Source organism: Mycolicibacterium brisbanense (assembly GCF_001570425.1).
GTDB classification, from domain to species: Bacteria; Actinomycetota; Actinomycetes; order Mycobacteriales; family Mycobacteriaceae; genus Mycobacterium; species Mycobacterium brisbanense.
The window spans coordinates 1-57,671 of sequence record NZ_BCSX01000034.1; the positions used below are offsets into that span (position 1 = coordinate 1).

47 protein-coding genes, 3 tRNA genes and 1 riboswitch are annotated in these 57,671 nt (G+C 66.4%); of the genes, 29 read left to right on the top strand and 21 right to left on the bottom strand.

The genetic code is table 11. The features are described from left to right. The coding region (locus tag RMCB_RS18455; RefSeq protein WP_201028313.1) for an MspA family porin at nucleotides 1-427 on the bottom strand (427 nt) is incomplete at its 3' end. Between the two features lie 424 nt (nucleotides 428-851). Between RMCB_RS18455 and RMCB_RS18460 the strand changes: the two genes are divergently transcribed. From RMCB_RS18460 to metE, 3 genes are all read left to right on the top strand, one after another. Further along, nucleotides 852-1,442 carry an Rv2240c family protein gene (locus tag RMCB_RS18460; RefSeq protein ID WP_062830017.1) on the top strand — a complete coding sequence of 197 codons (591 nt, stop codon included), beginning with the start codon at nucleotides 852-854 and terminating at the stop codon, nucleotides 1,440-1,442. 95 nt (nucleotides 1,443-1,537) lie between these two features. Beyond that, entirely contained in the window at nucleotides 1,538-2,212 is a 675-nt protein-coding gene (locus RMCB_RS18465; protein ID WP_062829953.1) for a sensor domain-containing protein, read from the top strand. Nucleotides 2,213-2,293: 81 nt separating this feature from the next. Beyond that, a riboswitch (cobalamin riboswitch) is annotated at nucleotides 2,294-2,494 on the top strand. Between the two features lie 129 nt (nucleotides 2,495-2,623). Next, nucleotides 2,624-4,897, top strand: a complete 2,274-nt coding sequence (gene metE, locus RMCB_RS18470; RefSeq protein WP_062829954.1) for a 5-methyltetrahydropteroyltriglutamate--homocysteine S-methyltransferase — start codon at nucleotides 2,624-2,626, stop codon at nucleotides 4,895-4,897. Between the two features lie 62 nt (nucleotides 4,898-4,959). On the opposite strand, the gene RMCB_RS18475 is transcribed toward metE, so the two are convergent. Then, complete coding sequence (locus tag RMCB_RS18475) at nucleotides 4,960-6,363, bottom strand: short-chain fatty acyl-CoA regulator family protein (protein WP_062829955.1); 1,404 nt, start codon at nucleotides 6,361-6,363, stop codon at nucleotides 4,960-4,962. A gap of 119 nt (nucleotides 6,364-6,482) precedes the next feature. On the opposite strand from RMCB_RS18475, the gene prpD reads away from it, so the two are divergent. From prpD to RMCB_RS18495, 4 genes are all read left to right on the top strand, one after another. Beyond that, a complete protein-coding gene (gene prpD, locus RMCB_RS18480) occupies nucleotides 6,483-7,988 on the top strand; it encodes a 2-methylcitrate dehydratase PrpD (RefSeq protein WP_062830018.1) in 1,506 nt (501 codons plus the stop codon). Beyond that, nucleotides 7,985-8,905 (top strand): methylisocitrate lyase, encoded by a 921-nt coding sequence (gene prpB, locus RMCB_RS18485; protein WP_029372907.1) that lies wholly within the window; start codon nucleotides 7,985-7,987, stop codon nucleotides 8,903-8,905. The genes prpD and prpB overlap by 4 nt, the downstream gene beginning before the upstream one ends. Then, nucleotides 8,902-10,026, top strand: coding sequence for a bifunctional 2-methylcitrate synthase/citrate synthase (locus tag RMCB_RS18490; protein WP_062829956.1), 1,125 nt, complete (start codon nucleotides 8,902-8,904; stop codon nucleotides 10,024-10,026). Before prpB ends, RMCB_RS18490 begins: the two co-directional genes overlap by 4 nt. A gap of 105 nt (nucleotides 10,027-10,131) precedes the next feature. After that, a complete protein-coding gene (locus RMCB_RS18495) occupies nucleotides 10,132-10,776 on the top strand; it encodes a dihydrofolate reductase family protein (RefSeq protein ID WP_062829957.1) in 645 nt (214 codons plus the stop codon). Between the two features lie 15 nt (nucleotides 10,777-10,791). Here the strand turns inward: RMCB_RS18495 and RMCB_RS18500 are convergent, their stop codons facing one another. The 4 genes from RMCB_RS18500 to RMCB_RS18515 form a co-directional block, all read right to left on the bottom strand. Then, nucleotides 10,792-11,088 carry a hypothetical protein gene (locus tag RMCB_RS18500; protein ID WP_062829958.1) on the bottom strand — a complete coding sequence of 99 codons (297 nt, stop codon included), beginning with the start codon at nucleotides 11,086-11,088 and terminating at the stop codon, nucleotides 10,792-10,794. 34 nt (nucleotides 11,089-11,122) lie between these two features. Beyond that, nucleotides 11,123-12,022, bottom strand: coding sequence for a hypothetical protein (locus tag RMCB_RS18505; protein WP_029372911.1), 900 nt, complete (start codon nucleotides 12,020-12,022; stop codon nucleotides 11,123-11,125). Nucleotides 12,023-12,065: 43 nt separating this feature from the next. After that, a complete protein-coding gene (locus RMCB_RS18510) occupies nucleotides 12,066-12,554 on the bottom strand; it encodes a universal stress protein (RefSeq protein WP_062829959.1) in 489 nt (162 codons plus the stop codon). 399 nt (nucleotides 12,555-12,953) lie between these two features. Then, a tRNA-Arg gene (locus RMCB_RS18515) sits at nucleotides 12,954-13,026 on the bottom strand. Between the two features lie 135 nt (nucleotides 13,027-13,161). Here RMCB_RS18515 and RMCB_RS18520 point away from each other — a divergent pair. The 9 genes from RMCB_RS18520 to RMCB_RS18560 all read left to right on the top strand — a co-directional run bounded on the left by RMCB_RS18520 (nucleotide 13,162) and on the right by RMCB_RS18560 (nucleotide 29,133). Beyond that, nucleotides 13,162-14,646: a wax ester/triacylglycerol synthase family O-acyltransferase gene (locus tag RMCB_RS18520; RefSeq protein WP_062829960.1), complete on the top strand. Its 1,485-nt coding sequence runs from the start codon at nucleotides 13,162-13,164 to the stop codon at nucleotides 14,644-14,646. After that, the gene (locus tag RMCB_RS18525) at nucleotides 14,643-16,235 is read left to right on the top strand and encodes an HAD-IB family hydrolase/lysophospholipid acyltransferase family protein (RefSeq protein WP_062829961.1); all 1,593 of its coding nucleotides are present in this window, start codon (nucleotides 14,643-14,645) and stop codon (nucleotides 16,233-16,235) included. The genes RMCB_RS18520 and RMCB_RS18525 overlap by 4 nt, the downstream gene beginning before the upstream one ends. Continuing rightward, complete coding sequence (locus tag RMCB_RS18530; RefSeq protein WP_062829962.1) at nucleotides 16,232-18,577, top strand: glycerol-3-phosphate 1-O-acyltransferase; 2,346 nt, start codon at nucleotides 16,232-16,234, stop codon at nucleotides 18,575-18,577. Before RMCB_RS18525 ends, RMCB_RS18530 begins: the two co-directional genes overlap by 4 nt. Nucleotides 18,578-18,617: 40 nt before the next feature. Beyond that, nucleotides 18,618-20,639 (top strand): bifunctional copper resistance protein CopD/cytochrome c oxidase assembly protein, encoded by a 2,022-nt coding sequence (locus RMCB_RS18535; protein WP_062829963.1) that lies wholly within the window; start codon nucleotides 18,618-18,620, stop codon nucleotides 20,637-20,639. 152 nt (nucleotides 20,640-20,791) lie between these two features. Beyond that, nucleotides 20,792-21,286, top strand: coding sequence for a single-stranded DNA-binding protein (locus RMCB_RS18540; protein ID WP_062829964.1), 495 nt, complete (start codon nucleotides 20,792-20,794; stop codon nucleotides 21,284-21,286). Nucleotides 21,287-21,391: 105 nt separating this feature from the next. Further along, nucleotides 21,392-23,065, top strand: a complete 1,674-nt coding sequence (gene ettA / locus RMCB_RS18545; protein ID WP_062829965.1) for an energy-dependent translational throttle protein EttA — start codon at nucleotides 21,392-21,394, stop codon at nucleotides 23,063-23,065. A 109-nt stretch (nucleotides 23,066-23,174) separates the two neighbouring features. Beyond that, nucleotides 23,175-28,031, top strand: coding sequence for an NAD-glutamate dehydrogenase (locus RMCB_RS18550; protein ID WP_276063857.1), 4,857 nt, complete (start codon nucleotides 23,175-23,177; stop codon nucleotides 28,029-28,031). 35 nt (nucleotides 28,032-28,066) lie between these two features. Further along, nucleotides 28,067-28,474: an acyl-CoA thioesterase gene (locus tag RMCB_RS18555; RefSeq protein WP_029372921.1), complete on the top strand. Its 408-nt coding sequence runs from the start codon at nucleotides 28,067-28,069 to the stop codon at nucleotides 28,472-28,474. Beyond that, nucleotides 28,471-29,133 carry a DUF8185 domain-containing protein gene (locus RMCB_RS18560; protein WP_062829966.1) on the top strand — a complete coding sequence of 221 codons (663 nt, stop codon included), beginning with the start codon at nucleotides 28,471-28,473 and terminating at the stop codon, nucleotides 29,131-29,133. Before RMCB_RS18555 ends, RMCB_RS18560 begins: the two co-directional genes overlap by 4 nt. A gap of 89 nt (nucleotides 29,134-29,222) precedes the next feature. Here the strand turns inward: RMCB_RS18560 and RMCB_RS18565 are convergent, their stop codons facing one another. Both RMCB_RS18565 and RMCB_RS18570 read right to left on the bottom strand, forming a co-directional pair. Then, nucleotides 29,223-30,761 carry a glycoside hydrolase family 13 protein gene (locus tag RMCB_RS18565; RefSeq protein ID WP_062829967.1) on the bottom strand — a complete coding sequence of 513 codons (1,539 nt, stop codon included), beginning with the start codon at nucleotides 30,759-30,761 and terminating at the stop codon, nucleotides 29,223-29,225. Continuing rightward, nucleotides 30,761-31,165, bottom strand: a complete 405-nt coding sequence (locus RMCB_RS18570) for a globin (RefSeq protein ID WP_062829968.1) — start codon at nucleotides 31,163-31,165, stop codon at nucleotides 30,761-30,763. Before RMCB_RS18570 ends, RMCB_RS18565 begins: the two co-directional genes overlap by 1 nt. A 130-nt stretch (nucleotides 31,166-31,295) precedes the next feature. On the opposite strand from RMCB_RS18570, the gene RMCB_RS18575 reads away from it, so the two are divergent. Genes RMCB_RS18575 through RMCB_RS18585 form a run of 3 tightly spaced genes read left to right on the top strand, consistent with a single transcriptional unit; the run spans nucleotide 31,296 to nucleotide 32,686 of the window. Then, a complete protein-coding gene (locus RMCB_RS18575) occupies nucleotides 31,296-31,940 on the top strand; it encodes an HNH endonuclease (protein ID WP_062829969.1) in 645 nt (214 codons plus the stop codon). Between the two features lie 52 nt (nucleotides 31,941-31,992). Then, nucleotides 31,993-32,226, top strand: a complete 234-nt coding sequence (ctaJ, locus tag RMCB_RS18580) for an aa3-type cytochrome oxidase subunit CtaJ (protein WP_029372926.1) — start codon at nucleotides 31,993-31,995, stop codon at nucleotides 32,224-32,226. Next, on the top strand, nucleotides 32,213-32,686 hold the full coding sequence (locus tag RMCB_RS18585) for a DUF5130 domain-containing protein (protein ID WP_029372927.1): 474 nt from the start codon (nucleotides 32,213-32,215) through the stop codon (nucleotides 32,684-32,686). The genes ctaJ and RMCB_RS18585 overlap by 14 nt, the downstream gene beginning before the upstream one ends. A gap of 274 nt (nucleotides 32,687-32,960) precedes the next feature. On the opposite strand, the gene pepN is transcribed toward RMCB_RS18585, so the two are convergent. Both pepN and RMCB_RS18595 read right to left on the bottom strand, forming a co-directional pair. Then, nucleotides 32,961-35,546, bottom strand: a complete 2,586-nt coding sequence (gene pepN, locus RMCB_RS18590) for an aminopeptidase N (RefSeq protein WP_062829970.1) — start codon at nucleotides 35,544-35,546, stop codon at nucleotides 32,961-32,963. Nucleotides 35,547-35,584: 38 nt separating this feature from the next. Beyond that, entirely contained in the window at nucleotides 35,585-35,977 is a 393-nt protein-coding gene (locus RMCB_RS18595; protein WP_029372929.1) for a DUF732 domain-containing protein, read from the bottom strand. 257 nt (nucleotides 35,978-36,234) lie between these two features. On the opposite strand from RMCB_RS18595, the gene RMCB_RS18600 reads away from it, so the two are divergent. Continuing rightward, nucleotides 36,235-36,843 carry a mycothiol-dependent nitroreductase Rv2466c family protein gene (locus RMCB_RS18600; RefSeq protein ID WP_029372930.1) on the top strand — a complete coding sequence of 203 codons (609 nt, stop codon included), beginning with the start codon at nucleotides 36,235-36,237 and terminating at the stop codon, nucleotides 36,841-36,843. Nucleotides 36,844-36,868: 25 nt separating this feature from the next. Here RMCB_RS18600 and RMCB_RS18605 read toward each other — a convergent pair whose 3' ends face one another. Genes RMCB_RS18605 through RMCB_RS18630 form a run of 6 tightly spaced genes read right to left on the bottom strand, consistent with a single transcriptional unit; the run spans nucleotide 36,869 to nucleotide 42,577 of the window. Continuing rightward, on the bottom strand, nucleotides 36,869-38,005 hold the full coding sequence (locus RMCB_RS18605) for a mandelate racemase/muconate lactonizing enzyme family protein (RefSeq protein WP_062829971.1): 1,137 nt from the start codon (nucleotides 38,003-38,005) through the stop codon (nucleotides 36,869-36,871). A gap of 40 nt (nucleotides 38,006-38,045) precedes the next feature. Further along, nucleotides 38,046-39,635, bottom strand: a complete 1,590-nt coding sequence (locus RMCB_RS18610) for an N-acyl-D-amino-acid deacylase family protein (protein ID WP_201028315.1) — start codon at nucleotides 39,633-39,635, stop codon at nucleotides 38,046-38,048. A gap of 1 nt (nucleotide 39,636) precedes the next feature. Further along, on the bottom strand, nucleotides 39,637-40,365 hold the full coding sequence (locus RMCB_RS18615) for an amino acid ABC transporter ATP-binding protein (RefSeq protein ID WP_062829972.1): 729 nt from the start codon (nucleotides 40,363-40,365) through the stop codon (nucleotides 39,637-39,639). Further along, on the bottom strand, nucleotides 40,362-41,069 hold the full coding sequence (locus tag RMCB_RS18620) for an amino acid ABC transporter permease (RefSeq protein WP_062830021.1): 708 nt from the start codon (nucleotides 41,067-41,069) through the stop codon (nucleotides 40,362-40,364). Before RMCB_RS18620 ends, RMCB_RS18615 begins: the two co-directional genes overlap by 4 nt. Continuing rightward, nucleotides 41,069-41,731, bottom strand: a complete 663-nt coding sequence (locus tag RMCB_RS18625) for an amino acid ABC transporter permease (RefSeq protein ID WP_062829973.1) — start codon at nucleotides 41,729-41,731, stop codon at nucleotides 41,069-41,071. Before RMCB_RS18625 ends, RMCB_RS18620 begins: the two co-directional genes overlap by 1 nt. 33 nt (nucleotides 41,732-41,764) lie before the next feature. Further along, complete coding sequence (locus tag RMCB_RS18630; RefSeq protein ID WP_062829974.1) at nucleotides 41,765-42,577, bottom strand: transporter substrate-binding domain-containing protein; 813 nt, start codon at nucleotides 42,575-42,577, stop codon at nucleotides 41,765-41,767. Between the two features lie 187 nt (nucleotides 42,578-42,764). On the opposite strand from RMCB_RS18630, the gene RMCB_RS18635 reads away from it, so the two are divergent. The 4 genes from RMCB_RS18635 to RMCB_RS18650 all read left to right on the top strand — a co-directional run bounded on the left by RMCB_RS18635 (nucleotide 42,765) and on the right by RMCB_RS18650 (nucleotide 46,300). Continuing rightward, nucleotides 42,765-43,442: a GntR family transcriptional regulator gene (locus tag RMCB_RS18635; RefSeq protein WP_062829975.1), complete on the top strand. Its 678-nt coding sequence runs from the start codon at nucleotides 42,765-42,767 to the stop codon at nucleotides 43,440-43,442. 70 nt (nucleotides 43,443-43,512) lie between these two features. Continuing rightward, a complete protein-coding gene (locus RMCB_RS18640; RefSeq protein WP_062829976.1) occupies nucleotides 43,513-44,907 on the top strand; it encodes a purine-cytosine permease family protein in 1,395 nt (464 codons plus the stop codon). After that, a complete protein-coding gene (locus RMCB_RS18645; RefSeq protein ID WP_062829977.1) occupies nucleotides 44,904-45,344 on the top strand; it encodes a nucleoside deaminase in 441 nt (146 codons plus the stop codon). The genes RMCB_RS18640 and RMCB_RS18645 overlap by 4 nt, the downstream gene beginning before the upstream one ends. Then, nucleotides 45,341-46,300 carry an isopenicillin N synthase family dioxygenase gene (locus RMCB_RS18650; RefSeq protein WP_062829978.1) on the top strand — a complete coding sequence of 320 codons (960 nt, stop codon included), beginning with the start codon at nucleotides 45,341-45,343 and terminating at the stop codon, nucleotides 46,298-46,300. The genes RMCB_RS18645 and RMCB_RS18650 overlap by 4 nt, the downstream gene beginning before the upstream one ends. Nucleotide 46,301: 1 nt before the next feature. On the opposite strand, the gene RMCB_RS18655 is transcribed toward RMCB_RS18650, so the two are convergent. Then, nucleotides 46,302-46,850, bottom strand: a complete 549-nt coding sequence (locus RMCB_RS18655) for a hypothetical protein (RefSeq protein WP_029372941.1) — start codon at nucleotides 46,848-46,850, stop codon at nucleotides 46,302-46,304. A gap of 81 nt (nucleotides 46,851-46,931) precedes the next feature. On the opposite strand from RMCB_RS18655, the gene RMCB_RS18660 reads away from it, so the two are divergent. Next, nucleotides 46,932-47,726, top strand: a complete 795-nt coding sequence (locus tag RMCB_RS18660) for an Fpg/Nei family DNA glycosylase (RefSeq protein ID WP_062829979.1) — start codon at nucleotides 46,932-46,934, stop codon at nucleotides 47,724-47,726. 37 nt (nucleotides 47,727-47,763) lie between these two features. After that, nucleotides 47,764-49,449, top strand: a complete 1,686-nt coding sequence (locus tag RMCB_RS18665; RefSeq protein WP_029372944.1) for a cation:proton antiporter — start codon at nucleotides 47,764-47,766, stop codon at nucleotides 49,447-49,449. Between the two features lie 71 nt (nucleotides 49,450-49,520). Here the strand turns inward: RMCB_RS18665 and RMCB_RS18670 are convergent, their stop codons facing one another. The 3 genes from RMCB_RS18670 to RMCB_RS35875 form a co-directional block, all read right to left on the bottom strand. After that, entirely contained in the window at nucleotides 49,521-50,369 is an 849-nt protein-coding gene (locus RMCB_RS18670) for a DUF1542 domain-containing protein (protein ID WP_062829980.1), read from the bottom strand. A 51-nt stretch (nucleotides 50,370-50,420) separates the two neighbouring features. After that, nucleotides 50,421-51,605, bottom strand: a complete 1,185-nt coding sequence (locus tag RMCB_RS18675; protein ID WP_062829981.1) for a serine hydrolase domain-containing protein — start codon at nucleotides 51,603-51,605, stop codon at nucleotides 50,421-50,423. Between the two features lie 537 nt (nucleotides 51,606-52,142). Next, complete coding sequence (locus RMCB_RS35875; RefSeq protein WP_131805552.1) at nucleotides 52,143-52,640, bottom strand: hypothetical protein; 498 nt, start codon at nucleotides 52,638-52,640, stop codon at nucleotides 52,143-52,145. 114 nt (nucleotides 52,641-52,754) lie between these two features. Here RMCB_RS35875 and RMCB_RS18680 point away from each other — a divergent pair, with 114 nt between their 5' ends. Further along, nucleotides 52,755-55,679 (top strand): hypothetical protein, encoded by a 2,925-nt coding sequence (locus RMCB_RS18680; RefSeq protein ID WP_131805553.1) that lies wholly within the window; start codon nucleotides 52,755-52,757, stop codon nucleotides 55,677-55,679. Nucleotides 55,680-55,857: 178 nt separating this feature from the next. On the opposite strand, the gene RMCB_RS18685 is transcribed toward RMCB_RS18680, so the two are convergent. Further along, nucleotides 55,858-55,931: transfer RNA gene (locus tag RMCB_RS18685), tRNA-Gly, on the bottom strand. Nucleotides 55,932-56,068: 137 nt separating this feature from the next. On the opposite strand from RMCB_RS18685, the gene RMCB_RS18690 reads away from it, so the two are divergent. After that, nucleotides 56,069-56,142: transfer RNA gene (locus tag RMCB_RS18690), tRNA-Pro, on the top strand. 41 nt (nucleotides 56,143-56,183) lie between these two features. Next, complete coding sequence (gene tig, locus RMCB_RS18695) at nucleotides 56,184-57,575, top strand: trigger factor (protein ID WP_062829983.1); 1,392 nt, start codon at nucleotides 56,184-56,186, stop codon at nucleotides 57,573-57,575. The last annotated feature ends 96 nt before the right edge of the window (nucleotides 57,576-57,671 follow it).

Below are 57,671 nucleotides of genomic sequence, written 5' to 3' on the forward strand. Positions count from 1 at the left end.
CGGGGGTGAAGCTGATGCCGGGGTTGATTTCGGTTTCGTCGCTGATGATGCCGCAGCCGATTTGGGCGCCGGCTTCCAGGGTGCCGCCGGTGAGTTTGGTTTTGCCTGAGCCGCTGACGTTGCCGGTGAAGGTGCCGCCGACGAGGTATTCGCGGGAGGACACCGCGGTGGTCAGTGGGGCGACGGGCAGCAGGGTTTCGTTGGAGCCGACGACGGTGACGTGCCAGCCGTCGGGGGTGTCGAGGACTCCGGGGGGTGAGGAGGGCACGGCGCCGGTGTCGGCCGGGGGCGGGGGTGGTGCGGCGGCGTCGGCGACGGGTGCGGCGGGGTCCGGTGGTGGTGGTGGCGGGTCGGCCGACGCGAGGGGCGTCACCGCTACCGGGGCCAACATGCACACAGCAGCCAGGGTGGCGAAACGATTCAACATGCGGGTTTATGCGCCTCTCGTGGTTGAAATCCGGGGAACGACATAGTGCTTCGGATCCCGGTACTGCCGGGTATCTGTCGCGTCGAATCATGGACGCGTCGAGTTTCCAAACGGTGAACGAGTGGCCAACAATTCGGGCCGCGTTCCCATCTAGTGGGCATCTCGAACCACCCCTTCCGTCTGCCGTGCGACACATATATAAGGAACAGCGCAGTTAAATGGATGGTCTACCGTTGGCCGTCCGAGTTCGACACCCGTGGCACGGGATGGATGGCATCTCGATTTGATCGGTTACCCGACTGTTCACCTTTTGGACATCTGAACCACCGACCGTGAGGGAGGCTTGGGGGGTAAGGCGGACGTGTCGATGACGCGCGGACGCGAATGTGGGCGGATTGTCAACGGATTCACGGAGGAAGCTTTGATGTCGTCTCAGGTGTACGAGCGAGGGTTTGCGGGGCTGCTCATTGCCTTCGGCATCGGGTTGGCCGGCATGCCCGCTGCGGTCGCGGACCCTGCAGACGCATCGGGTGCGCCGGGGCCGGCGGCCCCTGCCATTCCCGACTTGCCTCCGGTCACTGCTGGTGTACCGGCCGCCGGGCCGGTGTCCATGCCGGTCTCCACGGCGGACGATCCGGGTGCGCCTGCAGTCACTGCCTGTTCGCAGTTCGCCAATGCTCTGGACTCCGCGTCGACCTACTACGGCGACTTCGCGGATTCGATCGAAGGCCTGGAGCGGCCCGACTACGGAGATCCGACCATCAGCACCACCAACACCAGCGGTCGGACCGCGCTGCGCGAAGCCGCCGCGACAGCCATGAGTGCCGCTGGGACACCGGGACTTTCGCCGGACATCGCGAACCCGATGCGGTCGTGGTCCTTCGGAGCCACGAAGCTGCTGCTGAAAATGGGGCTGCGCACCGGTGGCCAGTCGCTGAATGACACTGCCACGCAACTCAACAACGACGCCAGCAACGCGCAGATGGCCTGCGCTGCCGCGGGTACGCACGCCTGACGGCAGTCATCCGACACACACTGCTCCGCCGGTTTTCGCCACGTTCGACAAGTACTCACCCAGCGCGCTCATGCGCGCCTTCAGTAAGGACAACCGTGATCCGGCTTGCCGTTTCGTTGCTCATGCTCGTGCTGTTGGCAACTGCCTGTGCCGGTAATGGCGACAAGGCCCAAGGACCGCCGAAGGACGTGCCCGCGTCCGCACTTGAGGGGCTGCTGCTCAGCCCCGACGAGATCAATACGCTCATGGGAACCCAAGGGATGGTGGCCCATCCGCCGGTCACCGAGATGGGGGATCATCGCAATCTGCTGCCCAATCTGAATTGTTTGGGCGCGTGGCAGGTTGACGAGTCGGCCATCTACGGCACCAAGTGGACAGCCATGCGGCAGGTGTTGCTGCGGGCACCCGACACCGACGACTGGAACAACCTGGTGGTGCAGTCGGTGGTCATCTTCCCGTCACCGCAGGATGCCACCGATTTCCTGAACCAGTCGGCAGACCGCTGGTCCAAGTGCACCAATCACCACGTGAACATCACCCTCAACGGTCAACCTCTGCCCAAGTGGACGAGCGGTGATCTCACGAAGACCGATTCCGAACTCACCATGCCGTTCACCCGCGTCAACGGCGACCAGACCCGGGCCTGCCAGCGTGCACTGGCTGTCGCCGCCAACCTGGTCATGGACATTCAGGCCTGCAAGCCGGACGGTTCGTCGGTGACCCAGGCCGCCGACATCGTCGACAAGATCAAGGCCGCAATGCCTCGGTAGCGGTGCTCACGACGCGGCAGCGGGTAGTCTGGGCCACGCAGCTGGTTTGTCGGTGCAGGTCCAGGCCCGTGCCGACATCGAACGCCGCACGCTCGGACAGGTGCGACGTGAGAGGGAACCCGGTGAGAATCCGGGACTGTCCCGCAGCGGTATGCAGGAACGACCGCCGTCATCAGCACTGGCCCGCACGTAATTTCGGGGCTGGGAAGCGACGGCCACTAGGTGCACGAGTTCTCGTGCGTGCCTGCGAGTCCGAAGACCTGCCAGCCGTACCGGGCGCGCCGCGCCCGGTGGTTCATCGCCTCGCGGAATGGGCAGTGGCCGAACGCGGTTCACTCGTGGCGGGTGACCGTGCTCGGCTCGACGCCCCCCTGGCGGTGACCATCCCGTCGCACGCCCAAGGACGTCGTCATGAGCACAACCGCTGCACCTTTCACCGCCACCATCCTCGGGTCGCCCCGCATCGGCCCGAACCGCGAACTCAAGCGCGCGGTCGAAAAATACTGGGCGCGCCGCATCGACCGCGCAGAACTCGAGACCGTCGCCGCCACCCTTCGCCGCGACACCTGGTCATCCCTCGTCACGGCGGGGCTGGATTCCGTGCCGGTCAACACCTTCTCCTACTACGACCAGATGCTCGACACCGCTGTGCTGGTCGGTGCGCTACCGCCGCGGGTGGCCGGCGTGGCCGACGACCTGGACCGCTATTTCGCGGCCGCACGCGGCAACGACGAGATCGCCCCGCTGGAGATGACGAAGTGGTTCGACACCAACTACCACTACATCGTCCCTGAGATCGGTCCACGAACCACCTTCGCGCTCAACCCGGCCAAGGTGCTCGGCGAGCTGGAAGAGGCTGCTGCCCAAAGGGTTCCAGCGCGCCCCGTGATCGTCGGCCCGATCACGTTCTTGGCCCTGTCGAAGCCCGTCGACGACGCAGGCGCCCCGATCTCTCGGCTCGACGAGCTCGTCGACGTGTACGCCGAACTGCTGGAGTTGTCGGCAGGCAAGGGCGTCACCTGGGTGCAGCTCGACGAGCCCGTCCTCGTGACCGACATCCTGCCCAACGCCGCCGAGTTGGCCGAACGCGCCTACGCCCGGCTCGGTGCGTCGACCAAGCGGCCCTCGCTGTTCGTCGCAACGTACTTCGGTGAGCTCACCGATGCTCTCCCGGCGTTGGCTCGGACCCCGGTCGAGGCGATTGGCGTCGACCTGGTCGCGGGATCGGGCGCTGCGGTGGCCGCAGTGCCGGAACTCGCCGAGAAGCTGCTGGTGGCCGGGGTGGTGGACGGCCGCAACATCTGGCGCACCGACCTCGAAAGCGCCATCGACAAACTGGCGAACGTGCTGAAAAGCGCTGCATCAGTAGCGGTTTCCACGTCGTGCTCGACACTGCACGTGCCCTACACGCTCGACGCCGAGGACGGCATCGATGCGGCGTTGCGCAGCTGGCTGGCCTTCGGATCCGAGAAGGTCGGTGAGGTGACCACCCTGGCGCGTGGGCTCAAGGACGGCCGCGAGGCCATTTCGGCCGAGATCGCGGCGTCCAACGAGGCCATCGCGTCACGCAAGGCCGATCCGAGGCTCAACAACGGCGAGGTTCGCACACGGCTCGCGGCTATCCGGGCCTCGGGGGCCACGCGGGGTCCCGCTGATCAACGCCGTGCGGCACAACAGGATCGGTTGAAGTTGCCTGCCCTGCCCACCACCACGATCGGGTCCTACCCGCAGACCACGGCCATCCGCGTGGCGCGCGCGGACCTGCGGTCCGGCAAGATCGATGCGGCCGAGTACGAGCGTCGGATGAAGGCCGAGATCGCCGACGTGATCACGCTGCAGGAGCAGTTGGGCCTCGACGTCTTGGTGCACGGTGAACCCGAGCGCAACGACATGGTGCAGTATTTCGCCGAGCAGCTCGACGGGTTCTTCGCGACCCAGAACGGCTGGGTGCAGTCCTACGGCAGCCGGTGCGTGCGCCCGCCGATCCTGTACGGCGATGTGGCCCGGCCGAATCCGATGACGGTCGACTGGATCACGTACGCGCAGTCACTGACCGCCAAGCCGGTCAAGGGCATGCTCACCGGCCCCGTCACCATCCTGGCGTGGTCGTTCGTCCGCGACGATCAACCGCTGGCGGATACCGCGGACCAAGTGGCACTGGCGATTCGGGACGAGACGGTCGATCTGCAGTCCGCGGGCATCGCGATCATCCAGGTGGACGAGCCCGCGCTGCGTGAGCTGCTGCCGCTGCGGTCCAAGGACAAGGAGGCCTACCTGCGGTGGGCGGTCGACGCGTTCCGGTTGTCGACCTCAGGTGTTGCCGATGCAACCCAGATCCACACGCACCTGTGCTATTCCGAGTTCGGTGAGGTGATCGGGGCGATCGCCGACCTCGATGCCGACGTGACATCGATCGAGGCCGCGCGTTCGCACATGGAGGTGCTCGGCGATCTCAACGATGCCGGCTTCGCGAACAGTGTCGGCCCCGGCGTCTACGACATCCACTCACCCCGGGTGCCCGGGGTCGATGAGATCACGGCGTCGCTGCGTGAGGCGCTGAAATCAGTTCCTGCTGAACGGCTCTGGGTGAATCCTGACTGCGGCCTCAAAACCAGGGCCACGCCGGAGGTGACGGCTTCGCTGCAGCACATGGTCACCGCTGCCGCCGCGGTGCGCTCGAGCTGAGGACGGTCTGCCGTCCGTTGTGTCGCCGACGATCTCACCGGCGACACAACGGACGGTGCGTCCTAGGGCGTGCCCGAGTACGGCAGATTGCTGCTGGTCTGTGGGTCGATCTGAACGGGGCGTCCCACGTACGGGAAGGCGCGTTGCGGACAGGCCGGCCGATCGCAGATCCGGCAGCCGGCCCCGATCGGCACCGTGGCTTCCGGATCGCCGAGGTCGACGCCGACCGCATACACCAGCTTGTCGGCATGCGCGAGGTCGCAACCCAGGCCGATCGCAAAACTCTTCGGCGTGCCCAGATACCGGCTCGGTGTCGATGTCGAGGTCTTGGCGATCCAGAAGTAACTCCGGCCGTCGGGCATCTGGGCCACCTGGGTCAGGAATTGGCCCGGCCGGGAAAAGGCGTGATGCACCACCCACAGTGGACAGTTTCCCCCGACCCGGGAGAAGTGGAATGCCGTGGCGGACTGTCGTTTCGAAATGTTTCCCGCGCTGTCTGTGCGGACGAAGATGAACGGGACCCCGCGCGCATCCGGCCGCTGCAGCGTCGACAAGCGATGGCAGACGGTTTCGAATCCGACCTCGAAGCGCCGCGCGAGTTGGTCGATGTCGTAACGCAACTCCTCGGCGGCCGACAGCACCATCCGATACGGCAGCAGCAGGGCGCCGGCAAAATAGTTCGCCAGGCCGATCCGGGCGACATCCTTTGACTCCGAACTCAATTGGTCATCGGACGCGACGATGGTGTCGATGAGATCCGAGTGGGACAGCAACGCGATCTGGGTTGCCAACTGGAATGCTCGCTGACCGGGCAGCAGCCATCGCGCGACATGAAGGGTGCGGGCGTCGCTGTGGTATCGACGCTTTACGTTGGGGCCCAGGATGGCGCCGTCGTCGACCACCACGGTTATGCCGAACTTGGCCGACAGCAGCTCGGCCAGCTGGTTGTCCAGCCCGCCGATGTGCAGGCCGTGCGCGGCGAACAACTCCTCGGCGGCTCGGTCGAGCGCGTCGATGTGGTTGCGGCGGTCGTAGAAGAAGTCGCGCACCTCTTCGAACGGCATGGGCAGCTGGGCACCCGTGTGCACATCGCGGCTCGCCCGGTCGTGCACGGCCTCCAATTCCGCGGTGGCGTCATGCAGGCGCCGGTGCAGGCTCACGATGGTCTGGGCCGTTTCGGGCATCCGGGCGACGAGCTCTTCGATCTGCGCGGCGGTCGCGTCGGTGAGGATTTCGCGGAGGTCTGAAATGAGCCGCGCGTCGGCGTCGGGTGCGAAGTAATGCGTCGGTAGGTCGAATCGCTCGGAGAGCGCGAGCAAGACCGGGACGGTGATCGGTCGCTGGTCGTTCTCCAGCTGGTTCACATAGCTGGTGGACAGGCCGAGCGCGCGCGCCAGCGCGACCTGCGTGAGGCCTTGCTCGTCTCGGAGCCGTCGGAGTCGGGCGCCCGCGAATGTCTTCGCCACTGCCCTCAGGCTACCGCGCGCGTTTTACACAACATTCGCAAACGTGGTCTGCCAAGGACACAAAATTACGCATTTACAGGTTCTTTCAGGCGTTTCTCGTTATGCGTACCGTGCGGATCATGCTTGTTCACGACGTCCGCACCCGGCGCAGTGCCGAGGACTTTCCCCGCAACGAACACCTCGCTTGGAAGATCGCCGAGGTCGCCGCCGACCCTGTGGCCGTGCCGCCGGAGACCGAGGCGATGGTGATCAACCGCATCATCGACAACGCCGCCGTATCGGCAGCGTCGGTGATCCGCAGGCCCGTCACCGTCGCCCGGGCGCAGGCGCTCGCCCATAAGGCCCGCCAGGGTGCTGCGGTGTTCGGCGTCGACGGCACGGTGTCGGCGGAATGGGCGGCGTGGGCCAACGGGGTGGCCGTGCGCGAGCTGGATTTCCACGACACCTTCCTGGCCGCCGAGTACTCGCACCCCGGTGACAACATCCCCGCCCTCGTGGCGGTGGCTCAGCAGCTCGGCGTGCGCGGAGCGGACCTGATCCGCGGTATCGCGACGGCCTACGAGGTGCAGGTCGACCTGGTGAAGGGAATCTGCCTGCACGAGCACAAGATCGATCACGTCGCCCACCTCGGGCCGTCGGTTGCCGCCGGCCTCGGCACCATGCTGCGCCTGGACCCGGAGACCATCTACGCGGCCATCGGCCAGGCTTTGCACCTGACCACCGCCACCCGCCAGTCCCGCAAGGGCCTGATCTCCAGTTGGAAGGCTTACGCGCCGGCGTGGGCAGGCAAGGTCGCCATCGAAGCCGTCGACCGGGCGATGCGTGGCGAGGGTTCGCCCGCCCCGATCTGGGAGGGCGAGGACGGCGTGATCGCCTGGTTGCTGTCGGGTCCGGAGCACACCTACCGGGTGCCGTTGCCCGGCCCCGGCGAGCCCAAGCGCGCCATCCTGGACACCTACACCAAGGAGCATTCGGCGGAGTACCAGAGCCAGGCGCCGATCGACCTGGCCCGCCGCATGCGCGAACGCATCGGCGATCTCGACGAGGTCGCGAGCATCACGCTGCACACCAGCCATCACACCCACGTGGTGATCGGCACCGGATCGGGCGATCCACAGAAGTTCGATCCCGACGCGTCGCGCGAGACGTTGGACCACTCGGTGATGTACATCTTCGCCGTCGCGCTGCAGGATGGCAGCTGGCATCACGAGCGGTCATACGCGCCCGAGCGGGCCCACCGGCCCGACACCGTCGAATTGTGGCGCAAGATCAGCACTGTCGAGGATCCGGAGTGGACGCGTCGCTACCACTCCACCGACCCTGCCGAGAAAGCGTTCGGGGCCCGGGCCGTGGTGACGCTGAAGAACGGCGAGACGATCGTCGACGAACTCGCCGTCGCCGACGCGCATCCTCTGGGAGCCCGGCCCTTCGGCCGCGAACAATATGTGGCCAAGTTCGCCGAGCTGGCCGATGGTGTGGTGGAACCTGAAGAGCAGCAACGGTTCCTGTCGACCGTGGCCGGCATCTCCGACATCAAGCCTGGTGGGTTGAACGCACTGAACGTACGGGTCGATGAGCGGGTGCTGGAGAAGGCTCCGACGGTGCCCTCGGGGATTTTCCGATGAGCTCGGGCCTGCTCGCATCGGCAAGTTCGGCCGCCGAGAAACGAGCACGCTTCCGTGCCGGGCTGAAATCAGGCACACTGCAACGCTTTCCAGGTGCTTTCTCGCCGCTGGTCGCTAAGCTGGTCGCCGAGATCGGTTTCGAGGGCGTGTACGTCTCGGGCGCGGTGCTGTCGGCCGATCTGGGGCTGCCCGACATCGGCCTGACCACGCTGACCGAGGTCACCGCCCGTGGTGCGCAGATCGCGTCGGCGACGGACCTGCCCACGCTGATCGACGCCGATACCGGCTTCGGTGAACCGATGAGTGCTGCGCGCACCGTCACACAACTCGAAGATGGTGGTCTGGCTGGACTTCACCTGGAGGACCAGGTCAATCCCAAGCGGTGCGGTCACCTCGACGGCAAGGCCGTCGTCGAGACCGCGGAGATGGTCAAGCGGTTGCGGGCAGCGGTGGCGGCCCGGCGTGACCCGAACTTCGTGATCTGTGCGCGCACCGATGCCGCGGGCATTGAGGGGATGTCTGCGGCCATCGACCGGGCCAAGGCCTATGCCGATGCCGGTGCCGATCTGATCTTCACCGAAGCACTCGGTACGCCTGCTGAATTCGAGCAGTTCCGCGCCGCGGTCGACACACCGCTGCTGGCCAACATGACCGAGTTCGGCAAATCCGATCTGCTGACCGCGCGCCAGTTGGCTGACATCGGGTACAACGTGGTCATCTATCCGGTCACCACGCTGAGGCTGGCGATGTACGCCGTCGAGGTCGGCCTTCGCGAAATCGATTCAGCGGGTACGCAATCCGGCCTGCTCGAGCAGATGCAGCACCGCAGCAGACTCTACGAGTTGCTGCGCTACTCCGAGTACAACCAATTCGACTCCGACGTCTACAACTTCTCGCTGCAAGGGACAACGCGGTGACTGTCACAGAGAGCAAGCCCAAGATCTACAAAGGACTGGCGGGAGTGGTGGTCGACACCACCGCCATCTCCAAGGTGGTGCCCGAGACCAACACCTTGACCTATCGCGGGTATCCCGTGCAGGATCTCGCCGCGCACTGCAGCTTCGAACAGGTCGCCTATCTGCTGTGGCACGGTGAGCTGCCGACGGATCAGGAGTTGGCGCTGTTCGAGCAGCGGGAGCGGGCGTCCCGGCGGTTGAACAGGTCACTGCTGTCGCTGTTGGACAAGCTCCCGGACAACTGCCACCCGATGGACGTGGTGCGGACCGCCATCAGCTATCTCGGCGCGGAGGACCCTGACGAGGACGACAGCAGCGCCGAAGCGAACTACGCCAAGTCGCTGCGGATGTTCGCGGTGCTGCCGATCATCGTGGCGGCAGACATGCGCCGGCGGCGCGGCCTTGAGCCCATCGGCCCGGATTCGCACCTGAGTTACTCCGAGAACTTCCTGAACATGTGCTTCGGCGATGTCCCAGATCCCGTGATCGTCAAGGCCTTCGAGCAGTCGATGATTCTCTACGCCGAGCACAGTTTCAACGCGTCGACCTTTGCGGCCCGCGTGGTCACCTCGACGCAGTCCGACATCTACAGCGCGGTGACCGCGGCGATCGGTGCGCTCAAGGGTTCCCTGCACGGCGGGGCCAACGAGGCGGTCATGCACGACATGATGGAGATCGGCTCGGCTGATCGCGCCGCGGAGTGGTTGCACGACAAGCTGTCCCGCAAGGAGAAGGTGATGGGTTTCGGCCATCGGGTGTACCGCAACGGTGACTCCCGGGTGCCGACCATGAAGGCGGCTCTGCAGCAGGTCGCCGCGGCCCGCGACGGGCAGCGGTGGCTCGACATCTATGAACGGCTCGAACAGACCATGCGTGCCGCCACCGGGATTCAGCCCAATCTGGACTTTCCGACCGGCCCGGCGTATCACCTGATGGGCTTCGACATTCCCAGCTTCACACCGATCTTCGTGATGAGCCGCATCACCGGCTGGACTGCCCACATCATCGAGCAGGCCGGCTCCAACGCGTTGATCCGGCCGCTGAGCGAGTACAGCGGTCAGCCGCAGCGCGCGCTGTCGTGAGCGACACGGGTGTGCTGATCGCCCCTATGCAGCCCACCTCTCGATGAGTTCTCGGGCCATCACTGGTCACAGTGGTACAACTACTGACTGATCGGGAGAGAACGCGTGGTGCAACTGCTCAAAGTCCAGAATTTCAACGTCTCCAGCGACGGTTTCGGCGCAGGCGAGAATCAGAGCCGCGAGCGGCCATTCGGCCACGCCGACCCCGCGGACATGTTCTCCTGGGCCGGTGCCACTGCCAGTTGGCCCACGCGCACCGACCCGGGTGGCAGTCGCGGCCTGGACGACTATCTGACCCGCGACTTCGCCAACAACATCGGCGCGGAAATCATGGGACGCAACAAGTTCAGTCCATACCGGGGTCCATGGGAGGACCACGAATGGCAGGGCTGGTGGGGCGAGGAGCCCCCGTTCCACACCCCGGTATTCGTCATGTCCCATTACCCGCGGGCGTCATTCAGCCTCTCCGACACCACGTTCCACTTCGTCAACGCCGACCCGGCCACCGTGCTCGACCAGGCGCGCGAGGCGGCGCAGGGCAAGGATGTCCGGCTCGGTGGAGGCGCCAGCACCATCCGACAGTTCCTCGATGCCGACCTGGTCGACACGCTGCACGTGGCGGTGTCGCCTGTCGAGCTGGGAGCCGGATCCCGCCTGTGGCAGTCACCGGACGAGTTGGACGACCGGTTTCACCACGACATCGTGCCCAGCCCCAGTGGCGTCACCCATCACTTGTTCTGGCGCAGATGACGGAACGCCGGCTGGCTAATCGATGGTGATGACGTAGGTGCCGTCGTCGTCGCGGGTGATATCGGCGTCGTTGGTGTCGACCCAGAGGCTGGGGCTACCCGGCTCACCCAGGTAGGCGTTCTGCACCGTGCCACCCGGTTGCATGTACACGGCCCACTGCTGTCCCGAACCGAGCGCCGACAGCGTCACCACCGGTGTGCCGTCAGCCCGCCGGATTTCCAGGGTGTGGGCGTTGAAGTCCTCTTCGGACAACTTCGTGTCGTCCTCGTCGAGGTCGTAGTCATCGTCAGGGTCCAGTCCGTTGTCATGCACGGGTGCGCACGCTACCTGGTTGTGTGGGTGGGCACTACGCGTCTTCCGGCAGCTCCGAGTCGACGTCGACCTCCGAGGCGATGACGGTGTCGGCGGGGGCGGCCCGCTCCCACACCACTGCGCCCACACACGCCGACAACACCCACCCGATACCGCTGACTCCGCACCACGTCATCAACGCCATCGCCACGCCGATCGGGCCGAAGCCCTCCCACCCGCGCAGCAACGGCGGGAACGCCACCCGGGCGGCGAGGGGGAGTGCTAGCCCGTTGATGAGAACTCCGCCGAGCCCGGTGAGCGCGAGGTAGCGCATGCCGCGAGCGCCGTCACGGACGAGCAGAACCGGTGTGAGCGACCAGAAGATCCACACCGGCACCAGCGCCAGCATGAACAGCAGCGGCCGGAATGAACCGGGGTGGTCATGGTCGAGCGCGATCAACCCGCGCACGGCGAGCATGCTCAGATACAGCACGAACCAGATGACACCGCGCAGCAGCCGTTGTCCCAGTCCGAACTGTTCCCGGCGCCAGGCCTTGGCGAAGATGCTGGCGATGGTGATGGACATGGGGATTCCCCAGACCAGGAACCCGGCGACCCCGATGAAAGTCCAGCTCGACCGGAATGCCGAGGAATCGCCGAATGCCGCGCGCACCCTGTCGGTCAGTGGGCTCACCAGGCCGACCTCGCGGCTGAAAACGACGCCCGGGCTGGCATTTTCGGCGAACCCGGCGAAATAGTCGAATCCGATGATCATCAACGGAATGACCGTCGTGAACAACTGGACCGATACGAGCGTGCCCAGCGTTCCGCCGTCGATCTCGCGGTAGCGGGACGCGACGGCCGCCGTCAGGCCCTCCTTGCGCAGCTCGGCCAGCTGCCGGTAGCGCTGCGCGAGCCGCTGGCGGACGTCTTCTCGTTTCGGGCGTGTGCTCATATCAGAGCGAGATTCTTGCGCACGGTCGCCCGCGCGAAGCGTCCTAGTCCGCGGTGTGGACGATGAGGATGTCGACCTTGGCTCGACGGGCGACGTTGGCCGGCACCGAACCCAGCAGCCGGCCGGCGACCGAGTCCAGCCCGACGTCTCCGACGACCACCAGATCGGCCTTGGTCTGTTCGGCGAGTTTCACCAGTGCGTCGACCGGTGCGCCTTCGAGCGCCCGCTCATCGATGTCGTGGACACCGACCGCCTTCGCCCGGTCGCGCGCCTCCTGGAGGATTTCATAGATGTGGGCTGCCCCGTGCATCTTGTAGCCATCGCCGCGCAGGCTGTCGGCGGCGCGGGGATCTTCGACATGATCGTGGGACGGCGGCCGTGACCAGCCGCCCTTCTCGACGTGAGGCTGGTACGCGCTCGCGACGATCAACTTCGCGTTGTCCTGTGCGGCGATCATCGCGGCGCGGTCAACCGCTCGCATTGACGAGTCCGAGCCGTCGGTCCCGACAACTACCGTCCGATAGGTGCTCATGGCGTCTCCAAGCTGCCGGTTTGCGAGAACAATCAGGACATTAACGCGTGTCAGGCCGGTTCACATCAGTCTTGCGTCAAGGGGAAATGTGGTGTCGTACCGTCGCGCCTGCGCGCCATGACCGCCGGATTTCGGCGACTCCCGAAAGTATCTGGGCTCCCGACCTTTTCGACGCGGCAAGCCGGCATTGCGCCAAGTGGTCGGTGACGGGCGCCTGCCGGCGCACGTGGCCCGCGACGACCCGACCGAAGCCGCCTGCCGGTGACCGGCACGGGTGCGGCAGCTGAATTCTCGATGCCGCCTGTGTGCGATGCCGCCGTGCGCAGGGACTCGGCACGCCGCCGGTGGCAACGCCGTTAGCGCATCTTCGCAGCTCGCTTCAACTGCGAAGACAGATTGCGCCCCCGGCAGGGATCGAACCTGCGACCAACCGCTTAGAAGGCGGCTGCTCTATCCGCTGAGCTACGGAGGCAACGCGGCTGAAGTGTATCTTCCCTGCCCGGGTGGACCGCCAATCGTCACACCCGGCAAAGCTGGCCCGCGGTCATCGACTGCGGACTAGCGTGGACGCTGCACTTGGCAGGCGGGGAGGAAGAGGGATCGCGTTATGAGTGACGTGCCGGAGTTGGACGCGGCCGGATTGCCCGAGGAACTGAGTGCCGTCGACCAGCTCCTGCATCGCGGGGAGGCCAATCCTCGCACCCGTTCCGGAATCATGGGGGTTGAGATCCTCGACACCACCCCGGACTGGGAGCGGTTCCGCACGCGCTTCGAGAACGCGTCGCGCAAGGTGCTGCGCTTACGACAAAAGGTGGTCATGCCGTCGCTTCCGACGGCGGCACCACGCTGGGTGGTGGACCCGGACTTCAACCTCGATTACCACGTGCGGCGGCTGCGGGTGCCTGCCCCGGGCAGGCTTCGCGATCTGTTCGACGTCGCCGAGGTGGCGATGCAGTCGCCGCTGGACATCTCCCGGCCGTTGTGGAGTGCGACGCTCGTGGAAGGTCTCGAAGGTGGCCGCGCCGCGACCATCCTGCATCTGAGCCACGCGGTGACCGACGGCGTCGGCAGCATCGAGATGTTCGCCAGCATCTACGACCTGGAACGCGACCCTGAACCCACTCCGGCTCCACCGCTGCCCATCCCGCAGGATCTGTCGCCCAATGACCTGATGCGCCAAGGGCTCAACCGACTTCCGGGGGCCATCACCGGCGGCGTGCTCGGGGCGCTGGGCGCCGGAGTTCGCGCCGCGACGCGGGTGGTGCGCGACCCGGTCTCCGCAGTCAGCGGCGTGGTCGATTACGCCATGTCGGGGGCGCGGGTGATGGGTCCGGCAGCCGACCCGTCACCATTGCTGCGTCGGCGCAGCCTGTCGTCGCGCACCGAGGCGATCGACATCAAATTCAGCGACCTGCACCGGGCGTCCAAGGCCGTAGGCGGCTCGATCAACGATGCTTACCTGGCCGGACTGTGCGGTGCGCTCAGGCTTTATCACGACGCGATGGGTATCCCGATCCAGAACCTGCCGATGGCGGTACCGGTGAACCTGCGCTCGGAGGACGATCCGGCAGGCGGCAACCGTTTCGCCGGGGTGAACATCGCGGCACCGGTCGGCATCGTCGATCCGGAGCACCGCATGAAAGCGGTTCGCACCCAGATGACGAGCAAGCGCGAAGAGCGTGCCATCGACATGGTCGGCGCGATCGCCCCGGTCCTCAGCTTCCTGCCGGACAACTTCCTGGAATCGGTGGCGGGCAACGTGGTGCACTCGGACGTGCAGGCCAGCAATGTGGCGATGTACCCCGGCGACACCTTCATCGCGGGCGCGAAGATCCTGCGCCACTACGGCATTGGGCCGCTGCCCGGTGTGGCGATCATGGCGGTGCTGATTTCGCGGGGCGGCTACGTGACCGTCACGACGCGTTACGACCGCGCGTCCATCACCAACGAGCCGCTGTTCGCGCAGTGCTTGCTCGACGGCTTCGACGAGGTGCTCGCGCTCGGGGGCGACGGTCGTGCGGCCCCGGCCACGTTCACTGCCGAGGCGCCTGCTCCGGCCGAAACCGCGTCGAATGGGAGCACAGCACAGTGACGTCACCAGGGCGCTCAGAAAAGTTGAAGCAGCGGCTGCCGGGCTCGTTGGCCGAAATCGAGGCGAGCCCGGAAGGCCCCGAGATCGGTGCGTTCTTCGATCTCGACGGCACGCTGGTGGCGGGGTTCACCGGGGTGCTGATGACGCAGGACCGGTTGCGGCGCGGGCAGATGAGTGTGGGCGAGTTCATCGGGATGGTCCAGGCGGGGCTGAACCATCAGCTCGGACGCTCCGAATTCGAGGATCTGATCGGCAAGGGCGCCCGCATGTTGCGCGGGAATTCGATGAGCGATCTCGACGAGCTGGGGGAGCGGTTGTTCGTTCAGCATGTACGGGACCGGATTTACCCCGAGATGCGGGCCATGGTGCGGGCGCACATGGATCGTGGCCACACCGTTGTCCTCAGTTCTTCGGCGCTGACGGTTCAGGTGGAGCCCGTCGCGGGATTCCTGGGTATCGACAACGTGCTGTGCAACAAGTTCGAAACCGACGAGAACGGCCTGATCACCGGTGAGGTGCAGACGCCGGTCATCTGGGGTCCCGGCAAAGCCCATGCGGTACAGAAGTTTTCGGCAGAGAACGACGTCGACTTGGCGAAGAGCTACTTCTACGCCGACGGTGACGAGGACGTCGCCCTGATGTACCTGGTGGGCAATCCACGGCCGACCAACCCGGGGGGCAAACTGGCCGCCGTCGCCGCCAAGCGAGGCTGGCCGATCCTGCGGTTCAGCAGCCGCAGCGGCAGCAGCCCGGTGTCGCAGTTGCGCACCGCCGCGGGGTTCGCCTCGATGATGCCGCTGGCTGCGGGCGCTGTCAGCTGGGGCCTGCTGAACCGCAGCAAGCGCAGTGGCGTCAACCTCTTCACGTCGCTGATGGGCCGGGTTCTGCTGGGCGTCACCGGCGTCAACCTCAACGTGCTGGGCAAGGAGAACCTGACCGCCAAGCGGCCTGCGGTCTTCATCTTCAACCACCGCAACCAAGCCGACCCGGTGATCGCGGGAACACTGGTCAGCGACAACTTCACCGGGGTCGGCAAGAAGGAACTCGCCAATGACCCGCTGGTCGGCACGCTCGGCAAGGTGATGGACACCGCGTTCATCGACCGGGATGACCCGGAGAAGGCGGTCGAAAGCCTGCACAAGATCGAAGAGCTTGCCCGCAAAGGACTTTCGGTCCTCATTGCCCCGGAGGGAACCCGGCTGGACACCACCGAGGTGGGCCCGTTCAAGAAGGGGCCGTTCCGTATCGCCATGGCCGCGGGTATCCCCATCGTGCCGATCGTCATCCGCAACGCGGAGGTGATCGCGGCCCGCGACTCCAGCACCATCAATCCCGGGACGGTCGACGTCGCGGTGTATCCACCGATCCCGGTGGACGATTGGACCCTCGACGAGCTGCCGGACCGTATCGCCGAGGTACGGCAGATCTTCCTCGACACGCTCAAGTCGTGGCCCGATGACGAGCTGCCGACCTTTCCGATCTACGACCGGCCCCGCTCGCTCAAGCCGAAGATCCGTAGCGTGCCCAAGAAAAGCGGTGCCGCAGAAAACAATTCGGGCACCGGTCGGGCTGTGAAGGGTCGGCCGTGACGGCGCCCCAGGACTATTTCGCCAGTTTCAGCACCGCCGACGATGCCCTGGTGCTCGCGTCGGTGTCCTCGCCGGCAGAGCTGGAACTGCTCAACGACTGGCTACGGAGGCACCGGCGCGAGCATCCCGATTCCAAGATCGACGTGTTGCAGCTCCCCGCGACCGACGAACCGGCGCCCGGCGTCGTGGCCAGCCTGGTCGAGGAGTTGGAGGCCGACGAGGACCGGCTGGTGGTTCCGGTGCGGGTGTTCTGGGTGCCTGCCGGTCTGCCCACCCGGCTCAAGGTGGTCGGTCTGATCTCGGGCCGCGACACCTACCGGCCGCCGGAAATCCTGCAGCGCCGGATTCTGCGCAAGGATCCGTCCCGCGCGCGGGTGGTCGCCGGCGAGCCGGCCAAAGTCTCCGAGCTACACCGACAGTGGAGCGAGCAGACGACAGCCGAAAGTCCAAGGGAATTCGCACGTTTCGTGCTGCGGCGGGCGGCGCTGGCCATCGAGCGGGTGGAGCTGCGACTGCTGGGACCGGAGTACAAGTCGCCGCGCCTGATCAAGCCGGAGATGTTGGCATCGGCGCGATTCCGCGAGGGCCTGGACAAGATCCCCGGCGCCACCGTGGAAAAGGCCGGCGAGATGCTCGACGAGCTGTCCACCGGGTGGAGCCGGTTCTCGGTCGATCTGATACCCGCGCTCGGCCGGCTGTTCAGCCGCGGATTCGACCCGCGCATCGACTACGACCGCGACCAGGTCGAGAAGATGCGGCACAACCTGGAAACGCACCCCGCGGTTCTGCTGTTCTCCCACCGGTCCTACCTCGACGGCGGCATCGTGCCGCTGGCCATGCAGGAGAACCGGTTACCCCCGGTGCACACCTTCGCAGGCATCAACCTGTCCTTCGGGGTGATGGGCCCGCTCTTGCGTCACTCCGGGGTGATCTTCCTACGCCGCAAGCTCGACGACCCGCTTTACAAATACGTGCTGCGCCAGTTCGTCGGCTACATCGTCGAGAAACGGTTCAATCTCAGCTGGGCCATCGAGGGCACGCGGTCTCGCACCGGAAAGATGTTGCCGCCCAAGCTCGGTCTGCTCGCGTACGTGGCGGACGCCTACCTGGACGGTCGTAGCGACGACATCCTGCTGCAGCCGGTGTCGATCAGTTTCGATCAGCTGCACGAGACCGCCGAGTATGCGGCATACGCCCGCGGCGGCGAGAAACGGCCCGAGAGCTTCAGCTGGCTGTACGACTTCGTCAAGGCTCAGGGCGAACGCAACTACGGCAAGATCTACGTGCGGTTCCCCGAAGCGGTTTCGATGCGCCAGTACCTCGGCGAGCCGCACGGCCCCATGGTCGAGGACGAGGCCGCCAAGCGGCTGGCCATGCAGAAGATGGCCTTCGAGGTGGCTTGGCGCATCCTGCGGGTCACGCCGGTCAACGCGACGGGGCTCGTGTCGGCGCTGCTGCTCACCACCAAGGGCGTCGCGCTGACGCTCGAACAGTTGCATCACACCTTGCAGGACTCGCTGGACTATCTCGAGCGCAAGAACACCCCCGTGACCAACAGCGCGTTGCGGCTGCGGACGCTGGAGGGGGTGCGGTCGGCGGTGGACGCGTTGTCCAACGGTCACCCCGTGACCGTCGTCGAGGGCGGCCGCGAACCGGTGTGGCGGATCGCCCCGGAGAACGAACTGGAGGCGGCGTTCTATCGCAACTCGCTCATCCACGCGTTCCTCGAGACGTCGATCGTCGAGCTGGCCCTGGTTCACGCCACGCATGCCACCGACGACCCGCTGCAAGCGTTCTGGAATCAGGTCATGCGCCTACGCGACCTGCTCAAGTTCGACTTCTATTTCGCCGATTCGGCGGCGTTCCGGGAGAACATCACCGAGGAGCTGTCCTGGCACGACAATTGGGAATCCCACGTCTCGGCCGGTGGTGAGGAGATCTTCCAACTGTTGCGCGCCAAACGACCACTGATCGCCGGTGCCATGCTGCGGCCCTTCTTCGAGGCCGACGAGATCGTCGCGGACGTCCTGCGCGACGCACCCGCCGAGATCTCCGAGAAGGAGCTCACCAAGCGGGCGCTGGGACTCGGTGCTCAGCAAGTCGCGCAGGGCCGGATCCAGAGCAATGAGGCGGTGTCGGCCCTGTTGTTCGCCACGGCACGCCAGGTGGCCGCCGACCAGAATCTGCTGACACCCGCAGCCGATCTCAGCGAGCGCCGCACGGCGTTCCTGCGCGAGATCCGCGGCATCCTGGCCGACATGACCCAGGTCGAACAGATCGCCCGCGATCGCTTCTTTGCCGAGGAGCGGCGTCGCCAACGGGAGCGCGCCGGTTCGGCCTAGCCCACGCAGAGTGGGCCGGGCCACGCCATACGCTGGGAACATGACTTCTCCCGGCGCGCCGGCCGTATCAGGCGTGCGCACCAGTGCTGTGTGGCCCGTGCTCGTCGGCGTCGGGATGCTGGCCGGAACCGTCGCCGCCGGGATCGGGGCGCTCGCGCTGGCCGACGCGCTGACGGCGACCGGTCTGCCCAACCCTGGTCCCATCACCACCTACGGCCTGCCGTTCGTGCGGGCGGCCGGCGAGATCGCCGCGGTGGTCGCGGTCGGTGCGTTTCTGTTCGCCGCGTTCCTGGTGCCGCCGCAGGCCAACGGTGTGCTCGACGTGGCCGGCTACCGCGCGTTGCGGCTCGGGTCGGCAGCGTCGGCGGTGTGGACGGTGTGCGCCGCGCTGCTGGTTCCGCTGACCGTGTCGGATGTGTCCGGTCAACCGCTGCTCGAGCACCTCAGCCCGACCGATGTGTGGTCGGTGGCCAGCCTGATCGATACCGCAGGTGCGTGGCGATGGACCGCGATCCTCGCCGCTGCGGTGACCGTTGCCAGCCTGCCCGTGCTGCGCTGGGGGTGGACCCCGGTACTGCTGGGCGGATCGATGCTCACGTTGGTGCCGTTGGCGCTGACCGGGCACTCATCGGCAGGCGGCGCCCACGACCTGGCCACCAACAGCCTGTTCATCCACCTCATGGCCGCGGCGCTGTGGGCGGGCGGCCTGCTGGCGCTGTTGGTGCACGCGCTGCGCGGTCAACTCGGCGAGAACACCGCCCTGGCCGCCCGTCGGTTTTCGGCCCTGGCGCTGTGGTGCTACATCGCGATGGCGTTCAGCGGGGTGATCAACGCGCTGGTGCGCCTACAACCTGCTGATCTGGTGCGCACGCCGTACGGCCTGCTGATCGTCGCCAAGATGGTGGCTCTCGGTCTCTTAGGGGTGCTCGGCTGGGCGCAGCGCCGCAGCGGGGTGGCCGCGCTGCAGGCCGACCCGGACGCCCGGCGGCCCCTGATCCGGCTGGCACTGGGGGAGGCGGCATTGTTCGGGGCGACGTTCGGGATCGCCGTCGGGTTGGGGCGCACGCCCCCGCCACCGGAGACCAGGGTGCCCAGCGCCACCGAGGTGGCCATCGGGTACGACTTCTCCGGGCCGCCGACGGTCGCCCGCGTGCTGTTCGACTGGCGCTTCGATCTGATCTTCGGCACCGCCGCGATCATCGGCGCGGTCGTGTATGTGCTCGCGGTGCGCCGGTTGCGCCGGCGGGGCGACGCCTGGCCGGTGGGCCGGACCGCGGCGTGGCTGCTCGGCTGCGCGACGTTGCTGTTCACCACGTCGTCGGGGCTCGGCAGGTACATGCCTGCGATGTTCAGCATGCACATGATCGCGCACATGCTGCTGTCGATGCTGGTGCCGATCCTGCTCGTGCTCGGGGCGCCGGTCACCTTGGCGTTGCGCGCGTTGCCGGCCGCAGGCCGTGGGGCTGCACCGGGTCCACGAGAGTGGTTGCTGGCGGCTCTGCATTCCCCGGTGTCGAAGTTCCTGACCCAACCGGTGGTGGCGACCGTGTTGTTCGTGGCCGGGTTCTACGGCCTGTACTTCGGCGGCATCTTCGACGCCGCCGTGAGCAATCACGCCGCGCACCTGCTGATGAACGTGCACTTCCTGGTGTCGGGCTACCTGTTCTACTGGGTGGTGATCGGCGTGGACCCCACCCCGCGGCCCATCCCGCATCTGGCCAAGATGGGCATGGTGTTCGCGTCGCTACCGCTGCACGCGTTCTTCGGTGTGGTGATGATGGGCATGCAGACCGTGCTCGGCGCGACCTTCTACCGGTCCCTGCAGCTGCCCTGGCACACCGACCTGATCGGCGATCAGCACCTTGGCGGTGGAATCGCTTGGGCGGCAGGGGAAGTCCCCCTTGTCATCGTGATGCTGGCGTTGCTGATCCAATGGCGGCGCAGTGATCAGCGCACCGCCAAGCGGCTCGACCGGGCCGCCGACCGCGACGACAACGCCGAACTGGCCGCGTACAACGCGATGCTCGCCGAGATGGCCCGTCGCGACAAGCCCGCGGACTGACGAGTTATCCCCAACCTGCATTTCATCCACAACCTTGCTTTCCGGCCGCTGCCGTGGGCCGTCCTTGTCGGTGCCGCGGCGGTCAATGGCGGTGTCAGGCATCGCGGCTTTCCGGCCCCGGCGCCCACATCACCAGCGAAAGGGAATCAGCAATGTTCGAGACACCGTTCACCGTGGTCGGCAATATCGTCACCAATCCTGTCCGGCTCCGGTTCGGAGACCAGGAGCTGTTCAAGTTCCGGGTCGCGAGCAACTCGCGCCGCCGCGGCGCCGGTGGAACCTGGGAGCCCGGGAATTCGTTGTACGTGACGGTCAACTGCTGGGGAAACCTGGCCCGTGGGGTCAGCGCCTCGCTCGGCAAGGGTGACGCCGTGGTCGTCGTCGGGCACCTCTACACCAGTGAGTACGAGGACAAAGAAGGTGTGCGGCGGTCGTCGGTGGAGGTCCGCGCCACCGCGGTGGGGCCCGACCTGTCACGGTGCAGCGCGAAGGTCGAGTTGCTGCCCAGGCCGGGCGGCACGGGCACCGCGCCCGACGCGGATCAGCAGGCAGCACGGGACGGCGACGGTCCCGACGACGCTGACGATGAGGTCGACGAGACGGAGATCCCGGCGCAGGAGCCGGGGGCGCTGCCACTGTCGGCTTGACGTCACTCGGTCACGCCTAGGATGGGCGCGGGTGACAGGACTTGTGCTTCCCCCGCGCGGGCCTCGTCAGAAAGACTGGACAGCTTCAGAAAGGCACATCACGGCATGGCCGAATTCATCTACACGATGCGGAAGGTCCGCAAGGCGCACGGCGACAAGGTCATCCTCGACGACGTCACGCTGAATTTCCTTCCGGGCGCGAAGATCGGTGTCGTCGGTCCCAACGGGGCCGGCAAGTCGAGCGTCTTGCGGATCATGGCCGGGCTCGACCAGGCGAACAACGGTGACGCGATGCTGGCCCCCGGCGCCACGGTCGGCATTCTGATGCAGGAGCCGGAGCTCGACGAAACCAAGACGGTCCGCGAGAACGTCGAAGACGGCGTGGCGATCAAGGCCAAGCTCAACCGGTACAACGAGGTGGCCGAGCTCATGGCCACCGATTACACCGACGAGCTCATGGAAGAGATGGGCCGCCTGCAGGAGGAGTTGGACGCGGCCGACGCCTGGGACATCGACTCCCAGCTCGAGCAGGCGATGGACGCGCTGCGCTGCCCGCCGGCCGACGAGCCCGTGACGCACCTCTCCGGTGGTGAGCGCCGCCGCGTCGCCCTGTGCAAGCTGCTGCTGTCCAAGCCCGATCTGCTGCTGCTCGACGAGCCCACCAACCACCTCGACGCCGAGAGCGTGCTGTGGTTGGAGCAGCACCTGGCCGCCTACAAGGGCGCCATCCTGGCCGTCACCCACGACCGGTACTTCCTGGACAACGTCGCCGAGTGGATTCTCGAACTCGACCGCGGCCGGGCCTACCCGTACGAGGGCAACTACTCGACCTACCTGGAGAAGAAGGCCGAGCGGCTGGAGGTCCAAGGCAAGAAGGACCAGAAGCTGCAGAAGCGGCTCAAGGACGAACTGGCGTGGGTGCGTTCGGGCGCCAAGGCGCGTCAGGCCAAGAACAAGGCCCGGCTCGGCCGGTACGAGGAGATGGTCGCGGAGGCCGAGAAGTCGCGGAAGCTCGACTTCGAGGAGATCCAGATCCCGACGCCGCCGCGGCTGGGCAATGTGGTGGTGGAGGTCGAGCACCTCGACAAGGGCTTCGACGGACGCCAGCTGATCAAGGATCTGTCGTTCACCTTGCCGCGCAACGGCATTGTCGGCGTGATCGGCCCCAACGGCGTCGGCAAGACCACACTGTTCAAGACCATCGTCGGCCTGGAGCAGCCGGACAGCGGCACGGTGAAGGTCGGTGAGACGGTCAAGCTGTCATACGTCGACCAGACCCGCGCGGGCATCGACCCCAAGAAGACGGTGTGGGAGGTGGTCTCCGACAAGCTCGACTACATCGAGGTCGGCCAGAACGAGATTCCGTCGCGGGCCTACGTGTCGGCATTCGGCTTCAAGGGCCCCGATCAGCAGAAGCCGGCCGGCGTGCTCTCCGGCGGTGAACGCAACCGCCTGAACCTGGCACTGACCCTCAAAGAGGGCGGCAACCTGATCCTGCTCGACGAGCCGACCAACGACCTCGACGTGGAAACCCTGTCGTCGCTGGAGAATGCGCTGGAGAACTTCCCCGGCTGTGCGGTGGTCATCTCGCACGACCGGTGGTTCCTCGACCGCACCTGCACGCACATCCTCGCGTGGGAAGGCGACGACGACAACGACGCGAAATGGTTCTGGTTCGAGGGCAACTTCGGTGCCTACGAGGAGAACAAGATCGACCGGCTCGGCGCCGAAGCCGCTCGCCCGCACCGGGTCACGCATCGCCGCCTCACGCGCGACTGACCAGTCGGCGGGATAGTTCGCGAGGATCAAGCGCAGCAAGTCGGGCTACGACTAATGTCGCTCCTACGCACCAGCGCCGGTGCGTGGGCGTCAGTCAGGAGTATTCGGTATGACGGCATGGCCGCAATCTCAGGGACAACAAACCACGAGCGTCCCAGGAGGACCGGAGCCAACGCCCGATATCACGCAACGCCTTGCCGTAGCCCTGCTGTCCACCTATCGGGGGCCGCAGGCCGACGCGCCGGGTGCCACCACGACCGGGCCCATCGCGATCAGCGCGCCCGAGCGGCTCGTGTCGGATGGCGCCGTGGCGGCCCACTACCGGTTGGGGGCCCGGCGCGCACCCGGCGAGACCAACGTCGCCGTCTACCCGGGTGACGCCGAGACCGGACCCGCCCTGCAGATCGTCACCGATCAGGCACCGATGCTCGTCGACTCGGTGACGGTGCTGCTGCACCGTCTCGGCGTGGCCTACAGCGCCATCATGAACCCGGTGTTTCGGGTCCGCCGGGACGCCGACGGGCAACTGCAGGACATCAGGCCGGTGGCCGACGCGGTGCCCGGAGACGGCGTCGACGAGTGCTGGATTCTCATCCCGGTGACGGGCGCGGCCGACGGCGGTGCCCTCACCGAGGCCACACGCCTGGTGCCCGGAATCCTGGCCGATGCCCGCCAGATCGGCCTGGACACCGGTGCCATGGCCGCCGCGCTGCACGGGCTGGCCAACGACCTCGCCACCGACGTCGAGGGGCATTTTCCCAACGCCGACCGCAAGGACGTGGCGGCGTTGCTGCGCTGGCTGGCCGACGGGCACTTCGTGCTCCTGGGCTACCAGCAGTGCGCGGTGGGCGACGGCCAGGCCGTGGTCGACCCGGCGAGCCGCCTCGGTGTGCTTCGGCTGCGGCAGGACGTACTGCCGCCGCTGACCAATCCGGACGATCTGCTGGTGCTGGCCCAGGCGACCATCCCGAGCTACCTGCGTTACGGCGCCTATCCGTACCTGGTGGTGGTCCGGGAAAGCGGCAGCCCTGCCGGTGCGATCGAACACCGCTTCGTCGGACTGTTCACCATCGCGGCCATGAACGCCAATGTGCTTGAGATCCCGCTGGTCTCACGGCGCGCCGAGGAAGCCTTGGCGATGGCCCATCGCGACCCGAGCCACCCGGGGCAGCTGCTGCGTGACATCATCCAGACCATTCCGCGGCCGGAGCTGTTCGCGCTGAGCTCCAAAGAGCTGCTCGAAATGGCCATGGCTGTGGTGGATCTGGGCTCGCGGCGCCGCACCCTGCTGTTCTTGCGCGCCGACCAACTGGCCCATTTCGTCTCGTGCCTGGTGTACCTGCCGCGTGATCGCTACACCACCGCGGTGCGCCTGGAGATGCAGGACATCCTGGTTCGCGAACTCGGTGGCGTGAGCATCGACTATTCCGCACGGGTCAGTGAATCCCCTTGGGCCGTAGTGCATTTCACGGTAAGGCTGCCCGACGGTGAGCGTGCGCACCGGGTGGACACCTCGATCGAGAACGAGTCGCGGATCCAGAATCTGCTGACCGAGGCCACCCGGAACTGGGGCGACCGGCTGATCAGTTCGGCCACGGGCCTCAACCCCGCCGCTGTCGAGCACTACGCGACCGCCTTCCCGCAGGACTACAAGCAGGCTGTCGCACCGGCCGACGCCGTCACCGACATCGCGATCATCGAAGAGCTGCAGGACAATTCGGTCAAGCTGGTGTTCACCGAGGGTGCCGACCGCATCGCCCAGCTGACCTGGTACCTCGGCGGGCATTCGGCATCGCTGAGCGAGCTGTTGCCGATGCTGCAGTCCATGGGCGTCGTCGTGCTCGAGGAACGGCCGTACACCGTCACCCGCGCGGACGGTTTGCCGGTCTGGATCTACCAGTTCAAGGTCTCGCGGCAACGTAACATGCCCGACGCGCCCGACGCCGAGGCCCAGGCGGCCACCGCGCAGCGCTTCGCCGACGCGGTCACCGCCATCTGGCAGGGTAATGCCGAGATCGACCGGTTCAACCAGCTGGTGCTGCGCGCCGGGCTCACCTGGCAGCAGGTGGTGATCCTGCGCGCGTACGCGAAATACCTGCGGCAGGCCGGCTTCCCGTATAGCCAGAACCACATCGAGTCGGTGCTCAACGACAACCCGCACACCGCGCGGTCACTCGTCGAGCTGTTCGAGGCACTGTTCACTCCGCCCGGCGCCGAACGCGACGGCGCGGCGCCCCGCGACGCCCAAAGCGCGGCTGCGGCAGTGGCGGCCGACATCGACGCGCTGGTCAGCCTCGACACCGACCGGGTGCTGCGCGCGTTCGCGAGCCTCATCCAGGCCACCCTGCGCACCAACTACTATGTGCAGCGCCCTGATTCGGCGCGGCAGCGTGGCGTGGTGGCGATGAAGCTCAACCCCGGGTTGATCAACGAATTGCCGTTGCCCAGACCGAAATTCGAGATCTTCGTGTACTCGCCCCGCGTCGAGGGCGTGCATCTGCGGTTCGGATTCGTCGCGCGCGGCGGGCTGCGCTGGTCGGATCGCCGGGAGGACTTCCGCACCGAGATCCTCGGCCTGGTCAAGGCCCAGGCGGTCAAGAACGCCGTCATCGTGCCGGTCGGGGCCAAGGGCGGCTTCGTCGTCAAGCATCCGCCGGAGCCCACCGGCGACCCCGCCGTCGACCGCGACGCGACGCGGGCCGAAGGCGTCGCCTGCTACCAGCTGTTCATTTCCGGCCTGCTCGACGTCACCGACAACGTCGACAAGGCAACCGGTGCGGTCGTGACCCCGCCGGATGTCGTGCGTCGTGACGGTGAGGACGCCTACCTGGTGGTGGCGGCTGACAAGGGCACCGCGACGTTCTCCGACATCGCCAACGAGGTCGCCAAGTCATACGGTTTCTGGCTGGGTGACGCGTTCGCGTCGGGCGGCTCGATCGGCTACGACCACAAGGCGATGGGCATCACCGCCAAGGGCGCCTGGGAATCGGTCAAGCGCCACTTCCGGGAAATGGGCGTCGACACTCAGACGCAAGATTTCACGGTCGTCGGTGTCGGCGACATGAGCGGCGACGTGTTCGGCAACGGAATGCTGCTGTCCCAACACATTCGGTTGGTCGCGGCGTTCGACCACCGGCACATCTTCCTCGATCCCAACCCCGATGCCGCGACGTCGTGGGCCGAGCGCAGCCGGATGTTCCAGCTGCCGCGATCGAGCTGGGACGACTACGACAAGTCGCTGATCAGCGAGGGCGGCGGCGTGTTCAGCCGCGATCAGAAGTCGATCCCGATCAGTGCACAGGTGCGCGCGGCGCTGGGCATCGAGGGCGACGTCGACGAGCTGACCCCGCCTGCGTTGATGAAGGCCATTCTGAAGGCTCCGGTGGACCTGCTGTGGAACGGCGGCATCGGCACCTACGTCAAGGCCGAGACCGAAGCGGATGCCGACGTCGGCGACCGGGCCAACGACATGATCCGGGTTTGCGGAAACCAGGTGCGGGCCAAGGTGATCGGCGAGGGCGGCAACCTCGGCGTGACTCCGCTGGGCCGCATCGAGTTCGATCTGGCGGGTGGCCGGATCAACACCGACGCGCTGGACAACTCCGCCGGGGTGGACTGCTCCGATCACGAGGTCAACATCAAGATCCTGATCGACTCGCTGGTCACCGCCGGCCGCGTCAGTGCCGAGGAACGCACCGGCCTGCTGTTGTCGATGACCGACGAGGTCGGTGAACTGGTACTGAGCGACAACCGTGACCAGAACGATCTGATGGGCACCAGCCGGGCCAACTCGGCGAGCATGCTCTCGGTGCACGCCCGCATGATCAAGGACTTCGTGGCCGATCGTGGGCTCAACCGTGAGCTGGAGGCGCTGCCGTCGGAGAAGGAGATCCGGCGCCGTACGGAGGCCGGAATCGGGCTCACCTCACCGGAATTGGCCACGCTGATGGCACACGTCAAGCTGGCTCTCAAAGAGGATGTGCTGGCCAGCGACCTGCCCGACCAGGAGGTGTTCGCCTCCCGGTTGCCGCGGTACTTCCCGGCCAGGTTGCGCGACGAGTTCCACACTGAGATCCGGTCGCATCAGCTGCGTCGCGAGATCATCACCACCATGCTGGTCAACGATCTGGTCGACACCAGCGGCATCAGCTACGCCTACCGCATCACCGAGGACGTCGGAGTCGGGCCGGTCGACGCGGCGCGCAGCTATGTGGCGACCAACGCGATCTTCCGGATCGGCGATGTCTGGCGCCAGATCCGCGCGGCAGGCGAGCAGGGCGTCGCTGTCGCGGTGACCGACCGGATGACACTGGATCTGCGCCGACTGGTCGACCGCGCGGGCAGATGGCTGCTCAACTACCGGCCCCAGCCGTTGGCCGTCGGCGCCGAGATCAACCGGTTCGCCGACAAGGTCGCCATGCTGACGCCGCGCATAGGGGAGTGGCTGCGTGGCGCGGACAAGGCCATCGTCAACAAGGAGGCCGGTGAGCTTGTCGCGCACGGAGTCTCCCCAGAGCTGGCCTATCTGGTGTCCACCGGGCTGTATCAGTACAGCCTGCTCGACGTGATCGACATCGCCGACATCATCGAGCGGGACCCGGTCGAGGTGGCCGACGCCTACTTCGCGTTGATGGACCATCTCGGCGCCGACGGGCTGCTCACGGCGGTGTCGATGCTTGGTCGTGACGATCGGTGGCATTCGTTGGCGCGGTTGGCCATTCGTGATGACATCTACGGGTCGGTGCGGGCGCTGTGCTTCGATGTCATGGCGGTCGGCGAGCCGGACGAGACCGGTGAGCAGAAGATCGCCGAATGGGAGCTGACCAACAGTTCCCGGGTGGCCCGTGCCCGCCGCACGTTGGCCGAGATCTACGAGGGCGAGCTGCAGGATCTGGCGACTCTGTCGGTGGCGGCCCGTCAGATCCGCAGCATGACCAGGACGAGTGGGACGGGAACTACCGGGTGACGGACCGACGAGCCCGTGCGCGAGGAGGCGACAACATAGGCTTTACGACACCGGTGCATGTGCGCTGGTCGGATATCGACATGTACCAGCACATCAATCACGCCACCATGGTGACCATCCTCGAAGAGGCGCGGATCCCGTTCCTGCGTGAGCCATTCGGTGCCGAGATCACCACGATCGGTCTGCTGATCGCCGAGGTCAACATCGTCTACAAGGGACAGCTGCGGTTGGTGGATTCGCCGCTGCAGGTCACGATGTGGTCCAAGCGGGTGCGGGCGGTGGACTTCACCGTGGGGTATGAGGTGCGGCCAGTGCACGCCGATCCCGACTGCAAGCCGTCGGTGATCGCCGAGACCCAACTGGCTGCTGTCCATATCGAAGAGCAACGGCTGCAACGTCTTTCGCCCCAGCAGCGGGCGTATTTGGAGCACTATCTGCGATGACCGGTCCCGAACGCGGCCTGTGGATCGACGATGCGCACCAACGCGACGACCTCGCGACGTTTGTCGACCGGGCGCTGCGGCTCGACGACGCGGCAGTGGTGCGGTTGCGGGCCAGGGGCGGCGACGGTGAGCAGGTCGTGGCTTGGGTCGCAACGGGATTCGATGCGCTGGCCAGCCGGGTGTTCGCCGCCCGGCTGCGCCCCGGCGATCTGTCCGCAGGCGCCGACGCGCTGCGCGCCGGGCTCTCGGTGTCGCACGGTGGCTACATCGACACCGGGATGCCGATGGATTCGGCCTGGCGTGGGGGACTGCCGCCGGAGACCGGGTTCGTCCACGTCGACGATGTTCCCGCGAAAGTGATGCTCGACCTGGCGGAGCAGGGGACGACGCTGGCCAAGGAACACGGTGGCGCGCACGGCCCGCCGACGTCGCTGCTCGATCAGGACGTGGTGGTGGTCAGTTCCGAGGAGTTGTCCGTCGGTGTCCCGATGCGCTGCGTATTCGCTTTGACGGCAATGGGTTTCCTGCCGCCGTCGGGCGAGTCTCTCAGCGCCGGGGAGATCGTGCGGGTGCGCGCTCACGCCGCATGGCTGCGCATCGATGCCAGGTTCGGCTCGGTGTACCGCAGACGCGGCGCCCCCTCACTCGTGCTGGGCTAGAGTCCCCCTCGCGAGCAGACGCCGCGGTACCGGAAGCGCCGCGTGTCGGGGACTTTCATGTCTGCTCGCGGGAGGAACTCGCCAAAGACCTAGACCAGCCAGACGGCGGTGTCGGGGGGCACTGTGCCGTCGGCGAGCGGTCCACTGGCCAGCAACACCTCGCCGGCCGGCAGCGGCAGCGCAGCGGTGCCCGCATTGAGCACACACACCAGCCCACCGGGCCTGCGGAACGTCAGGTCGTCGAGCCAGTCGATGCTGTTGCCGCTGAATTCGCTTCGGCTGTCGCGCAATTGCAGCGCCCGCCGATAGAACGCCAGCGTGGAATCGGGGTCCTGCTCTTGATCGGCAACTGTGAGGGTGGCCCAGTCGGCCGGAATGGGTAGCCAGGTATGGGGATTGGTGGAGAAGCCGAACGGCGGTTCGGTGCCCCGCCACGGCATCGGCACGCGGCAGCCGTCACGCCCGCGTTCGGTGTGCCCGGAGCGTTCCCAGACGGGATCCTGCAACACCGCGTCGGGCAGTTCGACATTGGGCAGGCCGAGTTCCTCACCGTTGTAGATGAACACCGCACCCGGAAGGGCGAGCATCACCAGGGCCATGGCCCGAGCCCGGGCGAGCCCGCGGGCACCGCCGCCGTACCGGGTGACCTCGCGCTCGACGTCGTGGTTGGACAGCGTCCAGGTGGGGGTGGCACCGGCCAGAGCGGCCGCGGCCAGTGCGTTGTCGATCGCATCGCGGATCTCGGCGGCATCGTAATCTGCTTGCACCAGGCGGAAATTGAAGCCGAGGTGCAGCTCGTCGGGCCGGAGGTACTTCGCGAACTGCTCGTTGCCGCGCACCCACACTTCCCCGACGGCCACCGCGTCGGGATAGTCGTCGAACACGGTCCGGATGAACCGGTGGATGTCGTGGACGCTCTCGTTGTCGAATCGCGGGTCGTCGTCACTGTTGCGCAGCACCGCGGTGTCGACGACCGACATGTCGGGTAGGCCCGGGGGTTTGGCCATGCCGTGGGCCACGTCGATACGGAATCCGTCGACGCCGCGGTCCAGCCAGAACCGCAGCGTTTTCTCCAGATCGTCGAACACCTCGGGGTTGTCCCAGTTCAGATCGGGCTGCGACGCGTCGAACAGGTGCAGGTACCACTGCCCGGGGGTGCCGTCGGGTTCGGTGACGCGGGTCCAGGCCGGGCCGCCGAAGATCGAGACCCAGTTGTTGGGCGGCACCGACCCGTCGGGGCCGCCGCCGTCACGGAAGATGTAGCGATCCCGGCGGGCCGGATTGGTGAGCGCCTCGACGAACCATGGATGCGCGGAGCTGGTGTGGTTGGGCACCAGATCCATCGTGATCCGGATACCGCGTGCGTGGGCGGCGTCCAGCAGTCGGTCGAGAGCATCCAGGCCGCCGAAGAGAGGATCCACATCGCGTGGGTCGGCGACGTCGTAGCCGTGGTCGGCCATCGGCGAGACCATCACCGGGTTGAGCCACAGCGCGTCGACGCCGAGGGAACTCAGGTAGTCCAAGCCGGCGGTCACGCCGTCGAGATCGCCGACCCCGTCACCGTCGCTGTCGCGAAACGAACGCGGATAGACCTGGTAGAACACCGCGTGCTCCCACCACGTCGCCATCAGAACGCCGAGTTGACCATCGCGTCTGCGGCCATGTCGAGATAATCCAGCAACGCCTTGCGATGGGTGTCGTCCAGCGTCGCCGAGTCGATCGACGCCACGGCGGTGTGCATGCACCGCAGCCACGCGTCGCGTTCCAGCAGGCCGATGCGGAAGGGCGCGTGCCGCATCCGCAGCCTCGGGTGTCCGCGCAGGTCCGAGTAGGTCCTGGGCCCGCCCCAGTACTGCTCCAGGAACATCCGCAGCCGCTCCTCGGCCCCGTCGATGTCGTCCTCGGGGTACAGCGGCAGCAGGATTTCGTCCTCACGAACCAGCTGGTAGAACCGCGACACGATGGCTTGGAACGTGTCGTGGCCGCCGACCTCGTCGTAGAAGCTTTGTTGAGCCTGCGTCACGCACCCCATTGTGCCGATCGTTGCCAATTGGCGCTCAGGGCGGTCTCGTCACCTGGTGTTCATGGGACTGACCAGCTGACACCCAAAGAATTTTCGTGCGATCGGCCTGGATCCGTGGTGGACTGTGCGCGGAGGCTCTATGGCGCACAGCAAAAAAGGCCACTCACGACGGACCGGTCACATATCCGGCCCTTCGGGGCCTCACGCGCCAAATCGGCCGCTGCACAGCGTCGAGACACTGGCTCCGGCCAGTCCCGACGCCTCGGTGTGGGGCCGTCGCCGGGTACTGCTGCTCAACTCGACCTACGAACCGCTGACGGCGCTGCCGCTGCGCCGGGCGGTGATCATGCTGATGTGCGGCAAGGCCGACGTCGTGCACGACGACCCGGCCGGGCCGGTGATCCATTCCGCGACCCGCACCATCGTCGTACCGTCGGTGATCCGGCTGCGCACGTTCGTGCGGGTGCCGTACCGGGCCCGCATCCCGATGACCCGCGCAGCGCTGATGCACCGCGACCGCTTCCGCTGCGCTTACTGCGGGGCCCGGGCCGACACCGTCGACCACGTGGTGCCGCGCAGCCGTGGCGGCGAGCACTCGTGGGAGAACTGTGTGGCCGCCTGCGCGGCGTGCAATCACCGCAAGGCCGACAAGCTGCTGGCGGAGCTCGGCTGGTCGCTGCGCACAGTCCCGATGCCGCCGAAAGGCCAGCACTGGCGGCTGTTGTCGACCATCAAGGAACTCGATCCCGCCTGGGTTCGCTACCTGGGTGAGGGCGCGGCGTAGCGGAGTGTTCACTGTTGACGCGTCCGGCCGGTGCGGCTGATACGGTTTGGCCGTGAGCACAGCACTTACCCATTCCCTCCTCGGAGGGGTTCCGCTGTTGTTGTTCGTGATCCTGGCGCTGATCTTCCTGACCCGCAGGGGACCGCACCCGGCCACCTACAAGATGTCGGACTCGTGGACCCACGAGCCGATCCTGTGGGCAGCTGCCGAGCCTGCCGACCATGGGCACGGCGGCCACGATTCGCATGGAGTGACCATTGGAGGGGGCGCAAGTGGCAAGTGGTGAGGTGGCGACTGTCGCGCCCGGTGAAATCGACCTGCCCTACGGCTACGCCATCACGTCCAGTGGACGGATCTCCGGCGTCACCGAACCCGGCGAGCTGTCGGTGCACTATCCCTTCCCGACGATGGACCTCGTGGTCCTCGACGACGCGCTGAAGTACGGCTCGCGCGCCGCCAAGGCCCGGTTCGCGGTCTACATCGGCGGGCTCGGTGCTGACACCGCCGCCACGGCCCGCGAGATCCTGGCCAAGGTGCCGACCCCGAACAACGCAGTGCTGTTGGCGGTGTCGCCTGACCAGCACGCGATCGAGGTCGTCTACGGCGCCGACGTGAAGGGCCGCGGCATCGAAGAGGCCGCACCGCTGGGTGTCTCCGCGGCTGCCGCCTCCTTCAAGGAAGGCAACCTGATCGACGGGCTGATCAGCGCAGTGCGGGTGCTGTCCGCCGGCGTCTCTCCCGCCTGACAGACCTCACCTCTGCACTGCTAGACCTCTGCACCGCGAGCGTGCGCGTCTGTTGCTCGACACGCCGTTGACATGCAGCATTACGCGCACGCTCGTGCATAGATCCCGGTATCGAGACCACGGTTTCGACACCGGGATTTCTGCTTTCCTGAAAGGTGTACGGCGCCCCACACACCGCGAGCGTGCGCAGACTGCCGGCCAGTGACGGTGTGTCGGCCGGCAGACGCGCACGCTCGCGGTGCAAGGGAGGTGCAAGGAAGGTGCAGGGGACCAACTAGCTCACATCGAAGGCGCGGGCACGCAGTGAGCGCTCCACGCCGGCACGGCCTTCCAGCACCAGGCGGCGCAGCGCAGGTGGCACCTCTGGGTCCGACAGGAACGTGTCCGCCGCATCCAGCCCGTTCTGGCTGATGTCCCATGACGGGTACAGGCCGATGACGACGGTCTGGGCGACCTCGCTCGACCGGCGCTCCCACACACCCGAGATCGCCGCGAAGTAGCGCGTGGTGAACGGCGTGAGCAGCTCCTCCTGACCGGGCTGCACGAAACCGCCGACGATCGCGCGGGTGGTGATGTTGGCCAGGGAGTCGTCCTCGATGACCTCTTCCCACGCGGCCGCCTTCACGACGTCCTGCGGCCGGGCAGCCGACGCGGCAGCGGCGTGGCGCTTGCCTGCGGCGGTCGGGTCGTTCTGGGCCTCGGCGTCGATGAACGGCGTCTCGGGACCGTCGGCGTCGAGGTGGCCGGAGCGGGCCAGCGCGGTGACGATCCGCCAGCGCAGATCGGTGTCGATGACCAGACCGGCCATGTTCACCGCGGCCGGCTCGTTGTCGAGCAGCGTCGAGAGGACCGCGACGTGGTTGGGGGCCAGCACCGACGAGCACAGCGCGTTGACGAAGGCCAGTTGGTGATCAGAGCCCGGGGCAGAATCCCGCGCCAGATCGAGAAGCGCATCGCCGAATGCCGGCCAGCCGATCTCGTGGGCCCACGTGGGATCGGCGTAGGAACTGAGTGCGGTCTGGGCCTGCAGCAGCAGCCGCTGGGCCACGCCCACTTCGGATTCGGCGTGCAGCCCGCTCATCACCAGGGCCACGAAGTCGCGGGCCCGCAGCTCGGCCTCGCGGGTCATCTCCCACGCTGCCGACCAGGCCAGCGTGCGGGGCAGCGAGTCGGCGATGTCGGCGATGCGGGAAAGCACGGTCCGCAGTGACACCGGGTCCAGCCGCAGCGAGCAGTAGGTCAGATCGTCGTCGTTGACGAGGATCAGCTGGCCACGCGAAATCCCGATCAGCTCCGGCACTTCGGTGACCGGCCCGTCGATGTCGAGCTCCACGCGATGCACGCGGGTCAGCCTGCCCGAGCCGCTGTCGTCGTAGATGCCGATGGCCAGCCGGTGCACCCGGGTTTCGCCGGCGCCGGGGGCCGCGCCGGACTGGGTGACGGCGAAGCGGGTGAACGCCCCCGACTCGTCGACATCGAAATCGGCGCGCAGCGTGTTCAGACCCGTCGTCCGCAGCCACTGCCGGCCCCAGCCGGACAGGTCACGCCCCGACGACTTCTCCAGCGCGCCCAGCAGGTCGGCGAAGGTGGCATTCGAGAATGCGTGATCGCGGAAGTAGTCGCGCAGACCGGCCAGGAACTGTTCGAGCCCGACGTAGGCGACCAGCTGCTTGAGCACCGAAGCGCCCTTGGCGTAGGTGATGCCGTCGAAGTTGACCTCGACGGCGGCCAGATCGGGGATGTCGGCCGCGACGGGATGGGTCGACGGCAGTTGGTCCTGCCGGTAGGCCCACGACTTCTCGACGTTGGCGAACGTGGTCCACGCCGCGGTGTACTCGGTGGCCTCGGCCTGGCACAGCACCGATGCGAACGTCGCGAAGGATTCGTTGAGCCACAGGTCATCCCACCACTGCATGGTGACCAGGTCGCCGAACCACATGTGGGCCATCTCGTGCAGGACGGTCTCCGCGCGGCGTTCGTACGAATACCGGGTGACCTTGGAGCGGAAGACGTAGTCCTCCAGGAACGTCACCGCGCCGGCGTTCTCCATTGCGCCCGCGTTGAATTCGGGCACGAACAGCTGGTCGTACTTGCCGAACACGTACGGCGTGCCGAAGTTCTTGTGGTAGAAGCCGAATCCCTGCTTGGTCTCGGTGAACAGCCGCTCGGCATCCATGAACTGGGAGAGCGACTTGCGGCAGTACAGCCCGAGCGGGATCGTGCCGTGGTCGTCTGAGTACTCGTCACGCCACACCGCGTACGGTCCGGCGATGAGCGCGGCGAGGTAGGTGCTCATCTTCGGTGTGGTGGCGAAGACGTGAACGGTTGCGCTGCCGGATGTTTCAGCGGAAACCGGTGCTCCGTTGGAGATCACCTCCCAGTGCGACGGCGCAGTGACCTGGATGTCGAAAGTCGCCTTGAGATCCGGCTGGTCGAAGCAGGCGAACATCCGCTTGGCGTCGGCGGTTTCGAACTGCGAGTACAGGTACACCTCGTTGTCGACCGGGTCGACGAAGCGGTGCAGTCCTTCACCGGTGTTGGAGTACAGGCAGTCTGCGTCGACGACGAGCACGTTGTGTGCCGCCAGGCCCGGCAGGGCGATGCCGGTGGATTCGTCGTAAGCGGACGTGTCGAGCGGGACGCCGTTGAGCGTCGCGCTGCGGATCGCCTCGGCAGCGATGTCGATGTAGGTATCAGCGCCGGCAAGCGCATCGAACTCCACCGTCGTGGTGGACCGGAAGGTGCGGTCGCCGGGCTGGCCCTCACCGTCGGTGAGGTCGAGCTCGATGCGGTAGTTGCCGACGGTGACCAGGGCGGCGCGCTCGACGGCCTGGTCGCGGGTGAGATTCGGAAGAGCCACGCGTCCAACCTATCGGCTGGCCGCGCAGCAGTCCCGGGCTACTGCCCGAAGCCGGGGAAGCCGGCGATCCCGCTCAGTGCGTTCAGCCCGCCCAGGTTGTTCAGGATGGACCCGTCGGTGATCGACGACATCATCTGCGGGCAGTACATCTGGATCGCGATACCGGTGAAGAACGACGCCATCTCGGGGGACATGCCGTTGTTACCCCGCATCTGGGAGGCCACCGACGCGAAGTTCTTGCCGGGTTCGACGAGCATCGGGCACACCTGCTGCCCCAGCTGCACGGTCGAGCCCGGATCGGTGTAGCCGATGCCGGCGTTGGACAGGGCGTTCAGGAACGAGTCGTTGGTGTCTGCTTGGGCGGGCACTGCCAGCGCAAGGCCGGCGGCGGCGACGACGCCCATGGTCGTCAGGAAGGCACGTGCGGCCATAATTCAGCTCCTCAGCTGTCACGTAGGACACTTGCAGCGCCCCACTCACTTGGGAAACAGTGGTTCACCAGGGTCACAGGAACAACACGGTTCGATAAAAATCTGCACACTATGCGTTTCCTGTGCCACTTCCGTGACGTCGACATGCTTATCGGAACACGCGATGAGATGGTTACCACCGACTCGGGGAACACTCTATGCGGCTCCGCAGTTGTGCTGGACGGAGCTGTGGCCCGGACCATCGAGAGGACGCATTGATGACTCAGAAAGACGTTGCAGGATTCTGGTTCGACCCGCTGTGCCCGTGGTGCTGGATCACGTCGCGCTGGATCCTCGAGGTGCAGAAGGTCCGCGACATCGACGTGCAGTTCCACGTGATGAGCCTGGCCGTGCTCAACGAGGGCCGCGACCTTCCCGAGAACTACGTCGAGCTCATGAAGAAGGCCTGGGGCCCGGTGCGGGTCGCCATCGCCGCCGAGCAACTCAAGGGCCAGGAGATCCTCGCGCCGCTCTACACGGCGATGGGGACCCGGATCCACAACCAGGACAACAAGGACTTCGACGCCGTGATCAAGGAGTCCCTGGAAGAGGTCGGCCTGCCCGCCGAACTGGCCGAGGCGGCCACCACGGACAAATACGACGAGGCGCTGCGCAAGAGCCATCACGAGGGGATGGACGCCGTCGGTGACGACGTCGGCACCCCGACCATCCATGTCAACGGTGTGGCGTTCTTCGGTCCGGTGCTCTCGAAAATCCCGCGCGGGGAAGAGGCAGGCAAGCTCTGGGACGCGTCGGTTACCTTCGCGTCGTATCCGCATTTCTGGGAGCTCAAGCGCAGCCGCACCGAGGCGCCGCAATTCGACTGAGCGGCAGGCGCCGGCCGTGCCGACCTCAGCGCGCGTCGGCGAAGTCCGGGTTGGTGCCGTAGCGGTGTAAGCCCTCGCGGTCGAGTATCACCCCCAGGCCCGCCCCGTCGGGTACGGCCAGCATCCCGTCGCTGTCCAGTTCCCAGCCGCCGCAGACCAATTCGTCGATATAGGCCGATCCGGTCTTGTATTCGACGAGATCTGTCCCGGCCAGTGCCGAGGCCAGGTGCAGGTCTGCCGCCAAGCCGATCGCGGTGTTCCAGCCGTGCGGTATCAGCCGCACGCCGCGGTCCTGGGCGGCCCAGCCGATGCGGCGCGATTCGCTGAGGCCACCACCCTTTGTGGTGTCGGGTTGCACGATGTCGAAGGCGCCTGCCCCGAGGAACGGCAGGAACGACTGCCTGCGGGTGAGGACCTCGCCGCCGCTGATCGGCACCTTGGAGTGGCGCCTGAGTTCGACGAACCCGTCGATGTCGTCGGGTGCCAGCGCTTCCTCGAACCACGCGACGCCATACTCGGCGAGCATGTCTGCTGTGCGCTTGGCCCACGACAGTCCACCGGGGAAGAACGCCTCGGATCCGCCGGCGTCGACGGCCAGCAGGTGGTCGCCGACGGCTTCCCTGGCCGCGGCCACCGTCTGCTCATCGGTTTCGGTGTCCACCCGGCCGAACTTCCACCAGCCGATCTTGAATGCCGTGAACCCCTGGTCGACCAGCGCCGACAGATTCTCGGTCATCACCGGTGCCTCGTCCATGAGCACCGAGGCGTACGGGCGTACCCGCTCGCGGTAGCGGCCGCCCAATAGCCGCCCCACCGGTTGCCCGAGCGCTTGTCCCGCCAGATCCCACAAAGCGATGTCGATGGCACTTGTGGCGTGGGTGAGCGAGCCGCCCCGGCCCATCCAGAACGCGCTCTGGTGCAGCGTCTCGGTGAGCCGATCGGCCTCCAGCGCGCTCTGCCCGATGAGTTGCGGCGCAAGCACATCCACCGCCGCGGCGACCAACCCCTCGGACGTGAAGGCGCTGCCGATGCCGACGTGCCCGCTGTCGGTGTGCACGGCGACGAGGGTGTGTACGACGTCGTCGGGGCGCAGTTCGTTGGACCAGCCGCCCTCGGGCGTGGCGCCACGCAGACCGCATGTCTGAATGTGGGTGATTTTCATAGGTTTTGGTGCTCCTCTGGTGGTGTTGCGGTCGTGCACATCACGGCCGGTGGGTGAGCATGAGACCCGGCCTGCGGCCGGTGTGGGTGGCGTCGGTGACGACGGGTACGCCGTTGACCCAGACGTGGCGGGCCGCGTCGGCGTATCGCTGCGGAAGGCTCCACGTGTCGGTGCGTTCCAGGATCGCCGGATCGAACACGACGACGTCCGCGAATGCGCCGGCGCGCACCACGCCCCGGTCCCGCATGCCGAAATGTTCGGCGACCATGCCGGTCATCTTGTGGATCGCGGTCTCCAAAGACAGAGTTCCTGCCGGCACATGGTGCGCCAGATAATGCGTATGCCCGTGGTAGAACAGCGGATTACGGGTGCGGCCGGCAAGGGCGCCCTCTCGGCACGTGGTGAAGGCGTCGACCCCGAGCAGGAAGTGATCGTGTGCGATCGCCTCGGACAGGTGGCTCTCGGTGAACAGCTCGCCGAGCAACTGCACGCTGCCCATGTCGCTGCCGGCCGCGCAGAGGACGTCGAACAGGCACTCCCACTCGTCTGCGCCGTGACGCGCGGCGATCTCGGGAAACGTCAGCCCCTCCCATTCGGGGTGTGTCGGACTGACGCCGAGCCGAACGCGGTGCCACTGACCGCGATGCACGAAACGCCAGTACCGATCGCTGTCGCGGCGCACCCGTTCCCGGATCTCGCGGTTCGTGAGCAGCGCCGCGGCTTCGTCGGGGGAGCGTTCGGCCAGCCAGGGAGGAAGCAGTCCGGTGGCCATGCCGATGCCGTGCGGGTACGGCGTCATGTCGGCCAGCACGTCGGTGCCGCGCCGTCGCTCGTTGACCACCCGTTCGGCTGCTCGCTCCCAGGCGCCCGGTGTGGCTCCGGTGTCGTGCCGAACATTGAGGTGCGAGAGTTGGGCGCGTACGCCGCCGCCGGCGACGACCTCGAAGAACTCGTCGACGGCATCGTCGAGGCCGGCATCACGGTTGCGAATATGGCTGGCGTACATGCCCTTACGCTTGCCGGCTACTTGTGCGAGTGCGACGAGTTCTGCCGTCGCTGAGAAGCGTCCCGCACCGTATTCCAGGCCGCTGGAGAATCCGATCGCGCCCGCGTCCATGGCTTCCTCGAGCAGGCGGAGCTGCTCGCGCGGCGGATCGTCGGCCCGGTGCGCTGCCGAACGCAGCGCGGTATGCCCGACGAACCACATGAGGTTCTGTGCCGTCGGGCCCGCGTGCACCCGCGTCATGTAGTCGCCGAAACCGCGCCAGTCGACGGGACCGTCGTAACCCAGCGCGCGCAACGCCCCCGCTGCTGCGTCGACGTCGTGGTCAGCGACGGGGGCGTAGGTGACACCGCAGTTGCCGACCACCTCGGTGGTGACGCCCTGATGGATCGTGCTGAACGCGTCGGGATTGCCCAGCGCCGACCAGTCGCTGTGGCTGTGCGGGTCGATGAGCCCCGGTGTGATGATCATGCCGGTGCAATCCAGCGTGACGTCTGCCCTGGCGTCGGCCGACAACCCGACGTATTCGATGCGGTCGCCGCGTAGGCCCACGTCGGCTCGTTCGGCTGCCGCCCCGGTGCCGTCGACGATATGCGCTCCGGTCAACATGAAGTCCAGTGCCGGCACGTCAGAGGACCTTGCTGAGGAACTCGCGGGTGCGGGGTTCGCGGGGCGACGTGAAAAGCTCGCTCGGCGAGGCTGTTTCGACGATGGCGCCCTTGTCCATGTAGATCACGCGATCGGAGACCTCGCGGGCGAAACCCATCTCATGGGTGACGACCACCATGGTCATCCCGTCCGCGGCAAGGGCTTTCATCACCGCCAGCACTTCACCCACGATCTCCGGATCCAGCGCCGAGGTCGGTTCGTCGAACAGCATGATGGTGGGGTCCATCGCGAGCGCACGGGCTATGGCCACGCGTTGTTTTTGGCCGCCGGACAACGAATCGGGGTAGGCCTCGGCCTTGTCTGCCAGTCCAACTCGGTCCAGCAGGCTGCGCGCCCGGTCCGCGGCTTCGGTCTTGGTGCGCCCGAGTACCCGCCGGGGTGCCAGTGAGATGTTCTCGATCACGGTCATGTGCGGGAAAAGATTGAAGTGCTGGAACACCATTCCCACGTCGCGGCGCACCACGGCCAGATCCGCGGTGTTCTCCTGCGGGCCCAGGACGTGCCCGTTGACCACGACTGTGCCGTGCGATGGGCGCTCGAGACCGTTCATGCAGCGCAGCAAGGTGCTCTTGCCTGAGCCCGAGGCGCCGATGATGCACACCACTTCTCGCGGTGCGACTCGGCACGAAACGCCGTGCAGCACTTCGGTATGGCCGAAGCTCATCCGTAGTCCGTCGACCTCGATCATTTCTTTGCTCCTGTGCTGAGGGTCAGGGTGTCGCCGACTTCGGGAGCCTTGACGTGGAACCCGAGGCGGCGCTCGTAGCGTCGGGCGAGGGCCGAGAGCGCGTAGCAGATGACGAAATAGCCGGCACCGACGATGAGGTAGGTGGTGATCGGATCGGCGGTCAGTGAGCTGACCACGTTGCCCGCCCTGGTCAGTTCGATCAGGCCGATCACCGCCACGAGCGAGCTGTCCTTGATCAACACCACGAGGAAACCGACGCCCGGTGGCACGATCACGCGGGCGGCCTGGGGCAGGATCACCCAGCGCATGCGTTGGGGGTAGGACAGCCCGAGGGCCTCGGCTGCTTCGAACTGCCCCCGTGGCACGGCCTGGATGCTGCCCCGGACCAACTCCGCGATATAGGCCGAAGCGAACACCGAAAGAGCGATGACGGCTGCCCAGTATTCGGAGAGGCTACTGCCGGGGGCCAGCAGCGGAATACCGAAGTACACGAAGAAGATGATCAGCAACACCGGTACACCGCGAATCACCGCGACATAGAGCGCGGCCACCCACCGTAGGGTACGCACCGTTGCGGTCGACATCAGCCCGATGGCGATGCCCAGCAGCCCACCGAAAAGCACTGAGAGCGTACAGATCTGAACCGTGACCAGGGCGCCCTGCCACAGCAGCGACAGGTGCTGGGTGCCGAGTCCCTCGAACATCACGCCACCTTCCACTTGATGAGCCGGCTTTCGGCGAGCCGGGAGGCGCTCGCGATGAACAGCGCGACGGCGAAATAGAGCAAGCCGCCAACGGAGAAGGCCTCGATGGTGCGGAACGTCGTCGACGTGATCCCCATCATCACGTGCATCAAGTCCGGCAGTGAGACCACCGACGTGATCGACGAGGCCAGGAACAGCAGGATGGTCTGATTGGTGATGGCCGGTACGACGTTGCGCATCGCGGGCGGAAACATCACCCGCCAGAACGTGTCTTTGGGGCTGAGGCCAAGTGCCGCACCGGCTTCGCGCAACCCGTTCGGTACCGACTGAAAGCCTGCGCGGTAGATCTCGGCCATGTAGGCCGCGTTGTTGATGCTGAGTGTGAGGACGCCCGCCGCGATCGGGTCCAGGTTCACGCCGGCCTGTGGCAGCGCGAAATAGACGAGATAGAGCTGCAGTAGGAGAGGGGTGTTGCGGATGACCTCGATGTAGGTGGTCGCCGCGGTGCGCAATACCGCCAGCCGTGCGGTGCGTCCGACGTAGAGCAGGATCCCGAACGCGCCGCCCGCGACGGCCGCGGCGAGGCTCACCGCGATGCTGATCGCGAGACCTTTCAACAATGGGCCGAGGTACGGGATCAGGTCGCCGTAGTAGAGCTGCATGGTGTGTCCTGAAATGAGTTGGTGTGCAGCCGATTACTTGATGAGCTCGGGTATGTCCACACCGAGCCATTTGCGGTAGGACTCGTTGGCGGCCTTGCTGATGTTGTAGTTGAGGATGAAGTTGTTCAGGTAGTTGAGCCAGAGCTGATCGCCCATCTTGACCCCGAACGACACGAACGACGGGGCCAGCGGGGGAGCTTCGAGAACGCGCACCGCGCCGCCCTCGCTGGAGCGGATGCCCGCGACCACGGCGGTGCTCTCCATCAGCGCATCGACTTTTCCACTGCGCAGCGCCTGGATGGAGTCGGCTACCGATTCGAACAGGCTGGGCTTGGCCTGCGGGAATTCGGATTCCAGGATGGTGGCGGGCACGCTGCCGCGCGTCGCGGCGACGGTGCGACCGGCGAGATCGTCATAGCTGTGGACCGGGCTGTTGGCGGGCACCACGACCAGCTGGCCTTCGGACGCATAAGGCCGGGTGAGCGCGACGACCTGGGCGCGCTCGTCGAGGTTGGTCAGCGCGGCGATGATGACGTCAGCTTTTCCGGTCTCCAGCATGGGAATTCGGCTGGCGTTGGTGGTGCTGACGAACTGGACCTGTGCACTCAGCGAGTTCGCGAGCGCCCGGGCCTTGTCGATGTCGAAGCCCTGGTAGTCGCCCGAGGCGTTCATCACGCCGTACGGCGGCGCGTCAGCGAAGACGCCGATGGTGAGCTTCTTGGAGCTCAGAACCTTGGACAAGACGCTGGGCTGAGATGTGCCGGCTTGACCGGACGAAGTGCAACCGGCCAGGAGTGCTGCAGTCGCCGCGAGCGCGATGACCACCGCGCAGATGCCTTTGCGCATGAGTTTCCTTTGCTCAGAAGAGATTTCGACTCCGGGAAGCGCGGGGATGTGTCCGCCGGCCGAAGTAGATCAGAGATTATCTATAATTTGTAATCTACGCAACAGTGTGGGTCGTGGACGCCGCTGCATAGGATTGGCGCCCACGGGGTGACCTGGTGGAGGGAGAGGGACGATTGACGGAGCAACGGTGACCGGGGCCGCGCAACCGCTGGCCGCCGCCGCATTGTCGACTTCCTCGCGGCGACATCAGATCGCGGATTGGCTACGCGAGCAGATCGTCAAAGGCGCATTGCCCTCGGGCGCGCAACTCAAACAGGATGTGTTGGCCGCGCACCTCAACACGAGCCCCGGCCCGGTGCGGGAAGCCCTGCGACAGCTCGAAAGCGAAGGGTTGGTGCATCACATACCCAACCGCGGGGCGTTCGTGGCGACGGTGAGCGCCGACGAACTGCTGGGAGTGCTGCTCCCGGTGCGGCTGGCCATCGAACAGTTCGCCGTTGAGACAGTCTGCGCCGATCCGGCGGTGTTGGCCGAGCTCGAACGGCTGGTGGCGCTCATGGACGACGCGGCCGGTGCCGGCGATCTCGAACAACTCAACGACCTCGACGTGCTGTTCCACGAGACGATCGTCCGGGCCGCCAAATCCGAACACGCCATGCAGCTGTGGACCAGCGTGCAGCCACGCATCCGGATGCAGATCTACCGTCTCGCGAAGCGCCACGACACGCTGTTCGAGATCCCCGAAGAACACCGTGCGCTGCTGGAGGCCATCAAAAACGGTAGTCCCGACAACCGCCGATCGGCGTTGGATGCCCATATCGTCGCGAGTGCGAGGGAGTTGCTTGCCGTCGCGGACAGTGAGTAATGCCCTCGAATTGCCGCCCAACCTCCGCGTTCAGGTTGCGTTACACCGCGGTTCACGCCACGGTGTACGCATGACAGCGGCTGAGCCCAGCACCGACGGTTCCTACCGGGATCGCATCGCGGCCGTCGAACCCGGCGGCAACGAGTTCATCGCCGAGGCTGACCGGCACGGAAAGCCCAGGCAGCTGTTCTGGACGTGGACCTCGCCCAACCTGGAGTTCGCGACCGTGTTCGTCGGGGTGCTCGCCGTGGCGTACTACGGCATGACGTTCTGGCAGGCGGTCGCAGGCATCGTCATCGGCACCGGCCTTGGTGCGATCGCGCACTACTTTCTGTCCGCGCGCGGGCCCCTGCATGGCGTCCCGCAGATGGTGCTCGGCCGGCTGCCGTTCGGGTTCAAGGGCAATGCCGTACCCGCCGTACTCATGTCGGTGACGGCGGGCGTCGGCTGGTTCGCAACCAACAGCGTCAGTGGCGCGTTCGCGTTGGCAACCTTGTTCGGCATCGGGCCGCTGCTGGCTCTGGTGATCGTCGTGGTGGTGCAGACGGCGCTGGCCTTCTTCGGTCACAATCTGGTCCAGGCGTTCGAGCGGTGGGCGTTTCCGGTGCTGGCGGTCATCTTCGCGGTCACCTCGGTGGCGATCCTGGTCAAATCCCACCTCGGTGCGCCTGCGGCTGCCGGCGGCGTGGGCGGTCTGGGCGGATTCCTTCTCACGGTCGGCACGGCGTTCGGCTACGCCGCCGGATGGACGCCCTATGCCGCCGATTACACCCGCTATCTGCCGTCGTCGGTGAACACCGCCCGCACCGGTTTCTTCGCTGCCGCAGGGCTCTTCGTGTCCTGCGTGATACTCGAAGCAGTCGGCGCCGCGTCGGTGACCATCGGACCCGCGCTGTCGGAGAATCCCACCGAGGCATTCACCTCCGAGCTGAGCCCGTGGCTGGGGAAGCTCACCCTGCTGGCCATCGCGATCGGTGCCGTCGCCGCCAACGCGATCAACGTCTACTCGGGCGCCATGGCATTCGTGACCATCGGTACCAAGCTGCCGCATCACGTCGCCCGCGCATTGGTCACCGCCTTCTTCGGCGTGGCCGGATTCCTGATCGCGTGGTGGGCGTTGGCCGATGCCGCCGCCAGCTACGAGGCGTTCCTGCTGATCATCGCGTACTGGATCGGCCCGTGGCTCGGCGTGGTGTTCGCCGACCAGTATCTGCGGGGCGACCAACCCGTGGCGCAGTTCCTCTACGACCGGACCTACAGTAACTGGCCGGGCCTGTTGTCGTTCCTGATCGGATTGGTGGTGTCGGTGGCGTTGTTCTGCAATCAAGCGAACTTCGTCGGCTTCGTGGCCCGGGCGGTGCCCCAACTCGGTGACATCACCTTCTTCGTCGGATTCCTCATCGCGGGCGGCTGTTACCTGGTGTTGTGCCGGTCCAAGCTCGCGGCAGAAAGGGCGGTGGCATGACCCCCGAACAGATGCTCGACGTAGCGGTGGAGGAGGCGCAGAAAGGCTTGGCCGAGGGCGGTATCCCGATCGGAGCGGCGCTGTTCCGGGATACGGGCGAGCTGCTGGGCGCCGGACACAACCGGCGGGTGCAGAACGACGATCCGTCGATTCACGCCGAGACCGACGCCTTCCGCGCCGCGGGCCGCCAGCGCGGCTACCGCTCGACGATCATGGTCACCACGCTCTCGCCGTGCTGGTACTGCAGCGGGCTGGTGCGTCAGTTCAACATCGGTGCGGTGGTGATCGGTGAAGCCCGGACTTTCTCCGGTGGCCACGATTGGCTGTCCGAAAACGGGGTTGCGGTTACGCTGCTTGACGACAAGCGCTGCGTGGCGATGATGGAGGACTTCATCGCCGACCGGCCGGAACTGTGGGCGGAGGATATTGGCGAATGAGTGCCATTGCGACAGTAGATATTTCGCGGTGGTACCGCGGTGGGGCCGACGCCGACGCCGTGGCAGCCGAGGTCGATGAGGGCCTGCAGCGGGCCGGCTTCATCGTCGTCACCGGCCACGGGGTGGATGCCGATCTGGCGGCGCGCGTGCGGGCTGCCAGCCGCGAGTTCTTTGCTCTGCCAGACGAGGTCAAGCAGCGCTACTCCGTGCCGGTCGGCGGGCACGGCTGGATCGGTCCCGGCGCCGAAGCCAACGGTTACGCCGAGGGCACCGAGACCCCGCCCGATCTCAAGGAGAGCTACAGCCTCGGGGCCGAGACCGCGACGGGCGACCCGGACGTGGACCGGATCTGGTTCGCGCCCAACGTCTGGCCGGCCGAGGTGCCCGCTCTGCAGCCGCTGGTCGGCGAGTACACCGCGGCGATGCGCAAGCTGTCCGACGATCTGCTCGCGCTGTTCTCCCACGCACTCGGGCTGCCGGCGAATCCCTTTGCGACGCTGGCCGACCGGCCGACCTGGACCATGAACATCAACCACTACCCACCGGTGAGCGTGGTGGGTGAGCCGGAGCCGGGCCAGTTCCGCATCGGCCCGCACACCGACTTCGGCACCGTCACCGTGCTGGACCGCGAACCGGGAGCGGGTGGGCTGCAGGTGTATTCGGAGGCGGAAGGCTGGGAGGACGCGCCCTGGGAGCCAGGTGCGCTGACCGTCAACATCGGTGACCTGCTCGAGTACTGGAGTGGCAAGCGCTGGCCGTCGGGCCGCCACCGCGTGCTGCCGCCGCAGCCGCACGCCCCGGAAGAGGATTTGGTCTCGCTGATCTATTTCTACGAGGCCAACCACGACGCCCTGGTGACGCCGCTGGATCCGCCGATCGGACGCGTGGCGGGGCTGACTCCCGTGACATCGTCGGACTTCATCAAAGAGCGCCTGGACGCCATCACGGTCGGTTGAGCTACGGCCGGGGTGCCGGGCCGTCGGGTTCGAGCGTGAACAGCCCCGTGGTCAACGGCTTTCGGGCGGTGCGGTATTCGTCGTCGATGACCTCGGCCATGCCCGCGCAGGCATCGGCGCCGAACAGGAACAGCAGATCCCGCTGCGGTACGGCCGCGACGATGTCGTCGCCGACGAATCGGGTCATGCGCTCATGAAGCCCAGAGGCCACCAGTGTGGTTGCGGCCAGCCAGCTTCCGCTCATCACCACGGTCGGGTGTCCGGCGGGACCGCGCTCGAAGAACTCCATCGCCACGCGGCCGGCCGACAAGGCCTGCGACAACGCCCGGTCCGCATGGGCGTATGCCGTCGTCAGGTCGATCCGGGCGGCAGCCAGCTGCGCGGCACCCACCGCGGCCAGAATCTGGGCATCGGGGGGACCGGTCGGGGTCACCAGCGCCACCGAGAGGCCGTGGCCGATCCGACGCTGAGCCTGTGCGCCGGTCGACAGCGCGTCGGGATAGTCGGCGGGAACCAGGTACGGGTAGATCTGATCGACGTCGATCTGCATGCCGTCATCTTGCGCCATCGGTAAACGGGCACGCCGCACTCGTTAGGGTTACGGGCATGCGTGTCAACCGCGGTCCGAGCCATGCCTGAAGGGCACACTCTGCATCGCCTGGCCCGGCTGCATCAACGCCGGTTCGGCCGGGCCCCTGTGACCGTGTCGAGCCCGCAGGGGAGGTTCGATGATGGCGCCGCCGACGTGAGTGGGCGGGTGCTGCGCAAATCCGATGCCTGGGGCAAGCATCTGTTCCATCACTACGACGGCGGTCGCGTCGTCCACATTCATCTGGGCCTGTACGGCACGTTCACGGAAGCGCCCGTGCCGTTGCCGCTGCCGGTGGGGCAGGTGCGGATGCGCATGGTCGGGACCGAGTACGGTACCGACCTGCGTGGTCCGACCGTGTGTGAGGTGATCGGCGAACCCGAGATCGCCGACGTCGTCGCCAAACTCGGCCCAGACCCGTTGCGCGGCGATGCCGATCCCGAAGTCGCCTGGAAGCGGATTGCCAAGTCGCGCAGATCGATCGGCGCGTTGCTGATGGATCAGTCGGTGATCGCCGGGGTCGGCAACGTGTACCGCAGCGAGTTGTTGTTCCGTCATCGCATCGACCCCTACCGGCTCGGTGTTCACCTCGGCCAGGACGAATTCGCCGACATGTGGACCGATCTGGTGGCGCTGATGAAGGTCGGCGTGCGCCGCGGCAAGATCGTCGTGGTGCGCCCGGAGCACGACCACGGTGCCCCGTCCTACGGACCCGGCCGTCCCCGCACCTATGTGTACCGGCGGGCGGGCGATGCGTGCCGAGTATGCGGAACCTCGGTGCGCACGGCCGAATTGGAGGGCCGCAATCTGTTCTGGTGCCCGGCCTGCCAGAGGTAGTGCGGCAGGATCGGATTCGCCACGGGACAATTGACGAGTGGAATTGATCCTCGTCGTCGTCGGAGCCATTGTCGTCACAGCCATTGCCCACCGGCGCGGATTGGAACCCGCCCTGATCATCGTGGTCGTCGGCATTGCGGTGTCGTTCTTTCCGGATTTCGAGCCGCCCGAACTGGATTCGCACATCCTGCTGACGGTGGTGCTGCCGCCGCTGCTGTATTCGGCGGCGCTGGGGTTCTCGTTCCCGACGTTCTTGCGCAATATCCGGCCGATCCTCGGTCTCGGGGTCGGGTTGGTGGTGGTGACCGCGTTCACGGTGGCTGCGGTGTCGTCGTGGCTGGTGCTGGTGCCGCTGACGTTCGGGCTCGCGCTGGTCCTCGGCGCGATCGTGGCGCCTCCGGATGCGGTCACGGCGGTCGCGGTGGGCCGCAAACTGGGTCTGCCGAAGCGTGTGATGGCGATCCTGACCGGCGAGAGTCTCATCAACGATGCTGCGGCGCTGACGCTGTTCAGCATCGCGGTGGCTCAGGTCGCAGGCACCCACACGTTCATCGAGGACCCTTTCCTGCTGTTCGCCTTCAGCGCCGTGGTGGGTCCGCTGGTGGGAGCACTGCTGGGCTACGTGACGCTGTGGATCCGACGGCGGCTCGCCAACCCGGGGCTGGAGACCGTTCAAGGGCTGGTGGTGCCGTTCGCGGCGTACATCACCGCCGAGGAACTGCATGCCTCTGGTGTGCTGGCGGTCGTCGTCGCCGGATTCGTGGTCGGCCACGGTTCGCTGGGCGCCGGATACCAGACCAGGCTGCAGGAACGCTATGTGTGGAACTCGGTGGACGTGCTGCTGGAGGCGTTCGTCTTCGCCTATATCGGTCTGCATCTGCGATTTGTGCTTGAGCACCTCAACGACGCGCACGAATCGCTGGTGGAGGTGGCTGTCGCGTCGGCGATCGTGCTGCTGATCGTCTTGGTGATCCGGCCGCTGTCGGTGTTCGTGATGTTCGGCCGCAACAAGTTGTTCCGGCATGTCGAGAACCGGCTGAGCGTGCCGGTGCCGGAGCGGGGCGGCCGTGGCGCCCTGGGGACGAAGGTGCGACGCAAGCCGATGGGCAAGTGGCGCTCACGTGTGGACCGCAGGCCGCTGTCCTGGCGCGAGAGCATGGTGGTCTCGTGGACCGGCATGCGCGGCGTGGTCACCTTGGCCGCGGCCGCGGCGATCCCGGCGACGACCATCACCGGTGAACCGTTCCCGGAGCGGGCCACCATTCAGGCCATCGCCTTCGTCGTCAGCGTCGGCACCCTGTTGATCCAGGGTTGGTCGCTGCCGCTGTTGATCCGACGGCTGCATCTGTCGCGGTTCTGCGACGACCACGAGGTCGATCGGGAAGAGGAGCTCAAGGCCGAGCGGCTGGTGCACGACGCCGCCGAGGAAGTGCTGGCGAACTTCGAGGCACCGCCGGGGATGAACCCGACGGTACTGACCGAGATCCGCGGCATCATCGCGCGGCATTCACAGGATGCCGACGAGATGCCCGACCCCGAGGCACACACCAAGCGGTCGGAAGTGTTCTCGGCGCTGTATCGCGATGTACTGGCGGCTCAGCGGCAGGCGCTGATCGCCGAGCGGGACGCGGGAGGCATCGAGGACGAGGCGGTGCGGGCCATGCTCGAGCGGCTCGACCTGCAGGAGGCCGGGGTGTCGGCGCGGCTCGACAGCCGGTTCTGACGACCGGCGAGCAGACACGGGAGTGCCCGAACCGCGGCGTGTCGCGGACCTTCGCGACTGCTCGCGGTGGGTCAGAAGTCCCCGCTGCCGAAGTCGCCGCCGCCGAAGTCGAACCCGCCGCCGTCGAAGCCGCCGCTGTCCCAACCGCTGGCGTCGGTGCCGCCCCAGCCGCCGGAGTCCGAGCCACTGTCGTAGCCACCGTTGTCGTAGCCACCGCCGTCATACCCGCCGGCATCCTGGCCGGCGGCGTATCCGTCGGAGTAGCCGTCGCCGTAGCCGCTCTCGAAACCCTGTGCGCCGTAGTTGACCCCGTGCATGCCACTGAACAGCGAGTCGAACAGCAGCGCCGAACCGACGCCCCAGGCTCCTGCGACGAGGGCCGTCTTCCACCAGGGCTCGGAGTACCAGCCGGCAGGCACCGGTCGGCCGGCGACGCGGCCGCCGGGGTAGTAGTTCGGTGTGCGCGGCGACGGGGTGGGGGAGGCCTCCAGCTGGCGGCCCTCGTAGTTGATCGTGCGGTCCTCGGTGACCGCGCCCGCCGACCGCTGCCCGGCGAGGGTCTCCAGTTCGGGGCCGGGATCCATGCCCATCGCGGTGCGCGCGGCGCGCACGTAGTACAGGCCCTCGATGGCGCTTTCCTTGGCCAGCGCGGCCTGCTTGGCGGTGGTCGCCTGGTCGATCTGGGAGGACGCGGCGGTGTAGCGCTCCGACGCGTCGGCCAGCGCCTGCTTGGATGCGTCGTCGGTGCCGGTCAGGTTCAGCACCTGGCCACCGAGGCGCTCGATGATGCGACGGGCGTCGGCCTTGGCGTCGGCGAGGGATTCGGCGGTGCGTCGGCCGGCCGATTTCGACGAGCTGTAGACCGCGAACGCGATGGCGGCGATGACCAGGACGATGAGTACCAGCAAAACGCTGTTCATGGCGTCCAGGGTACCGAGCGGAAACGGGGTTTCCGGGCGTCGGAGTGGGCGTCAGATTACGCCGAGAGCGGAGTACACCTCGTTGGACAGCGCGACCGTGCGAGGGTCGGCGTTGCACTTGGTCGCATCGAAGAAGTTCATCACGTACGCGTAGCCAATGCGGTGTTCGAGGTCGACGAACGCGTACGAACCGCCGGAGCCGCCGTGGCCGAAAATCCGGAGGTTGGGGCCGGCCACGCCGCGCTGGTTGAGCATGTATCCCAGACCCCAGCCGTGGTCGGCGACGCGCGGGCCGAGCACCACGTCGGGGTCGAAGCCGCCCTGGGATACCCGGGCCCGCTCCAAGTGTTCGCGGCTGATCAACGTCTCCTGGGCCAGTGCGTTGTAGAACGTCGCCATGCCCAGTGCGGACACATGCGCATTGGTGCTGGGGAATTCGGCCGACCGCCACGTGCTCAGGGCGTGCGCGCCTAGCTCGTCGTCCGGCACGAAGTCCATCGAGACCGCGAATGCCGCCCACGGATGGTCGTTCAGGTGCTGCGGCGGCGTACACACCCTGTTCTGGGCCAGCACGCTGCGCACGGTCGGCTTGTTCAGCATTTCCGCGCAGCGGTGGTGCTCGTCGGCAGGCAGCCCGATATGGACGTCGATGCCCAGCGGCTCGGCGATCTCGGTGCGCAGATACTGGCCCAACGTGCGGCCGGTCACCCGACGGACCACCTCGCCCAGAATGAAGCCGAAGCTCACCACGTGATAGCCCTGCGCGGTGCCGGGCTCCCACCACGGCTCGGCCGCGGCCAGGCGCGCGCAGACACCGTCCCAGTCGGTCACATCGCGCCAGTCCATGGGTTCGCGCGGGCCGATTACCCCGGACCGGTGCCCGAGCACCATGGCAATGGTGATGTCCTGCTTGCCGGCCTGGGCGAACTCCGGCCAGTAGCGGGCGACCGGTGCGTAGAGATCGATCTCACCGCGGTCGGCCAGCAGATGCACGCAGCTGCTCAACAGCCCCTTGGATCCGGAGAAGACGCTGGCCAGGGTGTTCTCGCGCCACGGCCGGGTGCCTGCTGCATCGGCCGATCCACCCCACAGGTTGACCACGAGCTCACCGTCGACCCAGACCGCGACGGCGGCACCGACCTCACCGCGCTCTGCGAAGTTGCGTTCGAAGGCGTCCCGGACCCGGGTGAATTGCGGCAGGCACGTGCCTGCTATCGGGGTAGCTGTGGTGATCATGCTGGCTCCTGTGGGTTGGACCGGAGCCGTTGGCCGGTGAGTCGGATACGCCCACCAATGTACGGGGCAGGGCTGTGATCACCACAAGCGGCGAAATCGATTGGAAGCGATTCGAGACCGGGCCGTGACCAGGCTCTCAGGTTCGCGCGATTCGCAATTGTGCCGCAAGGGCGAGCTGACGGTGCTGAAGCGACGGCGCGCGTTCGGGATCGACGTGAACCCGAATCAATACTCCTGCCAACACATCTGACGGCAACCGAACGGGGTAGCGAGCCCGTTGCCCGAAGGGGCACCACACTCGTTCCCCGGCCGTGCCCCGGTGTTCGTTGCCCGGAATGCCGGCGGGAAACGATCATGTGCGGTGAGCCTGACGGTGGATGCCCGTACACGACGTCGGACGCCGAACTGCAAGGTGGGTGGTCAATGGCGAGCGGTCACGCACACGAGCCCGGGGCGCGGGCAAATGCTGAGGCTGCGCCACGGCGCCCCGCTCGCCCGAAGACGGGTGCGCCCAAGCCGCACCGAGTCGCTCAGCTTTCAGCTGACGCCATTCTGGACTTGCAGGGCACAGTCGGCAATCGTGTGCTGGCAAGTGCGCTTTCCAGCGGCGTGGTCGTCCAGCGTGACGACCCGGCCGACCCGGCAAAGCAGCGCTTGGCCGATCTGCGGTCGGCGATCGTCGATCGTTCGCTGCCGATGGGTGCCGGAAATGTCTGGCCCACCGGCCTTTACGACTGGCTGCACAAACAATCGATGCGACACGGCGAACTGGAGTCGGCCTACCAAAAGGAGTACAACTCCGACGCCAACAAGGACATGGTCAAGTACCTCGGTATCGACTATGGCGTGCGGGCGTCGTCGTACTTCCGATTCGGCGGGCTGCGGTTGGCGGACAAATTGCTGTTCGCGTTGTACGGCACCGACTTCGACCTCGAGACGATGCGCCGGGTGCTGGCGGCTCCGGCCGGAGGTACCGCCTCCGGCAACACGTTCGCCGAAGCGGAGGCGATCTTCGCTGGTGAATTCAAAGAGCATTTCTCCGACGCCACACCTATGACCCTGCCCAACGGGCAGACCTCGCTGATCGCCGGAATCCTCGACAGCAAGACTCTGCAGTGGAAACGAACCGGGTACGAACTTCGTGCGCTGATGGCGTTCGGCGAATTTCGATTGGTCGACGAGTTGGCGGCCGAGATCGAGGCGCCGACCGGAATGACCGTCGCGTGGGACAAGGTCCTCACACTCGTCGATAAGGCAGCCGACAAGAAAGCGCTGAAAGCGTCGTATCAGACCTCATACCACAAAGATTTGGTTGCCGAGGTGGGCTTGTTATCGCCCGAAGACCCTGCCGACATCGGCTTGTTGGACAACAAACACAAGTACCTCGCCGCGATGATTCTCGTCAAGGGTTCTGTGTCGCTGAACGAGCGGTTGCGTGTCGCTGTGAAGTTCAAGGACGACCTGACCGTCGTGTGGAACTACCTCGAAATCGCCAGTGCCGCTGAGAAAAAGCAGATGCGCGAAGAGCGGATTGACCCGTCGACGATGTCGGAGTTGGCGACCGAAGACAGGGAGCGGCTCAATGCGTTGCTTGCGGAGAACCCAACCGCGATGCAGAAGTTGACGGCGGCCGGCGCCGATAGCGGCAGCGCCGTCATGAAGGTGTTCAAAGACGCCAAGGGCGCAGACCGTCAGCTCTTCGCCGACGCGCTGACCAAAGGTCAACAGTCTGTTGGAGATCCGTTCGTCGACTTTGTGGCCCGCAAGACCGGTGGCGACTACAAGAATGTGTTGACCATCCTGACCGGGACGGTCGCGGATCGCATTTCGCTTGCGCTGAGCGGACTCGACGACGACGAGGACTATTGCTACAGCGTGCTCGAATCTGCGAGCGACGCCGACAAGGTTGCCATCCTGCAGCAGCCCGAGACCGGGGGCACGACGCGCGGGCTCATGAAGTCGCATCTCAATGACAAGGAATACCTGAAGGCGACCAAGATCCTGCTGTCCGGCACAGGCAGCATGGACCCATTGGAACGCGCGAAGCTGGTCAGAGACTTCGGTAAGGAAAGCCTGATGGACCCCGGCTCCGTCGGGTTCACCAACGCCTACAGTGCGTTGGCTGACGAAAATCGCGAACTCGACTGGGCCATCAAGGCGACCGGCGACAACAAATCACCCGGCTCAGCCGAGGCCGCGGATCTCAACGCGAAAAGTGGATCAGTGCTCGCGTCGGCCGACAGCCTCACGAAGACCGCCGATGCGGTCAACGATGTCGCGGCTCAGATCGCGTACACCGCGGTCGGGCTGGTGATCGCATACCTCACTGCCGGCGCAGGTGTCGGGTTGGTCGCGGGCGCCATAGAGGCGTTCGAAAACGTGGGTGTCAGGGCGGCGGTGGCGGCGGTCGCCAAGGGTACCGCCAAGGTGGTGATCACCAAGGTGGCGAAGGGCGCGGCCTTCGACGCCACTGGCAACGACGGCATGGCGGCCTTCCTGGGCGGCGCCGTCGAGGGCGTGACCGACGTGATCCTGCCGTCGGTCGCGCAGGGACTCGTGTCAGCCGAGTACAAACAAGCCATGGCGCTCAACGCCGAGAATGCGGCGAAGGCGGCATGGGCGAGTCAGCCGAAGATCACTCAATCTGTGACCACGATTCTCACCAGCGGGACGGGAGCAGCTCTGAGTAGCTTCGCCGAAGCCACCGCCCAGGACGACACCTGGAAGCGCGGGCTGAGCGAAGACGTCCTGGTTCTGCTCGCCAAGACGGCTCAGGGTGCAGCCACCACCGCGACGGTCACGGCGGGGATCGAGATCGCGTCGCCGTTCCTCGCCAAGCAGGCGGGCCGCATCAGCCAGCTCATCGAGCGCTTCAAGCTGAGCAACGAGAGTGTCAAGGAGCTCAGTGAGGCCGAGGCCAAGTGGCTGGTCTTGCGCGATCAGCGCCGGGCGAAGCTCGGGGACTTTGACACGACGGGCGACGATTGGCCCACCATCAGCCAGCGCCTGAGAAATCGAAAAGGGGGCGCGGGCGCTGACGACTTCGCTCTGGTCATGGACGAGCGCGCAGCGTTGCGCGACCTCAACATTCTCCGGAAGAAAAACAGTCTCCCGGTCGGCGACACGTTCTCGCCGCCGCCGGAACCGAGGATGATCGTCGACAAGACCCCCTCGGACACTCCCGCGGGACCGACCTCGACCCAGCCCGCTGATCCGCTCTCGATGGACATCGCCGGACAGAAAGAACTGTCGCTGGCGGACAAAGAGCGGTTGGCGGAGTACAACGCCGGAGTTCGGCAGATGGGGATTTCGGGACCGCTCACCGAGACCAACGTCAAAGAGATCGGCGCCCAGGCGCTGACCAAGTTCGCGCCGGCCGATATGCCCAAGCCGGAGATAGTCATCGCTGAGCCGGGCCAGCTGAAGCCTGATGAAATCGCGTTGATATACCGGAATGGCTGGGTGATCCGGGTCAACCCGGCCGAATTGGCGAAGCCGGTCGAAGACATGGCCGCCGCACTTGCGCACGAAGTGCGGCATGCGGCCCAGTTCTATTTGATCGCAAGATATTTGGTTGCCGAGAATCCCGGGATAAGCATCGACCAGATCGCCGCCAAGATGGGTGGTACCAAGGCGGGCGGTGGCTACCAGGCGATGCTGGCCAGGGCGCAAGAGGCGCCGGTCCTCGACCTCGACTCGCCATACGGCGCCGTCGCACATCGGCTTTACGTGACCGAATTCTCCCCGGCCGGAACCCTCCCGAATTTCCCCCACGTCAATCCGAACACGATGTGGGCGAACGACTTGCAGAAATATATCGCGGAACTGGAGACGATGAAGGCACGCTACGACGCGGTCGCAAAAGGAGGCAGCACCCGAGCGGCTGACGCACAGGCAACCGTCAATCAGCTCGAGGTCATGATCGAAGAGGCGTGGGAGCACTACGACGTCCACAGACCGCTCGAGGTGGATGCCTACATGGTCGACCGGCTCGTCAAACTCGGGATGAATCCCGGGTCCTTCACGAAGGCCAAGCCTGGGCCTGTGCCCGTCCCCGTGCCGCCACGGAACTGACGTCGGTAGCAGTCCGGACCCAAAGTCGAAGCTCTCGTCGCACGCACGTTCGACGGATCGACGTGCACGGCGAAGATCCCAGCGGGGATTACGCAGCCTTGGTGACGCCAGTCGCGGGAACCTCGCCGATACGGAAAACGGCCCTATCAGCGTTTTCGCCGGTAGGGCCGCTTTTGCATGGAGCGGGCGACGGGAATCGAACCCGCGTAGCTAGTTTGGAAGACTAGGGCTCTACCATTGAGCTACGCCCGCATGTGCAGCATCAGCACTGTACCGGTGTGCCCCCAATCAAATCCAATTGAAGGCTTCAGGTGGTCAGGCCGTAGTATCTCGCGTGGTCCTTTCGTGGGTTCGCGCCTGCGATCGGTCACGCAGACAATCGATGCACACGGGGTGTAGCGCAGCTTGGTAGCGCATCCGCTTTGGGAGCGGAAGGCCGCAGGTTCAAATCCTGTCACCCCGACTCACCCGCCAGTACGACAGAACTATCTAGGAGCAACAAGAGTGAAGAGCACGGTCGAGCAGCTGAGCCCCACCCGGGTGCGCATCAATGTGGAGGTGCCCTTCACCGAGTTGGAGCCGGACTTCGACCGGGCGTTCAAGGAGCTGGCCAAGCAGGTGCGCCTGCCCGGCTTCCGTCCCGGCAAGGCTCCCCGCAAGCTGCTGGAGGCCCGCATCGGCCGCGGCGCCGTGCTGGAGCAGGTCGTCAACGACGCGCTGCCCAGCCGCTACAGCGAGGCCGTCTCGACCTCCGACATCAAGCCGCTCGGCCAGCCCGAGATCGAGGTCACCAAGCTTGAGGACGGCGAGGAGCTGGTGTTCACCGCAGAGGTGGACGTCCGCCCGGAGATCACACTGCCCGACCTGGAGGCCCTGAAGATCACCGTCGACCCGATCGAGGTCACCGACGAAGAGGTCGACGCCGAGCTGCAGTCGCTGCGCGCCCGGTTCGGCACCCTGACCGGCGTCGAGCGCCCCGCGCAGGAGGGCGACTTCGTCTCCATCGACCTGTCGGCCACCGTCGACGGCGAGGATGTGCCCGAGGCCAAGACCGAGGGGCTTTCGCACGAGGTCGGTTCGGGCCAGTTGATCGAGGGTCTCGACGACGCCATCATCGGCCTGACCGCGGGTGAGTCCAAGGTGTTCACCACCAAGCTGGCTGCCGGCGAGCACGCCGGTAAGGACGCCGAGGTGACCGTGACCGTCAAGTCGGTCAAGGAGCGCGAGCTGCCCGAGGCTGACGACGAATTCGCCCAGCTGGCAAGCGAATTCGACACTTTCGAGGAGCTCAAGGCAAGCCTCGCGGAGCAGGTGAAGCGGGTCAAGAGCGTGCAGCAGGCCGAGCAGATCCGCGACAAGGCGCTGGAGGAGCTTCTCGAGCAGACCGACGTTCCGCTGCCGGAGAACATCGTGCAGGCCCAGATCGACGACACCCTGCACAACCGGATCCACGCTCTCGACCACGACGAGGACAAGTTCGCCGAGCAGCTGACCGAACAGGGCAGCAGCCGTGAGGAATTCGACGCCGACAACCGCACCCATGCCGAGAAGGCGATCAAGACCCAGCTGCTGATGGACGCGCTGGCAGACAAGCTCGACGTCCAGGTCGGCCAGAACGATCTCACCGAGCGCCTGGTGCTGATGTCGCGTCAGTACGGCATCGAGCCGCAGCAGCTGATCCAGCTCCTGCAGCAGAACAACCAGCTGCCGGCCATGTTCGCCGACGTGCGTCGCGCGTTGACCATCGCCGCCGTCGTGCACGCCGCCACCGTCACCGACACCGAGGGCACGGTCGTCGACACCACCGAGCTCTTCGGCCCGGTCGGCAACGCGGACGCCGAGGATGAGCAGGACAGCAGCGACGACGCCGACAAGGACGCCAACAGCGCCGAGTGACGCTGTGAGCGAACGCGCCCCTGTCTGGGAGTGCGCGGCGTGGCAGGTTGGTTAATGTCGTCAGTACCAAGACGTAAGAGAAAGCAGGTATCCAGT

Excerpts from the sequence above, each read along its gene's own strand:
- RMCB_RS18460 (WP_062830017.1), top strand. The coding sequence starts at position 852 with ATGTCGTCTCAGGTGTACGAGCGAGGGTTTGCGGGGCTGCTCATTGCC.
- metE (WP_062829954.1), top strand. The coding sequence starts at position 2,624 with ATGAGCACAACCGCTGCACCTTTCACCGCCACCATCCTCGGGTCGCCC.
- prpD (WP_062830018.1), top strand. The coding sequence starts at position 6,483 with ATGCTTGTTCACGACGTCCGCACCCGGCGCAGTGCCGAGGACTTTCCC.
- prpB (WP_029372907.1), top strand. The coding sequence starts at position 7,985 with ATGAGCTCGGGCCTGCTCGCATCGGCAAGTTCGGCCGCCGAGAAACGA.
- RMCB_RS18505 (WP_029372911.1), bottom strand. The coding sequence starts at position 12,022 with ATGAGCACACGCCCGAAACGAGAAGACGTCCGCCAGCGGCTCGCGCAG.
- RMCB_RS18510 (WP_062829959.1), bottom strand. The coding sequence starts at position 12,554 with ATGAGCACCTATCGGACGGTAGTTGTCGGGACCGACGGCTCGGACTCG.
- RMCB_RS18520 (WP_062829960.1), top strand. The coding sequence starts at position 13,162 with ATGAGTGACGTGCCGGAGTTGGACGCGGCCGGATTGCCCGAGGAACTG.
- RMCB_RS18535 (WP_062829963.1), top strand. The coding sequence starts at position 18,618 with ATGACTTCTCCCGGCGCGCCGGCCGTATCAGGCGTGCGCACCAGTGCT.
- RMCB_RS18540 (WP_062829964.1), top strand. The coding sequence starts at position 20,792 with ATGTTCGAGACACCGTTCACCGTGGTCGGCAATATCGTCACCAATCCT.
- ettA (WP_062829965.1), top strand. The coding sequence starts at position 21,392 with ATGGCCGAATTCATCTACACGATGCGGAAGGTCCGCAAGGCGCACGGC.
- RMCB_RS18550 (WP_276063857.1), top strand. The coding sequence starts at position 23,175 with ATGACGGCATGGCCGCAATCTCAGGGACAACAAACCACGAGCGTCCCA.
- RMCB_RS18560 (WP_062829966.1), top strand. The coding sequence starts at position 28,471 with ATGACCGGTCCCGAACGCGGCCTGTGGATCGACGATGCGCACCAACGC.
- RMCB_RS18565 (WP_062829967.1), bottom strand. The coding sequence starts at position 30,761 with ATGGCGACGTGGTGGGAGCACGCGGTGTTCTACCAGGTCTATCCGCGT.
- RMCB_RS18570 (WP_062829968.1), bottom strand. The coding sequence starts at position 31,165 with ATGGGGTGCGTGACGCAGGCTCAACAAAGCTTCTACGACGAGGTCGGC.
- RMCB_RS18575 (WP_062829969.1), top strand. The coding sequence starts at position 31,296 with ATGGCGCACAGCAAAAAAGGCCACTCACGACGGACCGGTCACATATCC.
- RMCB_RS18595 (WP_029372929.1), bottom strand. The coding sequence starts at position 35,977 with ATGGCCGCACGTGCCTTCCTGACGACCATGGGCGTCGTCGCCGCCGCC.
- RMCB_RS18600 (WP_029372930.1), top strand. The coding sequence starts at position 36,235 with ATGACTCAGAAAGACGTTGCAGGATTCTGGTTCGACCCGCTGTGCCCG.
- RMCB_RS18605 (WP_062829971.1), bottom strand. The coding sequence starts at position 38,005 with ATGAAAATCACCCACATTCAGACATGCGGTCTGCGTGGCGCCACGCCC.
- RMCB_RS18615 (WP_062829972.1), bottom strand. The coding sequence starts at position 40,365 with ATGATCGAGGTCGACGGACTACGGATGAGCTTCGGCCATACCGAAGTG.
- RMCB_RS18620 (WP_062830021.1), bottom strand. The coding sequence starts at position 41,069 with ATGTTCGAGGGACTCGGCACCCAGCACCTGTCGCTGCTGTGGCAGGGC.
- RMCB_RS18625 (WP_062829973.1), bottom strand. The coding sequence starts at position 41,731 with ATGCAGCTCTACTACGGCGACCTGATCCCGTACCTCGGCCCATTGTTG.
- RMCB_RS18630 (WP_062829974.1), bottom strand. The coding sequence starts at position 42,577 with ATGCGCAAAGGCATCTGCGCGGTGGTCATCGCGCTCGCGGCGACTGCA.
- RMCB_RS18640 (WP_062829976.1), top strand. The coding sequence starts at position 43,513 with ATGACAGCGGCTGAGCCCAGCACCGACGGTTCCTACCGGGATCGCATC.
- RMCB_RS18645 (WP_062829977.1), top strand. The coding sequence starts at position 44,904 with ATGACCCCCGAACAGATGCTCGACGTAGCGGTGGAGGAGGCGCAGAAA.
- RMCB_RS18650 (WP_062829978.1), top strand. The coding sequence starts at position 45,341 with ATGAGTGCCATTGCGACAGTAGATATTTCGCGGTGGTACCGCGGTGGG.
- RMCB_RS18655 (WP_029372941.1), bottom strand. The coding sequence starts at position 46,850 with ATGCAGATCGACGTCGATCAGATCTACCCGTACCTGGTTCCCGCCGAC.
- RMCB_RS18660 (WP_062829979.1), top strand. The coding sequence starts at position 46,932 with ATGCCTGAAGGGCACACTCTGCATCGCCTGGCCCGGCTGCATCAACGC.
- RMCB_RS18670 (WP_062829980.1), bottom strand. The coding sequence starts at position 50,369 with ATGAACAGCGTTTTGCTGGTACTCATCGTCCTGGTCATCGCCGCCATC.
- RMCB_RS18675 (WP_062829981.1), bottom strand. The coding sequence starts at position 51,605 with ATGATCACCACAGCTACCCCGATAGCAGGCACGTGCCTGCCGCAATTC.
- RMCB_RS35875 (WP_131805552.1), bottom strand. The coding sequence starts at position 52,640 with ATGCTCTTTGAATTCACCAGCGAAGATCGCCTCCGCTTCGGCGAACGT.
- RMCB_RS18680 (WP_131805553.1), top strand. The coding sequence starts at position 52,755 with ATGGCGTTCGGCGAATTTCGATTGGTCGACGAGTTGGCGGCCGAGATC.